A 57,671-nucleotide genomic window follows, 5' to 3' on the forward strand; every position below is an offset into this window, starting at 1 on the left:
TCCTTCGCGATGTTCGCCTCCGATCTGGATGCCGCATCCAAGGCGCAGCTGACCCGTGGCGCTCGTCTGACCGAGCTGCTCAAGCAGCCGCAGATGTCCCCGTACTCGATGGAGCAGGAAGTCGTCTCGATTTGGGCCGGCACGCATGGCAAGCTCGACGATCTCGAGCTCGCGGACGTGCTGCCGTTCGAGAAGGGCATGCTGGACTACGTGGCGCATAACACGGATATTCTCACGACGATTCGTGACACCGGCGATTTCACCGCCGACACGGAGAAGGCCCTTGAACAGGCCATCGAAGATTTCCGTGCCACGTATGTGACCAAGGCCGGCAAGCCGCTTATCGAGAAGAAGCCCGTCGCCAAGACCGACACCCCGGTCGAGCAGGAAAAGATCGTCGCAGGGGAGAAGTGACCCATGGGCTCGCAACTCGCATTGAAATCAAGAATCGCCTCAACCCAGTCGTTGGAGAAGATTTTCAACGCCCAGGAGATGATCGCGTCCTCGCACATCGCGAGGGCGCGTGAGGTGGCGCTCAACGCCAAGCCTTACAGCGATGCGATTTTCGATGCCGTGCAAGCGTTGGCGGAGCACACTCATATCGACCATCCGATCGTGAAGTCCGACGAGAAGAACCCACGCGTCGCCGTGCTGGCTCTGACGTCGGACCGCGGTATGGCCGGTGCGTACACCTCGTCGATCATCAAGGAAACGGAATCCCTGCTCGCCCGCCTTATGGACAAGGGCAAGGAACCGAAGCTGTATGTGTACGGCCGTCGCGGCGTCACCTACTACAAGTACCGCAACCGTAAGGTGGCGGCCTCGTGGGAGGGCGACAGCGATAAGCCGGGCGTGGAAGTCGCCGAGTCGATTTCCAAGACCCTGCTGGATGCGTACATGTTGCCTGCGGACAAGGGCGGCGTCTCCGAACTGTATATCGTGTTCACCGAATTCGTGAACATGGTCGTGCAGAAGGTTCGCGTCCTGCGCATGCTACCGGTCGAAGTCGTGCCGGAAGCAAGGCAGGACTCCGGTCCGATTCCCGAGTCCACCGCGGCTCAGGCGACCCCGCTGTACACCTTCGAACCGAGTCTGGAAAAGGTGCTCAACGAGATCATGCCGAAGTACATCCAGTCACGCATCCATGAGTGCCTGCTGACTTCGGCCGCATCGGAGACGGCATCCCGCCAGAACGCCATGCACACGGCAACGGACAACGCACGCAACCTTGTCGACGAGCTGACGCGCAAGCTCAACGCCTCGCGCCAGGCATCGATCACCCAAGAACTTACCGAAATCATCGGCAGCGCCGACGCGCTGAACAAAGAGGAAGAGTAGGAACGCATATGGCTGAGAACCAGACCAAAGCGGCTTCCGAAACCGACGTCGAAGCGACGAACGTCGGACGCGTGACGCGCGTCCAGGGCTCCGTCATCGACGTCGAGTTCCCGGTAGGCCACCTGCCCGACATCTACAACGCCTTGACCGTGAAGCTCAACAGTGTGGGCAACACCGAGGGCGAGACGCTTCACCAGATCACCATGGAGGTCGAACAGCACCTCGGTGATTCCACCGTGCGCGCGGTCGCGCTCAAGCCTACCGACGGCTTGGTGCGTGGCGCCGAAGTGACCGATACCGGCGGCCCGATCGAGGTTCCTGTCGGCGATGTCACCAAGGGGCACGTGTTCGATGTCTCGGGCAACATCCTCAATAAGAAGCCTGACGAGCATATCGAGGTCAAGGAACGCTGGCCCATCCACCGCAATCCGCCGGCATTCGACCAGCTGGAGTCCAAGACCCAGATGTTCGAAACCGGCATCAAGGTCATCGATTTGCTGACCCCGTACGTGCAGGGCGGCAAAATCGGCCTGTTCGGCGGCGCAGGTGTTGGCAAGACGGTCCTGATCCAGGAAATGATTCAGCGCGTGGCACAGAACCACGGCGGTGTGTCCGTGTTCGCCGGCGTCGGCGAGCGTACCCGTGAGGGCAACGATCTGATCGGCGAAATGGCGGAGGCAGGCGTGCTCAGCAAGACTGCGCTGGTCTTCGGCCAGATGGATGAGCCCCCGGGGACTCGTCTGCGTGTCCCGCTGACCGCCCTGACCATGGCTGAGTACTTCCGCGACGTGCAGAACCAGGACGTGTTGCTGTTCATCGACAACATCTTCCGATTCACGCAGGCCGGTTCCGAGGTTTCCACGCTGCTGGGCCGTATGCCTTCCGCAGTGGGTTACCAGCCGAACCTCGCCGACGAGATGGGCGCGCTCCAGGAGCGCATCACCTCGACCCGCGGCCACTCGATCACTTCGCTGCAGGCCATTTACGTGCCTGCGGATGATTACACTGACCCGGCCCCGGCGACGACCTTCGCCCATTTGGACGCAACGACCGAGCTTTCGCGTGATATCGCGGCCAAGGGCATCTACCCGGCTGTCGATCCGCTGGCTTCCACGTCGCGAATCCTCGACCCGCGCTATGTCGGCCAGGCACACTACGAGTGCGCCAACCGCGTCAAGGCGATTCTGCAGCGTAACAAGGAGCTGCAGGACATCATCGCCTTGATCGGTATCGATGAGCTCGGCGAAGAGGACAAGACCATCGTCAACCGTGCCCGCAAGATCGAGCAGTTCCTCGGCCAGAACTTCTACGTGGCCGAGAAGTTCACCGGTCGCCCGGGCTCCTACGTGCCGGCCGACGAGACCATCGAGGCCTTCACCCGCATCTGCGACGGCGTGTATGACGACGTCCCGGAGCAGGCGTTCTCCGGCATCGGTGGTATCGATGACCTCGAGAAGAAGTGGCACGACATGCAGAAGGAATACGGCAACTGATGGCGGGCGCGACCATGCAGGTGAACATCGTCGCGGCGGACCGCCCATTGTGGTCCGGCACGGCGAAGTCCGTCACCATCCCCGCCTCCGAGGGCGGGATGGGCATCCTGCCTAACCACGAGCCGGTGCTGACCGTCATCAAGGACGGCACGATCGCGGTGGTGGACCCTGATGGTGTACGGCATTCCTTCGATGTCACCGACGGATTCATTTCCTTCGATTCGAACAAACTCACCGTTGCGGTTGAGCGCGGACATGACGTGGTCCAGACTTCCGGTTCCGCAGTCGTAGGCGACGGACAGGAAGCCTGATTAGGCCTCGTTTCTTCGGCATCGGGCCGGCCTTGTCACATTGGTGACGGGCCGGCCTTTTGCTTGTTGTGAACTAGGTGTGTGGACTGGGGTTGTTGAGGATGTTGGGGTTGTTGGGGTTGCGTGGATTTGGAGTGCCGAGTGCCGCTGTCGGGGCGCGGAATCGTCACCTGGACTGACAGGGTTTGCGGCTGTGACGGCGGTGGTGCTGTTAGGCTATCGGATGTGAGAATCATTGTTGCGGATTGCAGTGCACAGTATTCGGGACGGCTCAACGCGTCACTCCCGTTGGCCAAGCGCGTGCTGCTGGTGAAAGCGGATAACAGCGTCCTGATATTTTCAGAACTCGGATCGTACAAACCGTTGAATTGGATGGCAGCCCCGTGCACGATTCGGCAGATTGACCCGCCGGACGCCGACGATGACCCTGATACGCCAGTTCCTGAGCGGGTGTTGCGCGTATGCGCCGAGAAAAGCGATGACATGCTGGAAATCACCTTGCAGCATGTCTACGCCGACGATACCTACGATTTGGGTGAGGATCCGGGACTGGTCAAGGATGGCGTCGAGGACCATCTACAGCGGTATCTCGCCGAGCAGATTGAGCGGATCGGCGAAGGCGCCAAACTGGTCAGACGAGAGTATCCGACAGCGATCGGCCCGGTCGATATCATGGCGGTCGACGGCGATGGTACACATGTGGCGATTGAAATCAAACGGCACGGTGAGATTGATGGAGTCGAGCAGCTGACTCGGTATTGCAAGCTGCTCAACCGTGATCCGCTAATCGCGCCCGTCCGCGGTATTTTCGCCGCGCAGACCATCACCCCGCAGGCCAGGACACTCGCCCATGAGCGTGGATTCGAGTGCATGATTCTGGATTATGACGATATGAAGGGCCAGGAAGACGGGACGTTGCGCCTCTTCTAAGCCCCCAATACACAAACTGGTTACGCTAAGCGGGCGCTTAGCGTAACCAGTTTGTGTATAGGAACAGGTGGCGGTTGTGCAAAATGGCGTACCGCCACCTGCCCCGGCGGATTGCCGACAATCGCCGGGAATCCGCCGACAATCAGTAGGCGTAGAGGATATCGACCACGAAGTACAGCGTGGAATTGGCCGGGATGGTCACCTTTCCGGTGGTGCTGTCCGTCTGGTCGGTCGATCCGTAGCCCTGGTCCGGTGGAATGACCAGCAGCACCTGCGACCCGATGGTCTGCCCGGTCAAGCCGGTCTTCCAGCCGGTGATGACCTGGGAGAGCGAGAACTGCGAAGATGTCCCGCGGCTCCACGAGGAGTCGAACTGGTGGAGTTTGCCGTTGCTGTCCGCGTACCAGCCGGAATACTGGGCGTCCACGGTTTGGGTGGCTTTCACCGCGGCGCCGTCGCCCTTAATCAGGGTCTGGACGACCAGCTTGCCGTCGGGCTTGTACCCGTTGAGATTGAGTGACGGCTTGCCGCTGTTGGCGAGCGTGACCTTCGGCAGATTCGATGGAATGTCCGTGACGGCTTTGCCTTCCGCGCGGGTCAGAGCCTTTGTGCGGGAGATGATGGTCAGCACCATCAGATACGACGTGCCGGACGAGTTCTGGTCATTGACGCCGAACGCGATAGTTGTGTTGACTTTCTGCCCTTTGAGAATATCGTAATAGGCGGTGTTCGTGGAGGATTCGTTCACAACGATCGAGCAGTCGGGCGTGTTCTTCTCCCACGTGCTCATGATTTGCGAGCCGTCCTTGGCGTTGAGGGCGATGCCCTGGGCGCACAGGCGGTCGCCTTCCTTGATTGTCTCGCCATTGCCCTGCTGGAGCACGGCGTAGGTGTTGTCCTGGACGGTCATGGGGGTATGGAATTTCACGGTCGGCTTCTTGCCGGGGTCACCGGTCGCCGTGACTCCGGCGATTTTGTTGAGCTTCGTGCTTGAGTCGCTGGAACTTGTGGACGCCGATGAAGACGCTGAAGACGAGGAGTTGCCTGAACCGCATGCCGCGATGCCAAGGCACATGCCGGCGGCGCACAGCGCGGTAACAAGGCTTGCGGCGGCGTGATGAAGTCTGGGGGAAATACGCATGATTACCACACTAGCGGCCGACCATGATATCGCCGGCGTCTTCGCCGCCTGCCACCGCCCGCGGGGGACTGTGCGACGGTAGGGTGGAGGTATCGCGCGGAACCCGGTGAAGTGAGGTGGTGCCTGTAGAATAGTGGCGTTATGACGAAGACACATGAATCACACGAAGAGCATGCCGTATTCGAACGGCCGTCTCATCATGCCAGAATCATGCGTGGCATCGTCGCACCGGTGTTCGGTCTGCTCGCCGTCGCATGTGTGGTGTTCGGCGCGCTGAACGCAACGATTTGGCGCCCATCAAGCGAGATTGCGGCATCGGCAAAAGTTTCCGGCAGATACGCGATGACGGATCCGGGCGTCCTGTCCATGGTTGCGGAACGCTCCACATTGGTTGTCCATACCAATTCGTCGAAAACGCGTGTGTGCATCGCATTGTCCACACGAAAAGATGCCGCCGGGTGGCTGGCAGGGAGCAAATACACGCGTATCACCGGCATGTCGGACTGGCAGACCCTGACCACGTCCGCGCAGAAAGCCTCGGGGAGTTCCGCCGCGCAGGACTCGGCGGTCGAATTCGAATCATCGGATATGTGGCGGTCGGTCAAATGCGGCACAGGCAACGTTTCCCTGACATCGCGCGCGACATCTTCAGACGTCATCGCGCTGATCGACACTGGCTCGAATTCTGCCCGCACCTCGGTGACTGTCCATTGGGTGCGTGTGAAGCTTCCCGATTTCGCGACGCCGTTCTACTTCATCGCGGCCCTGCTCGCGTTGATGACCGTCCTGTCCGCATCCGTATTCGCGATGCCGGACACCAAGCGCCGCAAGGTTCCCGGTGAACCCAAGCCGAAAGACCCCGATGAAATCAGCTTCTCTGAGGCGCTCGCGGGGAGCCTGAACATCATCAAACGCACGTTTACGCCCCGAAAGAGCAACAAGCCCAGAAAGCGCCATGCCCCGGGTGCGTCGGCCCAATCCGCTGCCGAATCCTCGCGCCAAGAGGAGAATCAGGCAGGAGACACCTCGCCGGCTGAGGGGAACGGACTGGCTACTTCCGAACCGGTAGTGGTCGATCCGATGTCGCGCAATCTTGTGGCGGACATGCAACAGCGGATCGGACCGGTGCAGACGGCTTCCGATGGACATGTCGATGATACCGGCGCTTCCGTGAGCGCTGGAGCCGACTCGCATACTGGGCATGCTTTGTCGATGGATGCTTCACTTGGCGTTGGGCAGTCAGCCATTGGCGATTTCACGATTGGTGAGCATGCTGAAGAAGAGTTGCACGCGTCGGGTGGGGAAGAACCCCATCACCGGCACGGTCGTCACAGCGGGGCTGAAGAGACATCCCAAGCCGGGATTGCCGAGGATTCCGCGCCCGTCGCCTTCCAGCCGCATCAGCATTCACGCCACGCCAGGCATGGCGGACAGCAGCAGCCTGTGCAGGAGCAACCACAACAAGCCGCGCATTCGTATGCTTCATTGCATAATGACACCGTCTGGTATCCGGATGGGGACATCGATTTCGGCAGCGCCGGGCAATTTGACCACAACGCATCGCCCTCACAACCGGGGGCGGAGGAATCGCAAGCATCAGCTGCCTCGCAACAGGACGAGGCAGAGAATCATGCCACCGACGCCACTGCTCCGGAAGCGGACGAATCCCACCCGGCAGTACTCCGGCATGCACGCACCCATGCCCCGGTACCGGTGAACGCCGAAGCCACATCGGTCATCGATCCGAAGGAATTGCAGACATATTTCGCACGGTGGGCGTCGCAGCAGGAGGAAACGGATGGGGGTTCCGCTGACGGCGACGATAATGACGAAGAATCCAAGGAGTAGCATGACCTCACGTATCACCAAAGCAGTGACGGCAGTGCTCGCCGCGGCATGCCTGATGACGTTCGCCGGCTGCGAGGGGCAGGTTCCCCACCCGGCGGCCAGCGCCGAGCATACGGACAAGCCGGATGTGACCGAAGCCCAGGAGAAGCAAATCCGCGCGAACATCCTGAAAGTCGTGAACGCGGCGAATGAGGCGAAAAGCGTGGACGGGCTCGACGCTCGCATGTCCGGGCCCGAACTCGCCATCCGTACCAGCGAAATCACCATCGCCCAATCCACGGGGTCGCTGGACGCGAAAACCAATATCCCTTCCAAAATGACACAAGCCGTCATCCCTACGGATTCCGGATGGCCCCGTTCGATTTTCACCATTACCACCACCACGTCAGACCAGCAGTCCCAGCGTCTGCTCGTGATGGTCCAGGACAGTGCGCGCAGCAATTACAAGCTGTGGGGCGTCGCCCGACTTTTCCAGGGGGCGAAGTTGCCGAAGTTCGCCATTCCCTCGATTGGGGCCCAGATGGGCACGGCGAAAGACACCGGTCTGGTGGCAACGCCTGAAAAGGCGGTCGCCGAGTATGCTGATGTGCTCCAGAACGGTTCGGCGAGCAAATACGCTTCGAAGTTCGCCGACGATTACTTCCGTCAGGAGCTCGCCAAGCTGTCCCAGACAGTTCAGGAGGGCATGGAACGCAACGCTGGCACGCAGCAGCAGACCTTCCAGGCGGCTGCCGGCCAGATCAAGGTCATGCGCTCGAGCGACGGCGGCGATCTCGTGGTCGCGCAGATTAATTCGGAATGGACCCGTCAGGCGGGCGAGGGACGCGAATCCCAGCCGGCGTCGGACTCCGAAAAGGCGCTGTTTGGGAACGGCACCGCCACCAGCACGATGAAAGTCACGTATGTGAATGTTGTCGCCATGTATGTGCCGCCGGCCGGGTCTCATCAGAAGATTACCGCGGTGGGCGCGGAGCGTCAGCCGGTCAAGGTGGAGGCGCTGTAACGCCATATTGCCTGCCGATCGGGCTGTTTGGTGGTTGCCGACTGCGGGTTGCGTGGCAGGCGCTCCACGATGCGTGGAAGTCGTGCGTATCCTTGCGGTCAGCGATAGCATGCTTCGGCAGGTACGGGCTTTAGCTTCGCGAAGAAGGCGATGCGTACGACGTGGCGTCACGGTATCTTGAATGGTATCGAAGGATTGCCAGTCGACGCTGCCGGTCGGCGTCGCTAGGCAAAGAATCATGGAGGCGACATGGCAGACCAGAAGTTCAACCCGGGTATTTCGCTCGCCGGGGCGGTTGATCTTGAATCGATGCAGCATCAGGTGACCGCGGAACCGGGGCAGGCAGGCGGGGCTCCATCCGCCGGGGGGTATGTGATCGACGTCACCGAGAACACCTTCGAGGCGATGGTGCAGACGTCGGCGACATTCCCGATTCTCATGCTGCTGTGGACTCCTAGCGACGATCGGCTCTTCCCGATGGCCAAGGCGCTCGGCGACGCCGTCAACAAGCTCAATGGCCAGATTCAGCTCGCGCGTATCGATGTGTCGAAGGCACAGAGCATTGCGCAGGCGTTGCAAGTGCGCGGTGTGCCTGCGCTGTTCGGGCTGATCGGAGGGCGGCCGATGCCTCTGCTGCAGGGTCTGCCCAGCGCTGAGGAACAGCAGCAGCTCGTCGACCAGGTCATACCGAAGATCATCGATGTCGCGCATCAGGCGGGTGTCGCCGGCTCGGCGCCGTATTCCGGTGATCCGGATGCCGATGGCGGTCAGGCGGCTGATGGACAGACCGAGAGTGTGCCGCCGCAGCATGCCGAGGCGCACCGGCTGGCACAGGAAGGTGATTATGCCGGTGCCGCAGCGGCGTACGAGCGGGTGTTGGAATCTGACCCGCAGGATACGGTCGCTGCGCGTGAGCGGTCGAAGGCCCTGCTGCTGGCCCGTTCCGGAGCGGCTGATGTGCGCGCGGTCCGGGCCGCCGCGGCGGAGCATCCTGATGATGTTGACGCCCAGTTGGCGGTCGCTGATATCGACATGATCGGCGGGCAAATTGAGGACGCGTTCGGGCGGCTGCTGGATTATCTGGCTGCCGGTCACCGCGACCAGATTGAGCCGGTACGCAAGCGTCTGCTCGAGTATTTCGCTATCCCCGAGCCGGGCGATGAGCGGCTGAAGCGCGCGCGTCGTCGGCTGGCAACGCTGATGTACTGAGTGTCCGCGTGCTGCGGCGCGGGGTGCTGCGGTGCGGAGGCTGACACGTCGGTGCGCTAACGAGGCGGCGAATTGATGTGTCGTAATGCCTTCGCATGAGGCGCGGATTCATGAGGCGCGTGCGTCTGCGTATGCTGTTTGTACATATCGTTTGCGCATGTCGTCTGCACATGTCGGTATAGTGGAGGGCCGCACGGGTTTGTAGCTCAGTGGATAGAGCGTCTGTCTCCGGAACAGAAGGTCGTGGGTTCGAATCCCATCAAGCCCACAGAACAAGCCGTCGCACCAGTGTTGCGCGGCGGCTTTACTTATTTCTGGGTTCTGGGTTATCGGCCAAAATGTGTGTCCGGTGGCGGGCAAGTCGGGGGTGCCGTGGCATTTGGGGCATCGTAGAGTGTTCATTCCGCCAATCTGGCACATTCGAGCCGCCCGTATGCCTTGCGCTGCACGGGTCCGCGCTGATTTCAGACACATATTTTGGCCAATAACCCTCATTCATGCTCGATATATCGAGCATCGCCTAATCAAGGCAGATAGGAACTCAAGCCGGCGTATAGGAGCCAACGTTCTTGCTTGAGATGCGTTCCGTCTGGTTGTGTATGCGGTGACATGCGCAACAAGACGGAAAGCGCGGGAAATCGGCGGTGTCTCTTGGTATCTGCCGGCTTACGCATGCCGGGTCATGCGCGGTGCCACGATACCGGTCTGTGGAAGCTTCCGGCTGCATACTTCCGGCGTGCGGCGCATGTCTGGGCATACATGCGATCGGCAACGTCCTGGTCACGCGGTGGGCTCAGCTGCGTTCCCGGCAGCCGGCGAAGACATGGGGGCAAGTTCACCATGCCCTACCACGCCCACGCATGGCAGGTCTGTCGATTGGACTTGCGGGAGAATTCGGCGGATGCCGGGACCTGTGTCTGAACTCCCACGCGAGGTGCGGGAATCCAGTGCGATTCGGTTTCTTACGAGATGATCTCCCATAGGAATGGTTGGAATTCCACGATTTTTGATAACCGGCGTTGGAGCCGATATCGGGAGAATTCGCCGGATTCGAAAATCTCTGCGATCCCGCGGAATTGCAGAGATATTGAGATTTGGCGGGGTGCGGCGGGGCGTGCCGGAGCGTGCGATGGGGGGTGAGCACCGGGTTGTGTCTGGCGGGCGGCTGTATTCCGGCGGGTGTCGTGTCCGGCGTGTGGATATGCTAGGCTGGCGATTGAAGGGTTTTGGCGGCAATGGGGATTGCCGTCCGATTCGCGAATCCGAGCGCCTGCCGGCATATGAGGCTTGAGGGGAGCCAAGTGCGGTTGATGCAGTTCGCGGCGGGCCATGACCGTTCATCTGGTATACGGCGGGGAGCGTGCCGGCACCGGAGAATGCAAGCCCATTGGGGGAATAGTGAAAGCGGCGGCGTTCCGGCGTTGTGCTTTCTGTTGTTTTGGGGGAATGATGAACCGATTTCGATTCGTCACGATAACAGCGGTGACGTTGGTCATCGCATTGATGACACTTGCCATCTCGCCTGGCATCGCCATGGCGGGCATAGGCTCGCAGGGCGCGGGAATATCCGGATCAGGAGGTCCGCTGCCTGACAATGACGCGTTGTTCCTATTCGATAACAAACAGTATGGTTCCACGCCGGCGCAGGGGTGGGGTGAAGCGTCAATCGATCATGCGTACCAGTCCTTGGTACGCAGTGGGGTGCTGTCCACGCGGGCAGGCAACAAGCCGAAATTCTACGGGTCATGCCGTGATGCGGTGTCGCATGCCATCGCGGATCGCAGCGATGGCGAAGCGACGCAAGCGCGTGTAGTGGGAGTCGCGCTGTCATTGAAGAACAAGAGCCTGTATGGCACCAATCCACGCGATTTCCGCGCGCGTTTCGATACGAATTGGGGCAGGCTCGCAGCCGACGGTTTGGGCAACGACCTCATCGGCTGGGACGGTGGCTGGATCAACCGGCTGCGATACCAGTTCAACGAGCAGATTGAAACGACCGGTCGCGCGTATCCGGCTGGAGTCCAGGTGGTGTGTGTTGCGGCCAACGAATTGCAGCCGACAACACAGTACCCGCTCTCGGTCACTACGCAGCAGCAGGCTCCGGAGGGCATGAGCGTCGGTGACACTGCGCCGGTTCACGACGCCATCGTCACCAATGCAGGCGGTTCGCCAGTCAACGAACAGCTGGATGCACAGATTTTCCTGAATTATGACGGGCATCCCGCTGGCATCCATGCCGCCCGCGCCATCGGCAAAACCATGCGAGTGCCGAATGCGGGAACCGAGAAGTCACCGCAGTTCGTGCCGACTGATTTCGGATGGGACGGCTGGCAGGAAGGCAATTACTGGTTCGACGTCGTCGTGCCGAAGCAAGGATGGATGGCCGCGGAGGTGAATACTGAAGACCGGCAGGCATCCGAAAGCTTCCGCGTCGGGTCACGAGCCCCGGGTGCTCCAACCAAGAGCATCGACGACGGGGTAAGCGCCGACGGCATGACCAACCGTACGAATATCGTGACGGGAACCGGACGGGGAGGCTATCGCCTTGGTATCGTCGATACAATCACGCCCGGTGACACGTCATATCAGGTAGGTGACTATCAGGTTTCCGATATGACGGACGGAACCGATCGCACCGCCGAATTCACCTTCGACTGGAACAGGGACGCCCACACCGTCAGCGCGCAATGGTCCGCAGAGGCGGGCATGCTGCCGCAGGACCATGCCTTCCGTTTCTCATTCGATGTCACGGTCAGCACACCGGGGCACGGATTGGTCAAAGACACCGCCACCGTGCATTGGAATGATGAGCCGGGGCAGAATACTGAGGATCGGCAGTTCCCCACGTGGAAGCCGCAACCGGATACGGTATGGGCGTTGCGCGGTGATGACGGCGAATGGGATGCGGTCATCGACCCCGACCATGGCAATGCGGTCGGAGCCGCCGGACGCTCGCTGCTGGACGGTGACGCCGTGGCAGCCGCCACCAATGCCGTAATCCCGGCTCATCTGGTTGAATCCCCGCAACGTCTGGAGCTGACAACCGGCTGGTCGCAGGCAGATTACCTGTTCGACGCGGACGGTGAATCAGCGGTCCGCGTGTATCAGGCGGATACGGTACACGAGCGGGCGTCTGGCGTGTTCGATATCGCGCGCACGGGCAAGGACGTGACAGGCGAATTCACCATCAGTATCAAAGACGGCACTGCGAGTGCGGTTGCCTCGCAGTCCTACCTCAAATCAGTCCAAGGGCTGGGCTCTCATCGCCAACTCACCTTATTAGTGCCGGGACGAATCAATCTGGCGCACGGCAAGGGCGCGGTCCAGGTGCGTAAGGATTACCAAGCGAAAGACGGGCAGCCCGTGCAATTGTGCTCGCAGACGCAGGGAGCAGCGTTCAGTGCCGATGGATCGCACACGGTTAACGCACATCGTGTCGAGGCGAATAAACCGCCGTTGTGTGCGTACGTGCCTCCCGCGAACAAGCAAGTGCTCGCCCACGCGGTGCACGGCGGAGATCGCGCATCCATCGATCAGACCAAGACGATGCCGGGGCAGCGCGTCACCTATGCGCTCAGTGCAGACATTACTCCGGAAACGGGGTTCGGATATCGGCTCGAGCATGTCGAAGTCGTGGACGAATATGACCAGTACCTCGAACCGGACGAATACAGCGTCATTGTTCGTGACAAGGCGACCGGCACTGTGTTCGGACGGCAGCATTACACCGTGGATTGGAATCGGGGCAATCACAGGTTCCGCATCGTGTTCAACCGTGCCACCATCGATAGAACCTGGAACAACACTCAGACGGCACCCAGATTGCTGGTCGAGTTCGATGGTGTCGTGTCTGAGCATGCCCCGGCAAATCGGCTTATCGGCAACCAGTGGACGCTTGGGCTCAACAACAGTGTGACCCCGTCGAATCGAGTCGTGATCGAGCCGCCGCGCATCACTCCGGAGAAAACCGTGACCCAGGCTGACGCGAGCATCGTCATTGACGGGCGGACCGCCTTGCTGGGGGACACCATCTACTACCGGGTCATGCTTGACGCGTCCGATCTGCAATCCGGCGCCTATGCTGTCCAGCGTCTGGGCGTCATCGACGATTACGACGAACGCTATCTCACCCTTGACACCGACCGCATCAGCATCACCGACGAACAAGGCAATGATTGCACGAAGGCCTTCAACATCCAAGACGTGGGAGGCTCGCTCTACGCGTTCTTCGCGACCGTGGACACGGTGGACCGTACGACGGGACGGGTCATCGCCGCCCGACAGCCAGATGATCTGAAGGCCTACGCAGCCGCTTCGCTCGACCCGCATGCCGACCCGTTAATCGACCAGCAGGTGCTCGGGCAACGGTACGAGCTCGTGCTGCCGATGACCGTCACCGCGGTTGGCGACGGCGTCACAGTGCGCAACACCGCCACCCAAGTCACCGGAAGCATTCGCACGGATACGCGGACGGTCGTCACGCCATTGCAACCGGTGAATCCGTCGAAAGACGTGGTCATCGCCATGCGTGGGGAGAGCGTCAATGGCGCCGATGTGCCGTTGCACACCACATTCCTGTACCGGCTGGATTCTTCGGACCTACCCGCCAATCGGGCATACGGCATCACTTCGTGGAGCATCGATGACGATTATGATGAGCTGCACGACGTGTATCTCGGCCAGTGGGCGGTCGTCGCGCGGCATGACATGGTCATTGACGGCGAGACGATTCCGGCAGGCGATATCATCGAACGGCATCTGGATGGCGAGCTGTCTGGCGGTTCACCGATCGATGCGGTATCTGGCGGGGACGCTACCGACGGCAAGAGCGAACCGCTATTTGACGTCCGTGAGCAATCCGGTACCATGCGCATCGCATTGACGGGGCGGGGCGCACGCGTGCTAGGCGGCCGGGACCATGCAGCGGGATGGACGATGTTCATCCAGATGCAGCGCGTCCTGCCGGGAGAGCGCATCACCAACGGATTCACGGAAACCGTTAATGGGGTCGAACGGACATCCAACGAGGTGTGGACGCGCACCATCCATGAACGTGGGGCGATCGAGCTGGTGAAATTCGATGAGGCCTCAGGCGAGCAGAATGGTGACCGCGACACCGCCGAGCAGGCGCTTGCGATCACCGGGGAGGAAACGACGCTGGTGTTCCGCATCCGCAATGTGGGAGACATTCCGGTGACCGGATTACAGCTGAACGATACCGTCACGACCGGCAAAGCGTCAGTCGGAACATGGCGATATCCGACGGAATGGGACGAATTGGTACTCGAACCCGGGCAATCCGTCGATGTGACCGGCGTGCTCACGGGCGTGGATGGCGACCATGCGGACCATGCCACAGTCACTGCGTCAACGGTGGTGACCTGCCCGTTGGTGGACGACAACCCCTTTGACGATCAACCGGCGGTCAAGCAGGAGGGCATATGCCGGGGCAATACGGTACGCGCCGAGGATTTCTGGTACGGCAGACGAACCGTGCTGGCCAATACCGGCGCGGGATTTGTTCCTGTGGCGGTCTTGGGTTCGCTCGCGGCGGCGTCCGCAGCGGGAATGTTTGCCTTGACGGTGATTCGCCGCAGACGCCGGTGATGTCGGTGGCGCCGGTGGCACCCGAAACGCCGGGCATTGGTGATTTGCAGTCCGTGCCGGTCCGTCATACGGCGGATCGGCGGGGCGGGCGGAATCGGGATATCAGGGGGTGAAACGGTGACGTTCCCGGCGATCGCGCCGAGAGTACACTGAGCGCCAACGGTCCGGTTCTGCCATGGAACACCCGTGGTCAGGCTGTGTGACAACGCGACCAGACCGTGCCGCCCGGCAATCGCCCGGCGTGCTTCACGACATGTCACAGGGAAGGCAATCCACATGAGCGAACTGATCAAGGTCACATCCGAACATGCTCCGGCCGCGCTTGGTGCATACAGCCAAGCCGTCAAGGCGAACGGCTTCGTCTTCGCCTCCGGGCAGCTTGGGCTCGATCCAGCCACTGGGAAACTTGCGGGTGAAACGGCGGGCGAACAGGCCGCACAGGCGTTGAAGAACATTGCCAATGTGCTTGAAGCCGCGGGAACCGATACCGCGCATGTGGTGCGTGCCACCATCTATATGAAGCATGTCGAGGATTTCCATGAGATCGATGCCGCCTACGCCGCGGTGTTCAACGGCGACATCAAGCCGGCGCGTGTGGCGTTCGGCGGCAATGATCTGCCTGCCGGGGCGCTGGTGGAAATCGACGCCATCGCCGCGCTGTAACACGTCGTGGTCATCACACGCCGTTGAGGTGTTCGGGCGTTCTCCCGCCCGGACGCTACGGTGGTGGCGTTGAGCACCGGACATGATAGGGGACGGCGGACGAGTATGGATATCGTCCGCCGCATTCGCCAGAACACCGTAAACAGGAGCATCAGGCAGAACTGTGACAACCAAACGTGAACCCGCATTGCGACACACCGTAGACGAATCTGTCCATACGATGGATGCGCCGGAGCATGCCGGTCGGAGCGGTTCTCCCGCCCAAGACACCCAGCTTGAACGCAATATGCAATCACGCCATCTGACGATGATTTCGCTCGGCGGGGTCATCGGCACCGGCCTGTTCCTCAGCTCCGGGTACACAATCCACCAGGCGGGGCCGCTTGGTGCCATCCTCGCGTACCTCATCGGTTCGGTGTTGGTCTACTGTGTGATGCTTTCACTGGGTGAACTCTCGGTCGCTATGCCATACGCCGGCAGCTTCCACTTGTACGCACGCCGGTTCATCGGGCCGGGCACCGCGTTCACCATCGCTATCCTGTACTGGCTCAACTGGGCGGTGGCGCTCGCCTCGGAATTCACGGCGGCCGGACTGCTCATGCAGCGGTGGTTCCCGCACTCGCCCGCATGGGTGTGGAGCGCCCTGTTCATCCTTGTGGTGTTCACACTGAATATCCTGTCCGTGAGACTCTACGGCGAATCGGAATTCTGGTTTGCCAGCATCAAGGTGTTCGCCATCGTTGCGTTCATCGTCATCGGATTGCTGGCGATGTTCGGCATCATCCCAATCAAGGGGTACAGCCATGCCCCATTGTTCTCGAACTATTACCGTTCCGGCTGGTTCCCCAACGGGGTCCTGCCGGTGTTCTCCACGCTGCTGACCGTCGTGTTCGCTTTCTCCGGCACTGAAGTCGTCGGCGTCGCCGCGGGGGAGACCAAAGACCCTGATACGGCGATTCCGAAAGCCGTGCACACCACGGTGTTGCGCCTGGCGATTTTCTTTATCGGTTCAATCGCCGTGATGGCGGCGCTCATCCCGTGGAAACAGTCGGGCGTGGGTACCAGCCCGTTCGTGTTGGTGTTCCAGAGCATCGGCATGCCATTCGCTGGCGACGTCATGAACTTCGTCGTGTTGACCGCGGTGCTGTCCGCCGCGAACTCCGGACTGTACGTCTGCTCGCGCATGGTGTGGTCGCTCGCCAAGGAACGGATGATTCCGCAGGTCCTCGCGAAAACGAATTTCCATGGGGTCCCGGTTTTCGCCGTCTTGGTCAGTCTCGCAGGTGGTCTGCTTGCCCTGCTGTCTAGCGTGGTCGCCGCTTCGACGGTCTATCTTGCCCTCGTGGCGATTTCCGGTTTGGCGACTTTAGTCGTCTGGATGTCGGTGGCGGTGTGCCATATCCTCTTTCGCCGCGAACTCAAGCGTTCCGGCAAAACCGTGGATTCGCTCGCCTACCATGCCCCCGGCTACCCGGCAGTGCCGATTATCGCGATAGTCATGTGCCTGTTTGCGTTGGTCCTGGTGGTCGCCGACCCGTCGCAACGCTCCACGCTGCTGTACATGATTCCCTTCATCGCCCTGTGCTATGGCGTGTACTATCTGCGGGCGCGCCTGACGCGCGGTAGCGACCGGCACGACGAGGAAAACATTCCGGACGTCGTCTGAGAGCCCGGCCTGTCGATTGTCCGCGATGGCCACGCTCACATGTGCGATGACGATGGTTGCGGCGGTTGCAGCGGCACTTGGCCAACGCCCTCGCTAGACTTTGAAGAATGAATCCAGAAGCGCTCAGTGAACTCATTTCCCATATTGCCCATGATCTGGTCGCCGCCGGTGAAGCTGGCAGCCTGACCGAAGATCTCATCCCGCCGGTCGAGAAATTCGCGGTCATGCGCCCCAAGGACCGCAGCCACGGCGACTGGGCGTCGAACGCTGCCATGCAACTGGCCAAGAAGGTGGGTGTGAAGCCGCGCGATCTGGCCCAGCTGTTCGCCGCGCGCCTGCAATCGGCAGACGGCATTGCCACCGTCGAGGTCGCCGGCCCCGGCTTCATCAACATCACGCTCGATTCCGCATCCGCCGCGGCGATTGTGGACGCCGTCCTCGCACAGGGCGCGCAGTTTGGACGCAACGACCACCTGTCCGGCCAGACGCTCAACCTTGAATTCGTCTCCGCGAACCCCACCGGCCCGATCCATATCGGCGGCACCCGTTGGGCGGCAGTCGGCGACTCTATGGCCCGCGTGCTCGAAGCTAACGGAGCCAAAGTCATTCGTGAATACTATTTCAACGACCACGGTGAGCAGATCAACCGCTTCGCCAAGTCCTTGGTCGCCGCGGCCCACGGCGAACAAACCCCCGCCGACGGGTACAAGGGCGCCTATATCGACGAAATCGCCCAGCGTGTGATCGAAGAGGCGAAAGCCGATGGCGTGGATATCCTCGCCCTGCCGCGTGTCGACGGCGGCAAGAACGAAGACGGCGAGCCGCTCGGCGAAGGCGATTCTGAACAGCGCGAGGAGTTCCGCAAGCGCGCAGTCCCGATGATGTTCGCTGAAATCCAGGAATCCATGAAGAACTTCCGCGTGCATTTCGACGTGTGGTTCCACGAAAACAGCTTGTATCAGGACGGCGAGGTCGAGCGCGCGATCGCCAAGCTGCGCGAACAGGGCGACATCTTCGAAAAAGATGGCGCAACCTGGTTCGCCTCCACCAAGCACGGCGATGACAAGGATCGCGTCATCATCAAATCCGACGGCAACTACGCGTATTTCGCAGCCGACATCGCCTACTACTACAACAAGCGTCACCGCAAGACCGACCCGGCTGACGTGGCCATCTATATGCTGGGCGCCGACCATCACGGCTATATCGGCCGTATGATGGCCATGTGCGCGGCTTTCGGCGACAAGCCTGGCGTCAACATGCAGATCCTCATCGGCCAGCTGGTCAACGTGATGAAGGACGGCAAGGCCGTGCGCATGTCCAAGCGCGCCGGCAACGTCGTCACCATCGATGATCTGGTCGATGCAATCGGCGTGGACGCCTCCCGTTATTCGCTCGCCCGTACCGATTACAACACGAGCGTGGACATCGACCTCAACCTCCTGGCCTCCCACAGCAACGACAACCCGGTGTACTACGTGCAGTACGCGCATGCCCGCAGCTGCAATGTGGACCGTAACGCGGCCGAGGCACAGATCGACCCGACCACCGCCGACCTCGCTCTGCTGGACACCGAAACCGACGGCGAAGTGCTCGCCGCGCTCGCCCAGTGGCCTGCCACGCTCGCCCAAGCCGGCGATTTGCGTGCCCCGCACCGCATCGCCCACTATCTCGAGGAACTCGCCGCCGCATACCACAAGTGGTATAACGTCGAACGCGTCGTACCGATGCCGCTGACCGACCTCGAAGAGCGCAAACCCGAAGCTGAACGCGAAGCGCTGCGCGTCGCCAAGAGCCCCGAACCGGCACGCGCCGCCGCGCGTCTGAAGCTCAACGACGCCGTCCGTACCGTCATCGCCGCAGGCCTTGATCTGCTGGGTGTCAACGCACCGGAGAAGATGTGATATGACTGAATCCAACATGCCAACCACGCCAACTGCAGGACTGGGTCAGGTATGGCCGGCAGGCTGCTCAATCGACAGTGACGGCGCCCTGACTTTCCACGGCCGCAGCGCGCAATCCCTGCTCGACGAGTTCGGCTCGCCGCTGTACGTGATGGACACCGATGACATCGATGCCCGCGCGCATCACTTCGTTCATGCGGCCGCCACCGCGTTCTCCAACGCCACAACCCACGTGAGCTTCGCCGCCAAGGCGTTCATGTCCAAGGAAGTGCTGCGACTGGTGACGAACGCCGGCATGCTGGTCGACACTTGCACGATGGGCGAGATGCGCATCGCGCTCGCTGCGGGTGTTCCCGGGCGTCGTCTCGTGCTTCACGGCAACAACAAGTCGGACGAGGAAATCGAACTCGCCATCCGCGAGGGCTTCGCGAAGATTGTGGTCGACGCCCCGGACGAACCCGCGCGCATCGCGCGCATCGCCCATCGCTTGGGCAAAACCGCACGCGTCATGCTGCGCGTCACCACTGGCATCCACGCCGGCGGCCACGAATACATCTCCACCGCGCACGAGGACCAGAAATTCGGTATGTCCCTGCTGCCTGCCGGCACCGATCCGTCCGCGCTTAAGGTACTCGACGACCTGATCGCACAGGAGAACGAACACACGCCAAGCCGCGCGGACGCCACAGCGCACGCCGGCCAGGACACCCATACGGTGGGACACAGCGGGCAACGAGATCTGCAATACGATATGCGCTCGCCCTACGACCTCGACGCATCCGGCATCAGCAAGCGGGACGCCGCGCTTGCCGAAGCCATGGACCTGGTCGCCCGCGGTCCTGCGCTCGCTGTACTGAAGGATCTGTACCGGTATCCCGGCGATCTGGAACTCGTCGGCATCCATTCGCATATCGGTTCGCAGATCCACGACGCGAACGCGTTCATCGAGGCGGCCAAGCGCATGATGCTGCTGCGCAAGACCTTCTATGCGACCGACGCCTACACGCTGCCGGAAGTCGATTTGGGCGGCGGGTATTCGGTGGCGTACACCGAAGGCGAGGATTCGATGGACATCGACCTGGAGCTGGGGCGTCTCGCTTCGGCGGTCACCGCCATCAACCGTGCGCTCGGCATGCCCATGCCGGTCATCTCCTTCGAGCCGGGACGCTGGATTGTCGCCCCGACCTGCGTGACCCTGTACCGCGTCGGCGCCATCAAGCACGTCGGTTTGCCCGAAGGCACCACAGCGAAGGACGGCTCGCCGATTAACGAACGCACCTACGTGTCGGTGGACGGCGGCATGAGTGACAACATCCGCCCGGCGTTGTACGACGCGGATTACACGGCTCGCGTGGCCAACCGGCGGGGGAGCGCCGACACCATGCTGTCGCGCGTGGTCGGCATCCACTGCGAATCCGGCGACATCCTCGTGCACGAATGCCAGTTGCCGGCGGACCTCAAGCGTGGCGACATTCTCGCCGTCCCCGTGACTGGCGCGTATGGCAGAACGATGGCCAGCAACTACAACCAGGCGCTGTTCTCCGCGGTGGTGGCGGTCAGCTCGTCCGGGGCGCATGTGATGCTTCGCCGCCAGACCATCGACGATCTGCTCGGCTACGATCTGGGCTGACATCGGATCGTCATCGGGAGCGTATGAGGGCCGCATCGACCGTGGAGGTCGGCGCGGCCCTCGTTGTAATCGCGGTTCGTGAATGGTGTCCGGCTGCGGTGTGATCCACAGGTCGCATGGCACGCATATTCGGCGAAACGTCAGCTTGTCCCGGTACCATGGGCAAGGATGATGACGACGCATCGCGGCCCCGCCGGCATCTGGTGCAGTGGCTGCGAGCTCACGGGAAGGATCCACTGTGGTACAAGACAATCAAGCCCCCATTCGCATTGCGTTGCTTGGCGCGGGAACCGTCGGCTCGCAGACCGCGCGTCTGCTGGTTGAGCAGCATGACGAGCTGGTCCACCGCATCGGCCGCGACTATAGGATCGTCGGCATCGCCACGCTTGACCCGGTCAACGACCCGTGGATCGACCAGTCCCTGCTCACCCGTGATACTGCGGAGCTGTGCACCCGCGCCGATATCGTCATCGAACTGATTGGCGGCATCGAGCCGGCACGCACATTCGTGCTCAAAGCCATCGAATCCGGCGCTTCGGTCGTAACCGCCAATAAGGCGCTGCTCGCCAAGCACGGCCAGGAAATCTACAAGGCCGCACGGGAGCACGGCGTCGACATCTTCTTCGAAGCCGCGGTCGGCGGGGCAATCCCGATTGTGCGCCCTCTGCGCGAATCCTTCGCAGGTGACAAGATCAACAGCATGCTGGGCATCGTCAACGGCACCACGAACTACATCCTCGACGAGATGACCACCAAGGGCCTCGACTTCGACGTGGCGTTGCATCAGGCACAGGAGAAGGGTTACGCCGAGGCGGACCCGACCGGTGACATCGAAGGCTATGACGCCGCGAACAAGGCCGCCATCATGGCGACGCTTGCATTCCACACCCAGGTCGGCATCGACGACGTGTCCGTCGAGGGCATCACCAAGATCACCGCGGCCGATATCGCCGCCGCGACCGCCGAGCACAAGGTCATCAAGCTGCTCGCCGTCGTCGAGCACAATGAAGCCGGTGTGTCCGCACGCGTCTACCCAGCCCTCATCAATGAAAACCATCCGCTCGCCTCTGTGCATGGCAGCTTCAACGCCGTGTTCATCAAGGCGAAGGAAGCCGACGACATCATGCTGTACGGCCGTGGCGCAGGCGGCGCGCCTACCGCTTCCGCCGTTGTCGGCGACGTGGTGATGGCCGCGCGCAACATCGTGTCCGGCACCACCGCGACTGGTATCCAGACGTACAACATCCTGCCGCTTGCCCCGGCGGATGCGTCCAAGGCCGCATTCGCCGTGCGTTTCCTCATCCACGACAAGCCGGGCGTGCTCGCTTCGATCGCCGAGGAATTCGCGAACCACGGCATCTCCATCAACGGCGTGAACCAGGACCTCCAGCCCACCCAGCATGATCCGGGCTATTCGGGCGAGCTGCAGCAGCTGCGCATCGTCACCCATCTGTGCGACGAGGTCACGCTGCGCAAGACGGTGGACGCCGTATGCAAGCTCGAATGCGTCTCCGGCGAGCCGTCCATCCTGCGCGTGCTCGACTGAACCGAAGCCGCGCAATCCGCGGCGCCGATGCCGGCTGATCGTGACTTCACGGCGGCCGGCATCCGGGACTTACCGCAACCAACGCACAACCGACAATCGGCGGAACAGTCGGCACGCATGCCCACTGCCCGCGGAAGGATGACCATGATCCCCGTAGCCAAGCAAGTCCATGTCCAGGTACCGGCGACCAGCGCGAATCTGGGTTCCGGATTCGACGCCATCGGCCTGGCGCTCAACTATTACGACGAGCTGACCTTCACATTGAAGGACGATACCAACGACCATAGCGTCACCGTGCTCATCGACGGCGAGGGGGAAGACACGCTGCCGCGCGACGAAACGAATCTCGTGGTCTCCACCTTCCGTAAAGCGTGCAACACGCTTGGATTGGAAAGGCTCGGTTTCACGCTTGAAGCGCATAATCGCATTCCGCAGGCGCGAGGCATGGGGTCATCCGCCGAGGCGATTGTAGCCGGCATCTCCGCCGCCGCGGCATTCGCCCAAGAAGGCGACCTCAATCGTGACGCGGTCTTTGAGCTGGCCGCCACCATTGAAGGTCATCCCGACAACGTTGCCCCGGCCGTGTACGGCGGTTTGACGGTGTCTTGGGATTACCAGACACCGGAAGGCGTCGGCTCCACCCGCGTGCCGGGCGGTGAGCCGCTCTCCGGCGGATTCCATACCGTGAACTATCCGGTCAGCGAGAACATCCACGCTTCTGTGTTCGTGCCGGACTACGAACTGTCCACTGAAAAGGCACGTCAGGCGCTGCCTGCATCCGTGCCCTACCGTGACGCGGTGTTCAACGTGTCCCGCGTCGGCCTGCTGCCGGGGGCCATGAATCCTGGTGTGCTTCACGGCAGCCTTGACGCGAACGCCGTTTTGTTCAGCGCCACCCAGGATCGCCTTCATCAGCCGTACCGCAAGGATCTTATGGCCCCCTCGTGGGAGCTGATTGAGTCGTTGCGCGACCACGGCTATGCCGCGGCGGTGTCCGGAGCAGGTCCGTGCGTGCTGGTGTTACATGATGGCGACGCCCGTGCCGACATCGAACGGATTGCCGGCGACCAGCTGGCTTCCGGGCATTGGCGCGTACTGCATCTGACGGTCAACACCACTGGAGTGACTGTTCGGCGCAGCTAATCTGGCATCGCGCCCAACGCCGTGTCCGGCCTGTCGTGGCATACACCAGTCACGACGGCAGAACGGCGGATGTGTTTGGGGAATACGTGCACACTTGGAGGCGGCTTCGGCGCCATTCGAATCGGAGGTATGAACAATGACGATATCGATCATTCTGGCTTCCCAATCCAAGCCCCGACGTGACGTGCTGTACGCCGCCGGGATCTGCCCGACCATCAAGGTCTCGCATGTTGACGAGCCTGCCGCGTTGGAACAGGCTGCCAGCAAGCTCAGCGTGCCCGTCGAGCGGCTTGATGTCGGCCATCGTGTCGCTATCCTCGCCCGTGCAAAGGCGAATGCGGTCTACGAAGCGTACCGAGCGGTCGCTGACACGTCAAAGGCGGCAAGAGGCGAGCGCGTAATCGCTTACCCGCTTGAAGCCGAAGAGGTGCGCGCGCAACGTCGTACAGATGAAGAACTCTCCGCTGACGCAACCGAAGCCCCTGCCGCATCAGGATCATCTGACGCGGGTACGGGACAACCTGCTTCGGTGGCCTCAAGCGCCATCACCCGCGATTTTTCCGGTATCACCCCGCCTACTCGTGTCGAGCCGATTGACACGCCGGTCAATGGCAGTGAGGGGCTGAACGGTTCCGGCCCCGGCCCGTTGATTGTCGGTTGTGATTCGATGTTCCTGTTCGATGGTGAATGCTATGGCAAGCCGCATGACGAAGCCACTGCACGGGAACGCCTCCGCCGCATGCGCGGGCGCAGCGGGGAGCTGTGGACCGGTCATTGCGTCATCGATTTCGCCACTGGCCGGACGGTACAGGATGCGAGCCGTGCGGTCGTGTATTTCGGCGATTACACCGATGAGGACATTGAACGCTACATCGCCACCGGCGAGCCACTTGAGGTAGCCGGGTCGTTCACGTTGGAGGGTTTTGGCGGCGCGTTCATCGACCGGATCGATGGCGACCCGCATGGTGTCATCGGCATCAGCTTGCCGTTGCTGCGTCGTCTCGTCAGCAAACTTGATATCAGCTGGACGGATCTGTGGAATGTCAAGCCGCACGCCCCGAATCCGGAAGAACTTGATCAGCATCCCGACAGCACCCCGCCTCCGGTGGAGAACGTGCACCAGCCCGGTGACGGTTGGGTTTCCTGCGCATGCGGACGCCGGCATTGGGGTACGCACGGTGCCGCGGGAATCCTGCTCGCTCGGCGGGATGCCACGGGCGAGGTCACGCACGTGGCCATGCAACATCGCGCCAAGTGGAGCGCGGAAGGCGGCACTTGGGGCATTCCGGGCGGCGCAATCGCCGACAATGAAACACCGATCGAAGGGGCGTTGCGCGAGAGCTTCGAAGAAGCGAACATCACTCCGCAAGATATCGAGGTGGTCGGCTCTTACCGCGAGGACCATGGCCCGTGGGCGTACACCACGGTGTTCGCCTTCGAAAAGCCCGGTCATGAGGTGCATCTGCGGGCGAACGACGATGAAAGCATGGAAATCGCCTGGATTCCGATTGACGAAGTGACCGACCGTAAACTCCTGACCGCGATGCGCACCGACTGGCAACGCTTCTCAGACCGTCTGCGCATCCTGTCCGCCGCCAACCAGGGCCGCTGACACCACTCCCACAGGAACTTGGGCTTAGGGTCGCAACAGGGTTCAGGACAGCAGCGCGGCCACGATTGCGATGAAGATCGGGCTGGTCAGCGTACTGAGCAGGATGCCGTCGCGCGCGAAGGTGAGTCCCACGTTGTACCGCGCCGCATAGTTGTACACGTTCTGGCCAGTTGGCAGGGCCGCGAGCACCACGCACGCGTACAGGGTCGCGCCGCGGAAGCCCATCACGTAGTACGACAGCAGGAACGCGATAATCGGCATGACGATATTCTTCAGCACTGCGACGGTGACGGTCGCCGGCACATCGCTCTTGTTCTGCATCGGCTTGGTGCCATGCAACGACATGCCGAAAGCCATGAGGATCATCGGCACCGCGGATTCGCCGATCATATTGATTGGGTCGTAGATGAAGTCAGGGATGATGAAATGCCCGGTTTTCGCGGTGATCGCCGAGACGATGATGCCACCGAGCGACCCGATGAGCAGCGGCTGGTGCAACGGCTGCGACAGAATGCGTTTCATGGACACCTCGCCCTTGGTGGTCACATCCAGCACGGTCAGTGCCACCGGGGTGAAAATCGCCTGCTGCATGACCAGAATCGGAGCGACCAGTGCGGGATTTCCGAGAATGTATGTGGCGATCGGCAGGCCGATATTGTTCGAGTTGAGGTAGAGCGAGTTGAGCGCGCCGATGGTCGCGTCCGCGGCCTTCATGTGGAAGAACAGCCGGTTGAGGATCAGGAACACCAGTCCGACCAGCATGGCTGAGAAGAACGCCACGAAAATCGAGGAGTGGAAAATCGCGAAAATCTTCTCTTTGGACAGGATTGCGAACATCAGGCAGGGGCTGGAAATGAAGAAGCTGAACCTGTTGAGCACCATCTGCGCGCTCGACCCGCCGATCTGCATGCGGGCGGCCACATACCCGACTGCGATCACGATGCCGATCACGCAGAATCCTTCCATGGCGCTCAGTAAACCTGGCATTCCCACCTCTCCTCGTCTTGATGTTTGTCCCGTCCGATGCTCCAAGCCTTGCGGCCAGCATGTCCGCTATCCGGACACGGTTGCGATACCGGTTCCGCGTTTCGCATGGTAAGCGTCATCGGCGACGATGGCCTTCTGGCGTGCGTCTCGACTCCAGTATCCGTCTTTGCGGTGTGGCGCGCGTCCATGGTCTCGTATCACGGGCATCGCCGGCAGGACACCCCGTAAACGCACTGAAAAACGGGAATCTGAGACATTCCGTGCGGGTATCCATGACCTTTGCGATGATGAGATATGACGAAATAGGCGGGTATTGGCGGTGGCGTGGGTTGCGAGGCGCGCATGCCGGTCTTCCCGATTGGCCTTCCCTGATTGACGGAGGATGATATGACAATGACGGATAACGGTGGAAACGACAGCGAAACCGAGCGAATGCGTACCGAAATCGAGCGGATGTTCACTGATATCATGAACCGGTATTCCGTCAGCGACGACGAAGGCCCGTTGGCTGACGAGGTCGAGGCGTTCCTGTCCCGCCAACCGCATCTGACGGTGCGGCGGCATGGCGATACCATGGTCGCGTCCACGAATCTGGGCCGGGAGCGTCGGGTGGTCCTCGCCGGGCATCTGGACACGGTCCCGGTAATCAACAATTTCCCGCCGCGCTGGCTGGAACCGGGCGATCCGCTGATCCGCGAGGACATCGCCGCCGCATACCCTGGCGAACGAGTGATGTGGGGGCGGGGTGCCACCGATATGAAAGCCTCGGATGCGGTGATGCTGTATCTCGCGGCGAATCTGAAGAATCCGAAATACGATCTCACCTTTGTGTTCTACGACCATGAAGAAGTCGCGGCGGAGAAGAACGGTTTGCGCAAGGTCGCAGAAAGCCATCCTGATTGGATTCAGGGCGATTTTGCGGTGATCGGCGAGCCGACGGATTGCGGCATCGAAGGCGGCTGCAACGGAACCATCCGTTTCGATGTGATCACGCACGGCGTGGCGGCGCATTCGGCCCGCGCCTGGATGGGCTCGAACGCCATCCATAAGGCGGCACCGATCCTCAATACGCTTAACGCGTACGAGCCGCACGACGTGACCGTGGACGGGCTGACATATCGCGAAGGCGTCAACGCAACGCTGATTTCCGGCGGCAAAGGCACGAACGTCATCCCCGATGAATGCCGTGTCCATGTCAATTACCGTTTCGCGCCCGACAAGACGATTGCACAGGCGAAGGCGCTAATGATGGGCGCGGACGCGGGCGCCGAGCTGGGCAACGGCGAGCATGTGGCGACCGGCGGCATGTTTGCGGGCTTCGGTATCGAGATGAAGGACGAGTCGCCGAGCGCGCGCCCCGGTATGGACGATCCGCTCGCCGCCTCGCTCGCCGCGTTGGTCAAGGAGCGTACTGGCCGCGATCCACAGGCGAAGCTTGGGTGGACTGATGTCGCACGCTTCGCTCAGCTCGGTGTCCCGGCGGTCAATTTCGGGGCCGGCAGTCCGTTGCTCGCCCATAAGCATGATGAGCAGGTTGCAGCCAGCGAATTGACGCGTATGGCATCCATCTTGCTGGATTGGCTGGCGTAGTCCTCGATTCCAGCACGAGTTCCGTGCATTCCCCGAGTAGGCACCGAGTAGGCACCGCGAAATACCTGCACAATCTCGGTGTGTGCTCAGCGCAATCCTGGCGTATTCACGCGTGGTCAGGGCATAATCGCCGCAAGCACGAACAATACTGCCGATTTTTCGACTTGTGCGCGAGCTTCGCATTTTTTGTGCCATACTTGAGTGTGACGGTTCTGCAACAGCCGTCATGCGTTTGATGGCGTCGATTCCCTCGCAATCCGGCTATGGTGGCCAATGCGAGCGCCGGTGTCCGCCGTCGCGCAGCTAGACTTTTGTATGTATTGCCCCGTATGGGCGCGAATGGTGCGCGGCCGCGGTGAGAGCGCGGTGTGACCACTGTGCGGGGCCGGGAAAAGGCGATATGGCTGCAGCATATCGCGAGGAGCATTGTGCCCAGAACAGAAGAACAGGGCTTTGCGGACGATTCGAATGAATCCCGCGAAGCGCAGCAGCAGACCAACACGACCCCAGCATCGGCACAGCATCAGGCGGCTTCGTCTGAGACGTTCTCGGCCCCGGTTCGCCGGCGTCGCGGAGGCCGTCGTGTCGTGCGTGGCGCAGGGGCCGCAGGCGCGGACCTTGCGCTGAAGGTTGAGGAGCACCCCAAGCCGTTGTTCGAAGAGCCGGCGATTGATCCGACTCCTGTGCGCGACACTGCGTCTGCGGACAACGCAACGGAAGATACTGAAACGGACGGGGAACAGCATGCGCCGCACCGTGGCCGCCGCCGGATTTCCCGCGCGGCAGGGTCGCAGGGCACCTCAACGAGGTCCCGCCGTCGTACCCGTATCGCTGCCGATGATGAGCCGTCCGCGCAGCCTGTCGCAGATACTGCCGCTCTGGGCGGCCATGGCGTAGCCGACACGGAAACTCCGGATGAGCGTGTCCAAGATGCGCTTGATTCCCTCTCCCACGAGCATGGGGATGCAGCGCCGTCCGCCACCCGGACGCATCGCCGTTCCAAGCCGATGACATCCCTGCTCTTCCAGGAGCCGGTGCTGCCGTCGCGTCAGTCTTCCGAGGCATCCGCCTCCGACGCCGATGACATGGAATCCGAAGATGATTCCGACCATCGTGATGCGCGTGATGGGCGTGACGAACGTAACGAGGAACGCGAACCTCGCCGCACTCGCCGTAGCCGCTCGCGTCGTGGTCGCGGCCGCGGTGAAGATGATGTGGAACGTGATGGCGAACGCTCCAATCAGAGTGCGAATTCGCGTGACAGCCGTGACAGCAGCGACGAGTCCGCCGCCGACGATCGGGAAGAAGACGAACCTCGTCGCGGCCGACGTTCCCGCCGATTGAATGCACAGGAGCGTCGTGCCGCCGCCGAGGTCGAACAGATTGAAGAAGACCTCGAATACGACGACATCGCCTATACCCCGATCGCCGAAGTGATGTCCGGTAATCGGAACGCCGACGGCTCACGCAAGGACGACCATGCCGATGACGATGAGGACGCTCAGGACACCCGCACCCGTCGCCGTCGCCGCCGGTCGTCCCGCGAGGAGTCCGAGGACGACAACGAGCAGATCCTCGAGGTGCGCCACCGCCACCGTGACGAGGACGAGGATACAACAGTCACCCGTCGCCGTCGTCGCCGTCGTTCAGGTAAGGGCGTGGAGGAAAGCGAAGAGCCAGTCCGCCGTTCCCGCAAGCAGCAATACATCGACGAAATCACCGATGTCGAAGGCTCCACCCGTCTCGAGGCCAAAAAGCAGCGTCGCCGCGACAACCGTCGTGAGCGCAGCCGCCAGAACCAGATCATGGAGCAGGACTTCCTCGCCCGCCGCGAGCATGTCGACCGGCTCATGGTTGTGCGCGAACGCGGCCACCATACGCAGATCTCGGTGATCGAGGACAACGTGCTGGTTGAGCATTACGTCTCCGACATCCAGGAGGTCGCCACCGTCGGCAACATCTATCTCGGCCGCGTGCAGAACGTGCTGCCGAGCATGGAGGCGGCGTTCGTGAATATCGGCCAGCCGCGTAACGGCGTCTTGTACGCCGGCGAGGTCAACTGGGACACCACGCGTCTTGAAGGCCAGCCGCGCCGCATCGAGCTCGCCTTCAAGTCAGGCGACCCGGTGCTCGTGCAAGTCACCAAGGACCCGATCGGTCACAAGGGTGCGCGTCTGACCTCGCAGGTCACGCTCGCAGGCCGTTTCCTTGTCCTCGTACCGTCCGGCGGCATGACGGGCGTCAGCCGCAAGCTGCCTGACCGTGAGCGTGCTCGCCTGAAGTCCATCGTTTCGAAGATCGCTCCGAAGGATATGGGTGTGATCATCCGTACCGCAGCTGAAGGCGCTTCCGAGGAGGCCATTGAGAAGGATCTCGAGGCGTTGCGCCGGCAGTGGGACAAGATTTGCGAGAAGCGCGACCTGTATCTGCACGGCAAGCGTCCGAAGCTGCTGCAGGGTGAGCCGGATGTCGCCATCCGGGTGGTGCGTGACATCTTCAACGACGATTTCTCCCAGATGATCGTCGAGGGCGACCGCGTGTACGAGCGGATCGAGGAATATCTCGACACGATGGCCCCGGACCTGCGCGACAAGCTGGTCAAGTGGGATCCCGAGGAGCATGGCGGCAAGGACGTGTTCGACAAGTGGCAGATTGATTCCCAGCTGCGCAAGGGCATGGAACGTCAGGTATACCTGCCGTCCGGCGGTTCAATCGTCATCGACCGCACCGAGGCAATGACCACGATCGACGTGAACACGGGCCGGTTCATCGGTAAGGGCAAGAGCCTGGAGGAAACCGTCACCAGGTGCAATCTCGAGGCGTCCGAGGAAATCGCCCGCCAGCTGCGTCTGCGTGACATCGGCGGCATGATCATGATCGACTATGTCGACATGGTGATGCCTGCGAACCGTGACTTGGTACTGCGCCGCTTGGTCGAGTGCCTGGCGCGTGACCGTACCAAGCATCAGGTCGCCGAGGTCACTTCGCTCGGTTTGGTGCAAATGACGCGCAAGCGCATCGGCCAGGGCTTGGTCGAGGCTTTCTCGGAGGAGTGTCCGACGTGCAAGGGCCGCGGCTTCATCATCCATGACGAGCCGACGGTCAGTGCCGAGTATGACGATCCGTACGCGATGAAGGGCGGCGATCCGTTCGTCAAGACGAACAAGCACGGCCATGACACTCCCGAGGTACAAGCGCCGAAGGGCTCGAGCCCGGCGGTCAAGGCGAAACTTGCACAGATCGCCGCGGCGGCGGTCGCAGCGAACAACGCCGAGAACGCCGAGAACGCCGAGAACGCAGAACGCGCCGAGCACAATGCCGCCTCACAGGCTGATGACTCGGCAGACGCGGCAGTCGATGCCGGCAATACGGACGGTGCCATCGAACGGTGACTGACGGCCTTCGGGCACCGATACGAGACCGGTGTCCGAAGGCTGACACGCGTTGTTTCATCGACTTGACGGATGTATGCGGGTCGGTGTAGTTTTGATAGTTGGTGTCTGGCCGGAGGCTCGAACGCGCTGGACAGTAAGCTTTCCACAACATAAGGAACGGAATATGTACGCGATTGTGAAGGCCGGTGGCCATCAGGAAAAGGTCGAGGTCGGTGACGTCATCCTGGTCAACCGTCTCGATGCAAAGCAGGGCGATACCGTGGAGTTCCCGGTCGCGCTCGTAGTCGACGGCTCCAAGGTCACCCTTGCCGCCAAGGACCTTGCCAAGGTCTCCGTGAAGGGCGAAGTCGTTAACGACGAAGCCAAGGGCCCGAAGATCAACATCATGAAGTACAAGAACAAGACTGGCGTGACCCGTCGCAAGGGCCATCGTCAGAAGCTCAGCCTCGTCAAGATCACCGAGATCGCCTGAGCGTTCTTGAGGACCGAAAGGAATTAGATCATGGCACATAAGAAGGGCGCTTCCAGCTCACGTAACGGGCGCGATTCGCAGCCTCAATACCTCGGTGTGAAGAAGTTCGGCGGCGAGTCCGTGCTCGCTGGCAACATCCTCGTCCGTCAGCGCGGCACAAAGTTCCATCCCGGCGAGAACGTCGGCATGGGCAAGGACCACACCCTGTTCGCCCTCAAGGACGGTAGCGTGAAGTTCGGTGTTCGTCGTGACCGTAAGGTCGTCGACGTCGTCACCGCCTGACGCATCAATACCTGAAGCCGCGCCCGTTGTCGGACGCGGCTTTTTTATTGCCCAGTGCTGCTCGCGGTGCTGTTTTCGGGGTGACTTCCGGCGCGGCTTGTGACGCGCCTGTTCCAGTGCGTCGCGTCGTGACGGTGGTCCCGTATCGCTGCGGGCTCAGTCTTAGGGCGCATCGCGCATGATATCGCGGTATGGCGGTATCGTTGATTATCCATGAATTCCCGTCCGTCTTGTGCGTTCACCGGCGGTCGGACGACGTAAGGTGACACTATGGCAGATTTTGTTGATCGGGTGACCGTCCATGTCAAGGGCGGCGACGGGGGCAACGGCTCCGCAGGCATCAGGCGCGAGAAATACAAGCCGCTTGCCGGCCCCAACGGCGGCAATGGCGGCGACGGCGGTTCCGTCATCTTCGTGGCGGATGAGAACGCGAACAGCCTGCTGGATTACCGGTTCATTCCCCACCGCACAGCCGACAGCGGCACCATGGGCTTGGGAGATACGAAAGATGGTTCGAAAGGCAAGGACCTGATCCTGCCGGTACCGGTCGGTACGATGATTTTCACCGCGAAAGGTGCCAAGGGCCAGACGAAGCGCCCCGGCGAACTGCTTGCGGATCTGCGACATGTGGGTGACCGGTTCGTCGCCGCTGCGGGCGGTGCGGGCGGGCTCGGCAATGCCGCGCTGGCGAACCGTACGCGTCGCGCTCCGGGCTTCGCCTTGCTTGGTGAGCCGGGTGAGGAACGCGATGTCGTCCTCGAGCTCAAGTCAATTGCGGACGTCGCGCTCGTTGGCTTCCCCTCGGCGGGCAAATCCAGCTTGGTCGCGGCAATGAGCGCCGCCAAGCCGAAAATCGCCGATTATCCGTTCACCACGCTGGTGCCGAATCTCGGCGTGGTCATGGCTGGCGATTACCGGTACACCATCGCGGATGTGCCGGGTCTGATCCCGGGCGCCTCCGAAGGCAAGGGGCTTGGCTTGGAGTTCCTGCGCCATATCGAGCGTACAGAAATCATCGTGCATGTGATCGATTGCGCGACCCTCGAACCTGACCGCGACCCGGTGTCCGACTACCACGCGCTCGAACATGAGCTCGCCCAGTACGCGGACAAGCTGGAGCTGCCGGTGGGTGCGATTCCGATTCCCGATCGTCCGCGCATCATCGTGCTCAACAAGGTCGATGTGCCTGAAGCCAAGGAACTTGCGGATTTTGTGCGTCCCGAATTCGAGAAGATGGGGTTGCGCGTGTTCGAGGTGTCCACCGCCTCGCACGCCGGCCTCAAAGAACTCGGGTATGCCCTCGGCGAGCTGGTCACCCAGATGCGCAAGGAGGTTGCGCGCCGCGAGCAGGAGCAGGAGGACGAGCGCGTCGTCATCAAGCCGCTCGAACGCAAGGGTCGCAGACGCCCTGCTGCGGCCGCTGAGGCTGATTTCAAAGTCGAACGCGAAACGAACCGCAACGGCGACGTGTGGTACACCGTCACCGGCACCAAACCGGAACGTTGGGTCGTCCAAACGAACTTTGACAATGACGAAGCCGTCGGCTATCTCGCCGATCGGCTGGCCAAGCTTGGTGTCGAGGACGAGCTGCGGCGCCAAGGCGCGCATGCGGGCGACGAGGTGCGTATCGGGCGGGGCGACCGCGCGGTCGCCTTTGACTGGGATCCGACCATCGCGGCGGGTGCCGAGATGCTGGACGGCTCGCAACTGGGTTCGCGCGGCAAGGATCTGCGTCTCGAGGCGAATGATCCGCGTGCCCAGCGCCGTACGAATGCGGAACGCCGGCGCGAATACCACGAGATGATGGATGCCCGCGCGGCCGTGCGCGAGGCGATGATGGCGGAACGCAAAGCCGGCCATTGGGCCGATTCGAGCGTGGACGACGACCGCCATGACCGCGAAAGCCTGTTCGGACGTGGCGAGGACGGCGACGACCAGGAGCAGGACAGCGAGGAAGCCGGGGAGTAATGGCACAGCCCACGCATGAGAGAGTCAGACGGTCCATCGCGCAAGCGCAGACTATTGTGGTCAAGGTCGGTTCCAGTTCGCTGACCAAGCCTTCGGGGCATCTTGACCCGGCGAAACTGGACGCGCTGGTCGCGGCACTCGCATGCGCGCGGTTGCAAGGGGCGCGCATCGTCCTCGTGTCATCGGGCGCTATCGCTGCCGGATTCGGGCCGCTCGGCTTCGAACGTCGGCCGGCCGATATCGCGACGCAGCAGGCGTGCGCATCCGTCGGCCAGGGACTGCTCATGGCCCGGTATGAGGTGTCGTTCAGCCGTTTCGGCATCCGGGTTGGCCAAATCCTCATCACCGCGGAGGACACGATCAGGGCGACGCAATACCACAACGCGCAGCGCACCTTGGATCGTCTGCTTGATTTGGGCGTCGTGCCGGTCGTCAACGAGAACGATGCCCTGGCGAATAACGAAATCCGGTTCGGTGACAACGACCGCCTGTCCGCGCTGGTGGCGAATATCGTGCGCGCGGACGCCCTCGTGCTGCTCACTGACGTGGACGCTTTGTATACCGCGCCCCCGAGCCAACCCGGTTCGAAGAAAATCGACTTCGTACCCGATGTTGAGCGCGCGCTCAATGAGGTCGAAGTCGCGGGCAGCTCCTCCGGCGTCGGTACCGGAGGCATGGTCACCAAGTTGGAAGCCGCCCATATGGCCGCGGTCTCTGGCATTCCCGCGGTGCTCACCTGCGCTGCGAATGCAGGTCCGGCCTTGATGGGCGACCCGGTGGGTACGGCGTTCGCGCCCATCAAGCGGCGTGGTTCGTCGAGGCGGTTGTGGATCAAATTCGCGTCGCATCCGCGTGGCGTGCTTGTCGTGGACACGGGAGCCGCACAAGCCGTGCGTGCCGGCCGTGCGAGCCTGCTGAGCGCCGGCGTTCTCGAGGTGCGCGGCGATTTTTCCGCAGGCGACCCGATCTGGATCGACGACGAGTCCGGCAAGCATATTGCCAAGGGGCTCTCCGGCTACGATTCCGAGGAAATCCCGCGCATGCTGGGGCGCAACACCGCGCAGCTGCGGCGTTTCTTCGGCGACGAGTACGCGCATCCGCTTGTGCATCGCGATAATCTCGTTCTTGTGTAATCTACGGAATTTGTGGGATTTGCGCGATTTGTGGGATTCGCACGAATCGTCATCATATGCTTCGCGCGATTGGAGTGGCGGCGTGACTGCCATTTCGTGACTGCCATTTCGTGACTGTCGTTTCGTGATTTCATGCTGTGTCTGGCATATGGCGGCGTCCCGTTGGCGGCGGCCATACCGCGACCGTGCCGTTTGCGCCGTACGAGTGCGTGTCGCGGCAGCGGGACGGTTTTCGCCCGTAGCGATTACAGTAGAAGCCATGACTATGGCTGACTGGCAGAACCTGAGCGACCGTGTCAACAATGTCGCCCCCAGCGCGACCCTCGCTGTCGATTCGAAGGCGAAGGCGATGAAGGCGCAGGGCATCGACATCGTGGCCTACGGTGCGGGCGAGCCGAATTTCCCCACCCCTGATTACATCGTCGACGCCGCGGCGGCTGCATGCCGTGACCCGAAGAACCACCGCTACACTCCGACGGCCGGTCTGCCCGAGCTGCGTGAGGCGATCGCGCGCAAGACGCTGCGCGATTCCGGCTACGAGGTCTCGCCTGACCAAGTCGTGGTCACCAACGGCGGCAAACAGTCTGTGTACGAGGTATTCCAGCTGCTGCTCAATCCCGGTGACGAAGTCATCATCCCCGCCCCGTATTGGACCAGCTATCCTGAGGTCGTCAAGCTCGCCGGCGGCAAGCCGGTTCCGGTGTTCTCCGGCGCCGAGCAGGGCTTCGAACCGGATATCGACAAAATCGAAGCGGCGCGTACTGATCGCACCAAGGCAATCATCATCACCTCACCGTCCAACCCGACCGGCGCCGTGTGGAGCCGCGAAACCATCAAGGCAATCGGCGAGTGGGCCGTGGAACACCACGTGTGGGTCGTTTCCGATGAAATCTACGAACACCTCAACTATGACGGCGTGAAGACCGCTTATGTCGGCGCCGAGGTGCCCGAAGTGCGCAACCAGCTACTCGTGCTTAACGGCGTGGCGAAGACGTATGCGATGACCGGCTGGCGCGTCGGCTGGACCGTTGCCCCACTCGAGGTCGCCAAGGCGCAGACCAAGCTGCAAAGCCATATGACGTCGAATGTCGCCAATGTCTCCCAGCGTGCCGCGCTCGCCGCCGTCGCCGGCGACCTGTCCGCCGTGGCCGCGATGCGTGAGGCCTTCGACAAGCGCCGTCGCGCCATCGTCGCCGCCCTCAACGAGATTCCGGGCGTGCATTGCCCGATGCCGACCGGCGCGTTCTATGCGTTCGCGAATATCGAGGAACTGCTCGGCAAGCCGCTGGGCGCCAACGGTTCGGTTGCCCATACGTCGCAGGAATTCGGCGCGCTGCTGCTTGACGAAGGCCATGTCGCCGCGGTTCCGGGCGAGGCCTTCGGCGCTCCCGGCTACCTGCGCTTCTCCTATGCGCTTTCCGACGAGGATCTGGCCAAGGGCATGCGCTACTTCAAGGAGTGGATTGGCTGATTCCCGGTAGGGGGTGCGGTGCCCGGTCACGGCGTGGGTCGTGGCCGGGCATCTGTCGTTTACACCGATGCTGCAGTTGCGTCGGTGCCCGCGCCATTTCGACACTCCGATTTTCGGCGGTATGACGCGTGTGGCGGAACTCGATTGGACTAAATCGCGAGTACCCGCTAAGATGACCTCTTGGCGGTTTTGCTCAGTCCCGTCGTTTCGATAGAATGAGCGGAGTTCACCTAGGGATGTGGCGCAATTGGTAGCGCAACGGTCTCCAAAACCGTAGGTTGTGGGTTCGAGTCCCGCCGTCCCTGCCAGTCTTTTGGATATTCAGTAGCCGAGCGAAGGATGGAAATGGCCAAGGCACGTACAGACAAGCCGCGTAAGCCCAATATTTTCATGCGGATCGGCTTGTATATCAAGCAGACGTTCAATGAGCTGCGCAAGGTTGTGACCCCTACCGGCAAAGAGCTGTTCTCTTGGTCGTTCGCGGTTTTCGTGTTTGTGCTGGTGCTGATGGCCCTGGTCACTGCCATGGACTTTGGCTTGGGCAAGCTCGTGTTGCTCGTTTTCGGCTGATCCGTACACACGAAGGTTAAGTAAGCATGGATGATGAAGTGAATCTCGAGAATCTGGATTCGTTGCCAGACGTGGTATCCGATGAGGATGCAGCGAACGGTGATATTCCTGCGGCCCAGCAGCAGGTGGCGTCGGAAGCTGACGCCCAGCCCGCCGCGGACGACGCCCAGAGCGCCGAGCCGGAGCAGACCGAGCAAGCCGCTGGCGATGCCGAGGCGACGGATGCTGCCGAAGCATCCGAAGGCGAGTCCGATCAGACGCAAGCCAAGGAAGACGAACCGGCTGAGGATGCCGGCACCAAGGCTGTCCAAGAGTTCTCCAAGAGCCTTCGCACACTCGACGGCAAGTGGTACGTGCTGCATACGTACTCCGGCTATGAAAAGCGCGTGAAGACCAACATCGAATCCCGTGTACAGAGCTTCGGTCTCGAGGACCAGATCTTCCAGGTGGAAGTGCCGATGGAAGAGGTCGAGAAGCACACCGAAAAGGGCAAGAAGGTCATCACCCGCGTCCGCGTGCCTGGCTATGTGCTGATTCGTATGTGGCCGGATGAGGACGCCCGGCGTATCGTGCGTGAAACCGAGGGCGTGACTGGCTTCGTCGGTCCGACCAAGGATCCGGCACCGCTGTCGCGCGAGGAGGTCGTGCAGATGATGGCGCCGATGATTGCTTCCGAAGCGCTGAAGGCGGCAGGAGACAAGCCCGCTGCCGCGAAGAAGCGCAAGCTCGAAGTCTCCTATGCGGTTGGCGATCAGGTCACCGTCACCGACGGTCCGTTCGTGACCATGCCGGCTGTGGTTTCCGACGTCGAGCCGACCACGCAGAAGCTCACCGTGCTCGTGTCCATCTTCGGTCGTGACACGCCTGTGGAGCTGGGCTTCGGACAGGTCGAGAAGATCGACTGAATCCGAACAATCCGTACGTATTCAATGGCGGCGGCACCTCATCGGGTGCCGCCGCCATTGTCATTGTGCTCGGCATATCCAATCTGGTTACGCTGGGTGGGGGCTGAGCGTAGCTGGTTTGAGGGGAGGGGAATTCCGGGTGGAGATTGTCACGGCGCAGTCGGTGTCTTCGTGCCGCACCGCATCATGGACATGGCGACACTGATGTTGTCGAGACGAACGAGCATAATGGTGATGTTTGTGTCTGGAGGGGAGACCCGCTAGCACAGCACAGCAATGAACGTTGCGGGAGGAGACCGCGCCTCGCGCGTGGCGACCGTAACCACCGCTTCACAGAAAGAAGAACCAGACAATGGCTCCTAAGAAGAAAGTCACAGCGCTGATCAAGCTTCAGATCCAGGCTGGCAAGGCGAACCCCGCCCCGCCGCTGGGTCCGGCTCTGGGTTCGCATGGCGTCAACATCATGGACTTCTGCAAGGCCTACAACGCGGCCACGCAGGACAAGATGGGCCAGGTCGTCCCTGTTGAGATCACCGTTTACGAAGATCGTTCCTTCACCTTCGTGCTCAAGACCCCGCCGGCCGCAGCTCTGCTGAAGAAGGCCGCCGGTATCCAGAAGGGCACCGAGAACCCGCTGACCCACAAGGTCGGTACCGTCACCAAGGCTCAGGTCCGCGAAATCGCCGAGATCAAGATGCCTGATCTGTCCGCCCGCGACGTCGAGGCTGGCATGAAGATCATCGAAGGTACCGCCCGCTCCATGGGCATCACGGTCACCGACTGAGAGGAGAAGGACAGATGGCTAAGAAGCACTCCAAGAAGTACCGCGAGGCGGCCGAGAAGGTTGATCGTAACAACCTGTACACCGCTCCTGAGGCGATCGCTCTGCTCAAGAGCATGCCGAAGCGTGGTTTCGATGAAACCATCGAAGCCGTGTACCGTCTGAACGTGGATCCGCGCAAGGCCGACCAGCTCGTGCGCGGCGTCGTCAACCTGCCGAACGGCACTGGTAAGACCGCCAAGGTCCTCGTGTTCGCCCGTGGCCCGAAGGCCACCGAGGCCATCGAGGCCGGCGCCGACATCGTTGGCGATGATGATCTCGTGCAGAAGGTCCAGGACGGCTTCCTCGATTTCGACGCTGTCGTGGCTACCCCGGACATGATGGGCAAGGTCGGCCGTCTCGGCCGTATTCTCGGCCCGCGTGGCCTGATGCCGAACCCGAAGACCGGCACCGTGACCATGGACGTCACCAAGGCTGTCAAGGATATCAAGGGCGGCAAGATTGAGTTCCGTGTGGACAAGCACGGCAACCTGTCCTTCCTGATCGGCAAGATGTCCTTCGAAGAGAAGGCTCTTGACGAGAACTTCAAGGCAGTGGCCGACGAGATCAAGCGTCTCAAGCCGTCCACCGTGAAGGGCCGCTACATCACCAAGGCGACCATCACTTCCACGATGGGCCCCGGCATCCCGCTGGATACCGCGACACTCGCCTGATTTCTGGTTCCGTCCGTTATTTCGAGCCTAGGGCGGAACGAGAACGCACAAGCCCCAGACATGCCGATTGCCGGTGTGCATGGGGCTTTCCCATTCTTATGGGGCGGGTCTTTTCGGTGGGTCTTTCGTGCCCAGTTGTCAGAGCCCAGCATATTCGTGTCCAGTACTTCGCAGTTCGGCACGTCCGGGTTACTAAGGTCGGAATTGTCAGTGTCAGTTCCGAAGTTGTCAGGATGCCAATAACAAAGGATTCCCAGAAGGTGTCCGGGAAGTCAGCGGTACACCCTACAGCGTGCCGTCATCGCGCCACAAACCGGCATCGCGTAGCCGTCCGAGCGTAATCGCCGTCGAGAGCACATATGCCTCGCGTGTATCGGTTGCATCCCAACCGCAAATTTCCGTGGCCCGTTTGAGCCGGTACCGCACGGTATTCGGGTGGACACTCAGCGCCCGGGCCGTCGCATCCAGCGAAGCGCCGGAATCAAGGAAAATGCTGACCGTTTGGAGTGTCGGATCATTGGGATTGTCGCCTTTGAGCGCCTCGTAGATTGATGTGATTAGTTCGTCGCGCGCATCCTCATCGCCCATGAGGGCACGTTCCGGAAGCAAATCCTCGCATCGCATGGGTTGCGGCACTTCGCGCGTGCAGGCGTTGAGTGCGAACAGAGCGTTGATGACGGCTCGGATGGCGCGGGATGCACCGTCGGCGTTCTGCCGGGTTGGCCCGAGACAAATCGGTTCATGCCCATCGAAACACGTTTCGGCGATATGCGCGACTTGGTCCGGGCTGGTTCCGTCATCGACGCGCACTAACGCCACCAGGTTCCCGTCATGCTCGCCGATCAGACAATCCTCCGGGGTGCCGTCGGCATGTGTCGGCAATTGGCTCCGGATTGATGCCGCGCACGAGGCGACATCGTGCGCCGGGGGAGTACCGGCGATACTGCAGCAGACATAATGCGCAGGCCATCCGAGCGTATGCATCAGCGAGACGACCCGCTCGTCGTCCGTGCTTTCCGCGAGACAAGCGAACACAATGGATTCGAGCAGGGTCCGGGCGTCGGCAGGGTGCGGCGACCCTGGTGCCGTTGCCGCGGTAGCATTCGATTGGTCAGCAGTTCCGGGTGCTCCGGCTGTTCCGGCGGTTTCATCTGTCGTTCCCACAACACCGGTTCCGGCAACGTCGGCCGGCCGGTCGCGTTCCAGCACATCGTCTCCCAATAGCACGGCGAGACGGGCCATCAACAGGTCAAGCAGATCCTTGCGATCGGAGTCTGACCCGGAGTGTGCAGAAACGGAAACCATAGTGCCAGCCTAGTCCCGCCCGGATTCAGTGTCACGGTGATGTCCACCCGCACTGTCCTCGGGCCTGGCGACACGCGTTTCATGGCAACCCCTGGACTCGCGCCAGTAGGTCAGCGCGACGAAGCAGAATACGAAGGTCAGCGGAAGCATATGGCGTTCGAAGTTGTTTGCCGGCGACGTGATCATCACGCCCATGAGCAGCAGCAACGGCATATGCCACGCCAAAGTGCGCCAACGGCGGCGGATCACTTCCGCGGCGCCGAACAGCAGGGTCAAAATGACATAGAAGTTGCCGTGCGTGACCCATCCGAGCACGGAGATCTTGCCCCAGTCGCGTGCGAACCTCGCGATATCCTCACGCCATTGCGGCTGCCAGTCCTTGATCCATTCGGTGTTGTTCACCACGTAATCGCTGGTCACGTAATAGTCCATGGAGACATACGGCAGATCGGCGATGTCGAAATAGCCGAAGCATTCGGCGAAGAACGCATCCGCCGCGATGACCGGGTTCGCCTTGACGATCTGCCACCACGCGCTGTTGAAATCGGCCATATCCTCTTTCGTGACGGAACGCCAACGATAGCTGACTTTCTTGGATTGAATCCCGGAGGATTTCACCGGGTCGGCGTCCTGCTGGAAGTAGGATTCGCCCATCTGGTCAAGGTTGAAGATCGGGGCGAGCTTGTCCGCCGCGTCCTTGGGGATGCCTTCGGGATTGCGCCGGGCAACGCGCGCGATTTGCTGCAGCTGGATGCCGCGGCTTTCGATCGGGTCGCCGTTGATCACCTTGCCGGTAGATACCAGAAGGACCAGGCCTCCATGCAGGATGACCGCCGGCAGCAGCAGGGCAGCGATGTAGGTCTTCCAGCGCCCGCGGTCGGCGATGAGCATAATGAGTGTCTGCGCGAGGAGAATGTACCACGCGTATTTCGCGCTGATCAGCATGACGCAGGCGCTCGCGATGAATGCGGCGAGGGTGCGTGCGGGCAGCCGATGGGGTGTCTCGCCGCGCTTGACGCGGGTCATATGCAGCTGGTAGGCGATGCCGAACCACCAGACGAATGCGAAGGCGAACAGCGGTGATTTCGTCAGGCTGATAGTGGAGAACACCGCAATCGGGCACAGCAGGAAGAACAGGATGATGATGGCGCGCTGCCATATGCCAGCCCGCGCGACCGCATGCGGATAATCCCCGGATGTACTCCCTGGCTCGCTGATCGGGACAACGGCGGCGTCGGTGTCCTTCCCGGACTCATGTACAAGCCACGGCAGGTTGAGGAATCGGTGCATCGTGGCCGAACAGCAGAAGACCGCGAACAGGAACTGCAACAAGGACAGCACGACATATCCTGCATCGTTTGAACCGGTGAAATACCGGGATGCGGCGGCGACGGCACCGTAGAACACGGTGAGCACGAGATTGTGCTGATCCGTCAGATAGGTCGGGTCTTGCGGCCACAGGTAGTGCGCGGTCGGGTAGATATCCATCGGGACGAAGGCGAAGAACCCGGTATACGGCTGTTGCAAGCCCGTCCATTGGTTCCATGCCCAGCTGAATTCCCGCACTTGCGAGCGGATGTCGGCGCCGAACGCGGACAGCAGGGTGACCGGCACCCACAGCCATCCGATGAACATGATGAGCGCGAGGCCGATCCAACTGCGTGTGCACCGCATGATGATGCGCGGGGTATACGTGCGGACGGCGGTCCAGCAACGTCCGACGGCATGCGCAAATCGTGTGGCTGTAAATCGCCGCCACATGCGTGCCAAGGCGCGCCAAGGCTTGCTGATGTTCCGCCGCCATCCGGTGTGGCAGAAGGTTCCGATTGCCGCCGCCACCCGACGACAGGCGGAGCGAACGGATGACGGGATGGCCGCAAGCCCGCCGCCGACGCGCACCAACGCGATGAGCAGCATTAGGTAGATGGCTAGGGCGAGCAGGAAATAGATGGTGTTGACGAATCCCCAGTCGGCGATGCTGCCGCCGTACCAATAGAACGGTCCGATCGCCGTGCAGAAACTCAGCCACAGGACGGCGAGGATCGCCAGCGTCCACCGGGCGATGGCGCCGGCCAGCGCGCGGTGTGAGGGATGGTTGCCGGCCGTCGCCTTGGAACGCTTCGCCGCTTGATCGGGTTGCACGGATGGCGTGGTCGTGGCTCTCGAGGTTCGCGTGGCTTCGGTCATGTTTGAGCATTGTAGTCTGACGCAAGGAGCCGGGGCTGGGTACAGGAGGGGGCCGCGATGGCTGCGGGCGTAGCCGTGGAGGTGGTTGTGTGAGGATTGGCTCGCACGGTGGCGGGTTTGGTGGGCTCGTATCCTGGCCGCCTGCCGGTTCCGCAGCCGCGGTCAATCCGCAGCTTGGGGCCACCCGGCGAGTACATCCGCGAAAAACGCGTTGTTCGGCGGTAGGCTGGTGCCATGATGACGAAACAGGGGACGGTGCCGCGCATGCCGCGGACCGAACAGGAGGCTGACCGGCTGATCGCGCTGGCCGAGGTGGATTCGACGAATACGCTCGCCGGTGAGATGCTCGCCGATGGGCGGATCGGGGGCGACCCGGCGGATGACGGGAAGATCACGGTGATTGCCGCGGACTACCAGACCGGCGGTCACGGCCGTCTTGGGCGCGCGTGGGTGAACCGGCCGGGGGAGTCGTTCACGGTGTCGTTCGTCACGGTGATGCCCGCCGATGTCGTGGCCGACGATACCGTCAACGGGTGGCTGCCGACACTCGCCGGTCTCGCTTCACGCGACGCGATCCGGTCGGCGGTGTTCGCCAGTGGCGCCCGTCCGCGTCAGCAGGATTGCGCGCTGTCCATCAAATGGCCGAACGACATCTTCTGCCATGGCTTGAAACTCGGGGGTATCCTGGTGCAGCTCGTGCCCTTGGATGAGCATCGCACAGGTGTGATCAGCGGCATCGGCATCAATCTCGCCCTGCGCGCGGAAAGCCTGCCGACCCCGCAATCCACATCCTTGCAGCTGCATGTCGACCCGTTGCCGGACGTGCAAGTACTGCGCGACCTCATCGCGGCGGGAATCACAGCCGGCCTGCGTGACCGCATTGCCCGGTTTGTGCGTGATCGCAAGGCCTACACCGCCCAGCTGCTTGAGGAAACCCGGCAAGTGAGCTGGACACTCGGCAGGAGGGTGGAAGCCAGACTGGTCGGGGGTGAGACGATTGTCGGGCGTGCCGTCCGCATCAATCCGGACGCCTCACTGGCCATTGTGGACGACGAGGGAGTCGAGCATACGGTGACGACCGGTGATGTCGGCGTTCTTGACTGATGGGCACTGATGACTCACTGACCGCTAGCTGAAGGCCCGCCGTCCGCAACGATGACAGACAGCATACACATACGCGAAAGGCCGCCGCCCCATGCAATCGGGGCGGCGGCCTTTCGTTATCGGCCGGTGCGACTGGTGCACACGTCCGTTATTTGCCGTTATTCGGCGTCACTTGGTGTCACGCGCGATATACGAGGACAGCCCGCTGACCGCGGCGGAGGCGACAACAGCCTTGAGCAAGTCGCCGCCGGCGAACCCGAGCGAGGTGAGCGCCACGGCACCCAGCGGAACATGCATGAGCATCGCCTGGATGCTCACACCGAAGGCGTACACAATCACCACGCAGCCGACCAGCGAGGCGCCGAAATACCTTGCGGCGGTCAGCCAGTAGCCGCGTGCCCCCGTGCCGCGCGCCTTGCCCTTGAGCAGGGATGTGACGATTACGCCCGGCAGGAAACCGAACAGGAAGCCGGCGCTCGGGCCGACCAGCGCCTGCGTGGACATGCCGCCCGAGAACACCGGCAGTCCCGCAGCGCCAGCGAGCAGGTACAGCACGACCGCGCCGCCGGCTTCGCGCCAATCAAGACTCAACGCGGCAAGCATCAGGACGAAGGTCTGCAAGGTGATGCCGACCGGAGTGCCGGGAATCGGGATGCGCCCGGCGGCGGCTGCAGCCCACAGCAGCAGCGCGAACAGCAGCGACATGCCTGCCGAACGCAGCAGGCGGCGGGCGGTGGTAGGGGCCGCGGAAGTCAGTGCGGCGGATGGTGTCTGATGTGACATGGGAATCCCTTCCTTTCATGCAACTTTCATGCAATGCCCGGTCAGGGGCGTGCTGGCCATCATTCTATGGACCCAATTGCGCCCGCCAATGTCGCCGATGTGTCCGGCCCGTTGCGACGAAAGCGCTCAATGGCGGAATACCGCCGAAAATCGCAAGCCAACTTACGGTGACGTTTGTGGAGGGTTACAAAAAGATCGCCGATTCTTTGTCGTCCATGCCCCGTCGGGCGCAAGTCTCGCGGCATAGGTTGGAACGTATGGTCAATAATGTCAGCAAACTTCTGGTGGCGAACCGCGGTGAAATCGCGCTGCGCGTCGTGCGAACCGCCCGCGAGATGGGCATCCGTACGGTCTCCGTGTACGCCGAACAGGATCGCGACGAACAGTATGTGGATATGGCGGACGAGGCCTATCTGCTGCCCGGTGACACCTACCGCGACACATATCTCAACGAGGACCTGCTGATCGGCATTCTGCACAGGAGCGGTGCCGACGCGGTGCACCCCGGTTACGGGTTCCTTTCCGAGGTGCCGTCATTCGCGACCAAGGTCCGCGAGGCGGGTGCCGTCTGGGTGGGCCCCGACCCCAAGGCCCTGGTCGATCTGGGCGACAAGATCACCGCCCGCCGGGTCGCCGCCCGCGCGAAGGTCCCGCCCGTCCCCGGTATTTCCGAGCCGGTCAAGGATATGCGCGAGCTGCTTGATTTCGCGCAGACACACGGCTATCCGATCATGATGAAGCGCACGGACGGCGGTGGCGGCCGTGGCATCACCATCGTGCACAACGACGACGAGCTGCGCAGCTTCTACTTAAGCCATGATGCGCTCCAGGGCGGGGATCTGGACGAGTATTTCGTCGAACGGTTCATCGACAAGGCGCGGCATGTGGAAACCCAGTGCGGGCGTGACAGCCACGGCGATTTCGTCGTGTATTCGACGCGCGACTGCTCGGTGCAGCGGCGCAACCAGAAACTCATCGAAGAGGCCCCGGCCCCCTTCATGCCGCCGAAAGCGCTCGAAGCGCTGGAACGCTACTCGCGTGGCCTGTTCGAGGCGGTAGATTATGTGGGGCTCGGCACTTGCGAGTTCATGCTCACCGAACAGGGCAAGGTGTATTTCCTGGAAGTCAACCCGCGTCTGCAGGTCGAGCATACGGTCAGCGAGCAGGTGTGCGGGCTTGATCTGGTGCGTGAACAATTGACGATTGCCGCCGGCGGGCACCTGACCCGCCCGGAGAGCATCCGCGGCCACAGCTTCGAGTTGCGCATCACCTGCGAGGACCCCGCGACGAACCTGACGCCGAGCTCCGGCACACTTACCGGGCTGCAATGGCCCGCCGGACCGGGGATCCGCGTGGATTCCGGGGTTAAGGCGGGAGATACGATTTCGCCGAAGTTCGATTCTTTGATGGGCAAGCTCGTCGTCACCGCGCAGGACCGCGCGACTGCGGTCGCCCGTGTGCGTCGCGCCCTCGGCGAGCTTCGTATCGAAGGCGTGCCGTCGCCGGTGAGCCTGTTCGAGCAGATTTTCAATGATCCTGAATTCACCGCCGAACAGCATCCGTTCAGCGTATCCACCAAATGGCTGGAACGTAAGTATCTCAACCGCGAACCCGCGGCCGCAGGTGCCGGACAACCCGCATCCGTGGCCGGAGGGGCCGGGGAGAAGGCTGCTGCCAGCGATTCCTTCGTCATCGAAGTCAATGACAAGCGCGTCAAACTCACTGTCCCCCAGACGATTGTCGACGGGCTGACGGGTGCCGCCCGCGCACGGTCCGCACGGCGCGCCACCCAGCCGTTGCGCGGTCAGGGATTGCATGATATCGGCAAGCCGAAGGTGGATGACGGCGCGAAAAGCGGCATCATCTCCTCACCGATGCAGGCGATCGTCACCCGCGTCAATGTGGCGGAAGGCCAGAGCGTCTCCAAGGGCGACCTCTTGGTCGTGCTCGAATCCATGAAGATGGAGAACTACGTGTACGCGCCGGTCAACGGTACGGTCAAGAAGATCTGCGTCGGCCCGGCGGATGGTGTCGAAGGCGGGCAGACGCTTGTCGAGCTTGACATCCACGCCGCCGAAGGCGCACAGGCATCCGGGACATCGACGGACAAGGATGCGGAAGGAGACCGGCAATGAGCAGCACACTGACCGCAGCGCAGACAACCACGGCGTCGGCGGACTCCACGACACTTGCGGACTCCACGGCGCATGACGCGACTCAGCCGATCCGCCCCGCTGTGGGACGGGCCGCCGAACTCGCCCGCGCCGCCGAGGAGCACGCCCGTGAACGCCAGCATGCGAAAGGCAAAGGCACGGCCCGCGAACGCCTCGACCTGTTGTTCGACGCCGACAGCTTCCAGGAGATCGGACGTTTCGTCGGCGGCGACATCAACAACGGGGTGGCCGGCTCGGCCGTCATCACAGGGTTCGGCAAAGTGTACGGGCGCACGGTCGCCGTGTACGCGCAGGACTTCTCGGTGCGCGGCGGCACGCTCGGCGTGGCCGAAGGTGAGAAGATCTGCCACCTCATGGATATGGCCATCAGCCTCAAAGTGCCGATTGTCGCGTTGATCGACTCCGGCGGCGCGCGTATCCAGGAAGGTGTCGCGGCGCTCAGCCAATACGGGCGGATTTTCAAGAAGACCTGTGAGGCGAGCGGTTTTGTCCCGCAGATCTCCATCATCCTCGGCCCGTGCGCGGGCGGCGCCGTGTACTGCCCGGCGTTGACTGACCTGATCATCATGACGCGCGAGAACTCCGACATGTTCGTCACCGGGCCGAACGTCGTCAAGGCGTCCACCGGCGAGACGATTAGCATGGCGGATCTGGGCGGCGGCTACGTGCACAACGTGGTCTCCGGCGTCGCGCATTATCTCGGTGAAGACGAGGCCGACGCGATCGACTACGCGCGCACGGTGCTCGCCTACCTGCCGTCGACCTGCCAGTGTGAGCCGCCGGTATTCGCCTATGCGTCCACGCACGCCGACCAGGCGGCCGCCGCGCGCGTCGCCTCCATCGTGCCGGATAATGATCGTCAGCCCTACGACATGCTCGACGTCATCCACGGCATCGTCGACTATGGCGAATTCGTCCAAGTGCAGGAACTGTACGCGAAATCCGCGGTCGTCGGCTTCGCCTGCATCGAAGGTCACCCGGTCGGCGTGGTCGCCAACCAGCCGAATGTGCTCGCCGGCATCCTCGACGTGGAATCCTCCGAGAAAGTCGCGCGTTTCGTGCGCTTGTGTGACGCGTTCAACCTGCCGGTCATCACCCTCGTGGACACCCCCGGATACAAGCCGGGCAGCGACCAGGAGCATGCGGGCATCATCCGCCGCGGCGCGAAAGTGATTTACGCGTATGCGAACGCGCAGGTGCCGATGGTGACGGTGATTCTGCGCAAGGCCTTCGGCGGCGCCTACATCGTCATGGGTTCCAAGGCGATTGGCGCGGACGTTAACCTCGCTTGGCCGTCCAGCCAGATCGCGGTGCTCGGCGCCCAGGGCGCGGTCAACATCATTCATCGCAAGGATCTGCAGAAAGCCAAGGAGCGCGGGCAGGACGTGGAAGCGCTGCGTGCGAAGTATGTGGCCGACTATGAGGCTACGACCGTCAACGCGAATCTTGCGATGGAAACCGGGCAGATTGACGCGATGATCGACCCCGAGCAGACAAGGGACGCAATCGCCGGAGCTCTGCGCACGCTCGCCGGCAAACGCCGCCACCGGCCGGTCGACAAGCATCACGGCAACCAGCCGATGTAAGCGCTTCCAACCGTCAATCTCATCAATCAGCACCAATCATCAGCACCACACGAATCGAATGGAAACCAGCAAAGGAACAATAATGACCAGTACGAAACCCTTCCTGTCCAGACTTGCCGACGAACCCCATGCCGTGGTGTTCGGCGGGCAATCCACCCCGTGGACCGCGGCGCTCGCCGATGCGATGGACGACCCGACCCTAGCCGCGGATCTGCATGCCCGGGTGCTCGCCGCCGACCGCCTGCTGACCCCGGTGGCCGCCGACCTGCTCGCGGTGACCGGACACCCGACCGACATCTTCGGATTCAAGCCGTCCGGCGCCTCGCTCGGAGCCGCAGCGGATGCGTCCGTGAGCGTCGAAGGCATCGCGCTCACCCAGCTCGCAGCGATTATCGACGCCGTGCATCTGGGGTACAACCCCGCTTCGAAGCCGGTGGCGCTGCTCGGGCATTCGCAGGGCATCATTGGCGTGCATATGGCCCGCGAACTGCAGCGTGCCGGCTCGCTCGAAGCCGCGCAGGAGCCGATCGACGAAATCCTCGCCGTGGCCCGACTGATCGGCGTCGCCGGCACCCGTCAGGCGCGGCTGCTCGGCCTGCACGCCAAACTCGAAGGCGCAACCCCGATGCTGTCGGTCAAGGGTGCCAACCGCGAGCAGACCGAAACCCTGATTGCGCGCATCCCCGCCACCCGCGGGCCGATCTCCATCGCCGTCGAAAACGCCCCCGACCATCAGGTTCTGTCTGGATACCCGGAGGATCTGGCGCTCTTCGTGCTCGCCGCGGGCAAGGAACACCGCAAGCAGGCGCGTCTGCGCGAGCAGAAGGTGCGCGGCGGCTCGGTGTTCGACCCGACGCTCGAATACCTTGACGTGACGCTGCCGTTCCATTCCCCGCTGATGGCCGATGCCGTCGACCAGACGGTCGTCTGGGCGCAGGCGTGCGGTTTCGATGGGCTGCGCGCTCGCGAACTCGCCGAGGAAGTGCTTATCAACCATGTGGATTGGACAGGCCGCGTGCACAAGCTGCTTGAGTCCACGGATCCGTCCGCATTGTGGATTGTCGATATGGGCCCGGGCACCACTGCCGGCAAGCTGGTCGCCGCACTCGCCCAAGGCAGCGGCGCCGGTGTGGTCGAGGCGGCAAGCACCGCCGACCGTGCCGCGCTGTCCACGCTGACGGGCGACCCCGAACGCCTGCAGAATTGGAAGGCGTACCGTCCGCGCGTCATCCACACGCCCGCCGGTGACCGGATTGCCACGAAATTCAGCGAACTGACCGGCAAACCGCCGATCCTGCTGGCTGGCATGACCCCGACCACCGTGGACCCGCAGATTGTCGCGGCCGCGGCGAACGCCGGATACTGGGCCGAACTCGCCGGCGGCGGCCAGGTGACCGCCGAGGTGCTTGACCGGCATCTGGCCGAGCTCGAGGACGAACTCGAAGAAGGCCGCACGGTCGAATTCAATGCGATGTTCATGGACCGCTACCTGTGGAACCTCCAGTTCGGCACGCAGCGTCTGGTGCCGAAGAAACGCGCGTCCGGCGCCCCGATCGACGGCGTGGTCGTCTCCGCAGGCATCCCGGAGTTCGACGAAGCCAAGCAGCTCATCGCGTCCCTGCGCGCCGACGGCCTGCCGTATGTGGCGTTCAAGCCGGGCACGGTCGACCAGATCCGCCAGGTGGTACGTATCGCCAAGGCGGTCGCCCCGGTCACCATCATCGCCGAGGTCGAAGGCGGTTCCGCCGGCGGCCACCATTCCTGGGAATCGTTGGACGACCTGCTGCTCAACACCTATGCCGACGTGCGTGGCTGCGAGAACCTCGTGCTGGTCGCCGGCGGCGGCATTGGCACGCCGCAACGCGCCGCGGACTACATCTCCGGCCAATGGTCCCGCGCTTACGGGGAGCCCGATATGCCGGTGGACGGCGTGCTCGTCGGCACCGCCGTCATGACCGCCAAGGAGGCGCATACCAGCCCGCAAGTCAAGCGCATGCTCGTCGAAACCCCCGGCATCACGCTCGAACAGGGCGGTGACGACCCGTTCGCCCCACGCGGCGAACGCTGGGTGCCGTCCGGCAAGGTGGTCGGCGGGGTGAGCTCCGGCTTGAGCCATCTGCACGCCGATATCTACGAATTGGAAAATTCGTCCGCGCGCTGCGGCCGTCTGCTGGTCGAGATGATGAAGCACCCCGAGCAGATCGAGCCTCGCCGCGCCGAAATCATCGACGCGCTCGACAAGACCGCGAAACCGTATTTCGGTGACGTTGCCTCGATGACCTACCGCCAGTGGGCTCAGCGTCTCGCCGACCTGTCCTTCCCATGGGCCGACCCGACCTATGCGGACCGCTACCTGCACCTGTTGCAGCGCATCGAGGCCCGCGTGCGCGACCAAGAATCCGGTGAATTCACGCCGTTGTTCGCGGTGCGCGCCGACGTGGAATCCGACCCGCAGCAGGCGCTGAACCGGCTGGGGAAGCGCTACCCGCAGATCGACACGCTTGAGGTTGAGCCGACCGACGCCGCATGGTTCATCACGTTGGTCAACGAATACCCCAAGCCAATGCCGTTCGTCCCGGTGATCGACAACGACCTGCTGCGTTGGTGGGGACGCGACCAGCTGTGGCAGTCCGAAGATCCGCGCTACCGTGCGGACGCCGTGCGCATCATCCCCGGCCCGATTTCGGTGGCCGGCATTACGACCGTCGACGAACCTGTGGCTGATATTCTCGGCCGCTTCGAACACGCCGCGCTGGAACGTACCCAAGCCCAGGCCGCACAGGCGGATGAACCGGCTGCGGACGCGCTCGGCACGCTCGCCGGAGCCACCGACGTGCAGGCCTATGTGCGCAGCTGCCCGAATATCTCCTGGATCGGCCATGTGACCAGCAATCCCGCGTACGGCACGGCTGCGGACGATACGAACTACCGCATCGAACAGGTCGGCACGGATGGCGACAAGACCCTGCTCGACCTTGACATTCACCTCGACACCTTCTGGGACAAGGATCCCGACGGCGGGCTCGGCAAGCATGCGGTGCGCGACATCGTGATTCCGCTCATCGTGGGCGGCGCGGATTGCGGCCGTTTGCCGGTCGTTGACCGCGATCGCCTGCCCGAGCATGTGTACGCGATGCTCGCCGCGGTCGCCGGCATTGGTAACACCGCAATCACCGGTGACAGGCTCGTCGCGATGCCTGAAATCACGCCATCGGATGACACTGAGCGCTACCCCTTCGGCCTGGCACATGCGCAGTACACGCTGTCCGCGAATCTCGGCGTTGACCATGAGGCTGCGACCGCCGGAATCCTGCCGGAAGGCCTCAACGCCTCGCGTATCGCCCCCGACGCGCTGGTCGGACCGGCGTGGCCGGCGATTTACGCGGCACTCGGCTCGGTGAGTGTCGACGGCTATCCGGTTATCGAAGGCCTACTCAACGCAGTCCATCTCGACCATCTCATCGAACTGCAAGTGCCTGAACGCGAGCTGCTGCGCCATACCGGCGAGCAGGTGAGCCTGACCAGCTGGGCGGATCCGTACGCCGAATCCGCCTCCGGCCGCGTGGTTACCATCCATGTGACGCATACCGCCGCCGATGGCACGGTGCTTGCGCATGAGACCGAGCGCTTCGCGATCCGCGGCCGCGCCTACAGCGACGAGCTGCCTGTCGAAGCCCCCGATTACGGCGAATATCTCACTTATCGGGACAATCCGTCTCACAATCCGAACGAGGATGACGCCAAAGAACAGGTCGGCGAACTCACCGAGCCGACCCCGCGTCGTTTGCTGCGCCGCGTCACTGTCCGCGCCCCGCACGAGATGACCGCTTTCGCCCGTACTTCCGGCGATTTCAACCCGATTCACACTTCCGTGCGCGGCGCCGCAATCAGTGGCCTCGACGCCCCACTCGTGCATGGCATGTGGCTGTCCGCCACCGCCCAGCATGTGGTGCAGGCGGCAGATGACAAGGGCATGCACTACGAAATCGCCGGCTGGACCTACAACATGTACGGCATGGTCCAACTGGACGATCAGGTGGAAATCACCGTCGAACGCGTCGGCCATATACGCCATGGCGGCCTGCTGCTCGAAGTCACCTGCCGCATCGACGGCCAGCTCGTCTCGCGCGGCACCGCCGCAACCCGCCCGCCGGTGTCCGCCTTCGTCTACCCAGGCCAGGGCATCCAGAAGCAGGGTATGGTCCTGGACGAACGCGCGAAATCCCCGGCCGCCCGCAAGGTGTGGGAGCGTGCCGACGCCTTGACCCGCAGCAAGCTCGGATTCTCAATCCTCGCCGTCGTGCGTGACAACCCTAAGGAGCTCACCGCCAACGGCGTCACCTACCGGCACCCCGACGGGCTGCTCAATCTCACCCAGTTCACGCAGGTCGCGCTCGCCACGGTCGCGTTCGCCCAGACCGCACGCCTGCGCGAAGCCGGCTGCGACCTGTGGCCGTCCTACTTCGCCGGCCATTCGCTCGGCGAGTACAACGCGCTGAGCTCCTTCGCCGGTATCATCCCGCTGGAAACCGTGCTTGAGCTCGTGTTCCACCGCGGCTCCACCATGCACCATCTCATCGAACGAGACGAACAGGGGCGTTCCAACTACCGGATGGGCGCGCTGCGGCCGAACCAGTTCGGCGTCGGCGATGACGGCGTCGAAGAGTACGTCGAGAGCATCGCCAAGCAGTCCGGCGAGTTCCTGCAGATTGTCAACTACAACCTCGCCGGCCAGCAGTACGCGATTGCCGGTACGATTGCTGGACTCAAGGCTTTGAAGGCGGATGCAGCCCGCCGCGTGGCGGAATACGGTGGCAAACCGGCCTTCATGCTCGTGCCCGGCATCGACGTGCCGTTCCATTCGAGGCTGCTGCGCAAGGGCGTGCCCGAATTCCGCGACAAGCTGGACGCGCTGCTGCCGCAGTACATCGATTACCAGCGTCTGGTCGGCCGGTACATCCCGAACCTTGTGGCAGTGCCGTTCGAGATGACGCGTGATTTCGCGCGCAAGATTCTCGACGTCGTGCCGTCCGAACGCATCAAGGCTGCGCTCGACGACCCGAAGGTGTGGGATTCTTACGCAGCCGACGAGCAGAAGCTCGGCAGACTGCTGCTCACCGAGCTGCTGTCCTGGCAGTTCGCCAGCCCGGTGCGTTGGATTGAGACGCAGGACCTCATGTTCCGCGCTACTGCGCATGACGGGCTCGGCGTTGAGGAATACGTCGAGGTCGGTCTGGGCAACGCCCCGACGCTCGCGAACCTCGGCACGAAGACCCTGCGCCTGCCGCAGTACACCGGCCGCCATGTGACCGTGTACAACGTGGGGCGTGATGAGGGTCGCATCTACATGACCGACACTGATCCGCTCGTCGAAACCGACACCGAGGAAGACAGCGCCGCTCCGGTGACCGCCCCGGCTGCTGCTCCGGCAGCGCAAGCCGCCGCTCCTGCTGCTGTTGCGCCCGCCCCGGCTCCTGCGGCCCCTGCCGCCGCGACCGGCGAACGCCCGGCAGACATCCCATTCCACGCATCCGACGCAATCGCCGCGCTGCTCGCCTACGCGGGCAAGATCCGCCCCGACCAGATTGGCGACAACGACACGACCGACACGCTCACCAACGGCGTCTCCTCGCGCCGCAACCAGCTGCTTATGGATATCAGCTCCGAACTCGGCGTGGCCAGCGTCGATGGCGCCGCCGAAGCGCCGGTCTCCGCGCTGAACAAGCTGGTTGACAAGGTCGCCCCGAATTACAAGCCCTTCGGCCAGGTCTTTGGCGATATCGTGCGCGACCGCATCCGCCATCTGTTCGGTGCGGCCGGCATCAAGCAGGCCCAGGTAGAACAGCGGGTGACCAATACGTGGCAGCTCGGCGAAGGCTGGGCATCCCATGTGCTCGTCGCGCTCGTGCTTGGCACGCGTGACGGGTCGTCCTCGCGTGGCGGGGATCTGGCGACGCTCGGTACCGAAGCCGCCCAGAACCAAGCCGCCGCCAACGCGCTTATCGATGCCGCTGTCCAGCAGGTGGCCGCAAGCCGCAATATCACGGTCGCGCTGCCGTCCGCTTCCGGCGCCGCCTCGGGTGCGGTGGTCGATTCCGCCGCGCTTGACGCCTTCGCCCAGCAGGTCACCGGTTCCACTGGCGTGCTCGCATCCACCGCCCGTTACGTGCTCGACCGGCTCGGCCTGAACACCCCGGCAGCCCAGCCTGAAGATGACGACGATGAGGCGGTTGTCCAAACCGTCGCTGCGGAACTCGGCGCTGATTGGCCCAAGCAGGTCGAACCGCGCTTCGATGCCCGCAAGGCCATCGAATTCGACGACCGCTGGGCTTCTGCCCGTGAGGACCTCGCCCGCCTGTACTACAACGACGACCGGTCGGTCGCGGAGCTGGACTTCACCGGCGCCGGAGACGCGGTCTGCAAGCAGGCCAAGTGGTTCGCCGCCAAGGCCGAGCAGGAGGATCGCCGCGACCTCGCCGCGATCTTCGACACCATCGCCACCCAGGCGCTTGCTGACCCGAAGGCAGACCCTGCGGCATCCCGCTTCGCCGGTGATATCGCCGTCGTCACGGGCGTCGCCCCGCGCTCCATCGCCGCCCAGGTTGTGTGCGGCCTGCTGGCCGGGGGTGCGACTGTCGTCGCCACCTCGCACAGCTTCAAGCCGTCCGTCAAGCAGTGGGCGAAGCGAGCATATCGCACGCATGCTGCCGCGGGAGCCCGTCTGTGGCTTGTCCCCGCGAACCTGTCCAGCTACCGTGATGTCGACGCGTTGGTTGATTGGGTCGGCCACGAGCAGAAGAAGACCTCTGGAGCCACGACCACGGTGATCAAGCCCGCGTACGAGCCCACGTTGTTCTTCCCGTTCGCCGCTCCGCCGGTTCACGGCACCATGGCAGACTCCGGTGAACTGTTCGAATCGCAGGCACGACTCATGCTGTGGGGCGTGGAACGCGCAATCACCGGATTCGCGGCCATCGGCTCGGACACCGACGTGCAGCACCGGCTCCACGTGATTCTGCCCGGCTCCCCGAACCGCGGTATATTCGGCGGCGACGGCGCTTACGGCGAAGTCAAGAGCGCTTTCGATGCGATCGTCAACCGTGCACACGCCGAACGCGTATGGTCCGGCCGTGTCACCTTCGCCCATCCGAAGATTGGCTGGGTGCGGGGAACCGGCCTGATGGGCGGCAACGACCCGCTCGTCGAGGTAGTCGAACGCCACGGGCTGAAGACCTACTCGACCGCGCAGATCGCCGTCAAACTGCTCGACCTGTCCACGAAGGAAGCCCGCGAACAAGCCAAGAAGGCGCCGCTCGACGTGGATCTGACCGGTGGCCTGGGCAGTGAGCCCATCGATATCAGCGCCCTGCGCCGCGAGGCCATGGAAGACGCGAAACGCGCCGAATCGCAAGCCGCCGACGCCTCCAAGGACACGGCAGCCGCCCCCGCGGCCACCATCAAGGCCCTTCCGACGCCGCGCGTGCCCCGCCAGCCCGACATTGACTTGAAGGATTGGACCAACGTCACCGCGCGCCCTGAAGACGAAATCGTCATCGTCTCCGTCGGTGAACTCGGCCCGTGGGGCTCCGGACGCACCCGCGCCCAGGCGGAGCTCGGCATCCACGCCGACGGCAGCGTCGACCTGTCCGCAGGCGCCGTGCTCGAACTCGCGTGGAATATGGGCCTGCTCACGTGGCAGGACAGCCCGAAAGCCGGCTGGTATGACACTGACGGCAACCTGGTCCCCGAGGAAGATATCGCTGAGCGCTACCATGACGAAGTCGTGGCGCGAAGCGGCATCAGGCCTTTCGAGGACGGCATGGGCTCCAACTATCTGCGTGACGGCGAAACCGGCGGCAACGACGAGGAGGAGGCTGAGATCTTCCTCGACCACGACGTCGAATTCTCCGTGCCCACCGAGGACATGGCCCGTGAATACGTCAAGCTTGACGAAGCGCACACCAGCATCCGTGAGGATACCGAAGCCGGAGAATGGGTGGTCACCCGTCATGCCGGCTCGATGATCCGTGTGCCTCGCCGCGCGACCATGACCCGCACGGTCGGCGGCCAGTTCCCGAAGGGCTTCGACCCGCTCAAGTGGGGCATCCCCGCTTCGATGGTCGGCGCTGTCGACCCGATCGCCCTGTGGAACATCGTCACCACGGTGGACGCCTACCTGTCCGCGGGCTTCACGCCGACGGAGATCTTGCAGGCCGTGCACCCCTCCATGGTCGCGGACACACAAGGTACCGGCTTCGGCGGCATGCAATCGATGCGCAAGCTGTACCTTGACCGCTTCCTCAACCATGAGATCCCGACCGACATCCTCCAGGAGGCGCTGCCCAACGTGGTCGCCGCCCATGTGATGCAGTCGTACATCGGCGGATACGGCAATATCGTCCAGCCGGTCTCCGCCTGCGCGACCGCCGCGGTCTCCGTCGAAGAGGGCGCTGACAAGATTGCCCTCGGCAAGGCCGATTTCGTGGTCGCCGGCGCAATCGACGACATCGGCGTCGAATCCGTCATCGGTTTCGGCAACATGAACGCCACCGCCAACGCCCAGGAAATGTACGCCAAAGGCATCGACGCACGCTTCTTCTCCCGCGCGAACGACCGTCGTCGCGGCGGCTTCGTCGAATCGCAGGGCGGCGGCACGATTCTGCTGACGCGCGGCGATATCGCGTTGAAGCTTGGCCTGCCGGTCGCGGGCGTCGTCGGATTCATTCACTCCTATGCGGATGGCGCGCACACCTCAATCCCGGCTCCGGGTCTTGGTGCGCTCGCCGCCGGCATGGGTGGCCGCGATTCCAAGCTCGTGCATGATTTGGCGCGGCTCGGTGTCACTCCGGACGATATCGCCGTGGTCTCCAAGCACGACACGTCCACGAACGCGAACGACCCGAACGAGTCCGAGCTGCACAACACGCTCGCGCACGCCATCGGCCGCACCGAAGGCAACCCGCTGCTCGTCATCTCCCAGAAGAGCCTGACGGGCCACGCGAAGGGCGGCGCCTGCGTGTTCCAGATCAACGGCCTGACCCAGCTGTTCCGCACGGGCATCGTTCCGGCGAACGCTGCGCTCGACTGCGTCGATCCGAAGCTCAAGCGCGACGATTTCATGGTCTGGCCGACCAGCCCGATCAAGGTCGGTCCGGTTAAGGCGGGATTGGCGACATCCCTCGGCTTCGGTCATGTCGGCGGTTTCGTGGCGATTGTCAGCC

At 62.6% G+C, this 57,671-nt stretch carries 35 protein-coding genes, 2 tRNA genes and 2 pseudogenes (2 of these 39 cut by a window edge); 34 read left to right on the forward strand and 5 right to left on the reverse strand.

The window, feature by feature from the left end; all coding sequences use genetic code 11:
- The 5 genes from atpA to nucS all read left to right on the forward strand — a co-directional run.
- On the forward strand, window positions 1-414 hold the 3' end of the coding sequence (gene atpA, locus K315_RS0100675) for a F0F1 ATP synthase subunit alpha (protein WP_029575747.1). 1,215 nt of this gene lie to the left of the window's left edge; the window shows 414 of its 1,629 coding nt (coding positions 1,216-1,629); its start codon lies beyond the left edge, outside the window; it ends in the stop codon at window positions 412-414.
- A gap of 3 nt (window positions 415-417) precedes the next feature.
- Window positions 418-1,338, forward strand: a complete 921-nt coding sequence (locus tag K315_RS0100680) for a F0F1 ATP synthase subunit gamma (RefSeq protein WP_029575748.1) — start codon at window positions 418-420, stop codon at window positions 1,336-1,338.
- 8 nt (window positions 1,339-1,346) lie between these two features.
- The gene (gene atpD / locus K315_RS0100685) at window positions 1,347-2,831 is read left to right on the forward strand and encodes a F0F1 ATP synthase subunit beta (protein ID WP_029575749.1); all 1,485 of its coding nucleotides are present in this window, start codon (window positions 1,347-1,349) and stop codon (window positions 2,829-2,831) included.
- Complete coding sequence (locus K315_RS0100690) at window positions 2,831-3,142, forward strand: F0F1 ATP synthase subunit epsilon (protein WP_029575750.1); 312 nt, start codon at window positions 2,831-2,833, stop codon at window positions 3,140-3,142. Before atpD ends, K315_RS0100690 begins: the two co-directional genes overlap by 1 nt.
- A gap of 225 nt (window positions 3,143-3,367) precedes the next feature.
- Complete coding sequence (nucS, locus tag K315_RS0100695) at window positions 3,368-4,072, forward strand: endonuclease NucS (protein ID WP_029575751.1); 705 nt, start codon at window positions 3,368-3,370, stop codon at window positions 4,070-4,072.
- A 142-nt stretch (window positions 4,073-4,214) separates the two neighbouring features.
- Here the strand turns inward: nucS and K315_RS0100700 are convergent, their stop codons facing one another.
- Entirely contained in the window at window positions 4,215-5,213 is a 999-nt protein-coding gene (locus tag K315_RS0100700) for an FKBP-type peptidyl-prolyl cis-trans isomerase (protein ID WP_029575752.1), read from the reverse strand.
- Between the two features lie 141 nt (window positions 5,214-5,354).
- On the opposite strand from K315_RS0100700, the gene K315_RS09825 reads away from it, so the two are divergent.
- From K315_RS09825 to K315_RS0100760, 12 genes are all read left to right on the forward strand, one after another.
- Window positions 5,355-7,061, forward strand: a complete 1,707-nt coding sequence (locus K315_RS09825) for a hypothetical protein (RefSeq protein WP_029575753.1) — start codon at window positions 5,355-5,357, stop codon at window positions 7,059-7,061.
- 1 nt (window position 7,062) lies between these two features.
- The gene (locus tag K315_RS0100710) at window positions 7,063-8,064 is read left to right on the forward strand and encodes a DUF8094 domain-containing protein (protein ID WP_029575754.1); all 1,002 of its coding nucleotides are present in this window, start codon (window positions 7,063-7,065) and stop codon (window positions 8,062-8,064) included.
- A 249-nt stretch (window positions 8,065-8,313) separates the two neighbouring features.
- Window positions 8,314-9,273, forward strand: coding sequence for a tetratricopeptide repeat protein (locus tag K315_RS0100715; RefSeq protein ID WP_029575755.1), 960 nt, complete (start codon window positions 8,314-8,316; stop codon window positions 9,271-9,273).
- Between the two features lie 195 nt (window positions 9,274-9,468).
- A tRNA-Arg gene (locus K315_RS0100720) sits at window positions 9,469-9,541 on the forward strand.
- Window positions 9,542-10,719: 1,178 nt separating this feature from the next.
- Window positions 10,720-14,880, forward strand: coding sequence for an LPXTG cell wall anchor domain-containing protein (locus K315_RS0100725; protein ID WP_162142805.1), 4,161 nt, complete (start codon window positions 10,720-10,722; stop codon window positions 14,878-14,880).
- 276 nt (window positions 14,881-15,156) lie between these two features.
- On the forward strand, window positions 15,157-15,543 hold the full coding sequence (locus tag K315_RS0100730; protein ID WP_029575757.1) for a Rid family detoxifying hydrolase: 387 nt from the start codon (window positions 15,157-15,159) through the stop codon (window positions 15,541-15,543).
- 220 nt (window positions 15,544-15,763) lie between these two features.
- Window positions 15,764-17,209 (forward strand): amino acid permease, encoded by a 1,446-nt coding sequence (locus tag K315_RS0100735; protein WP_044085674.1) that lies wholly within the window; start codon window positions 15,764-15,766, stop codon window positions 17,207-17,209.
- 107 nt (window positions 17,210-17,316) lie between these two features.
- Window positions 17,317-19,113, forward strand: coding sequence for an arginine--tRNA ligase (gene argS, locus K315_RS0100740; protein WP_029575759.1), 1,797 nt, complete (start codon window positions 17,317-17,319; stop codon window positions 19,111-19,113).
- A gap of 16 nt (window positions 19,114-19,129) precedes the next feature.
- Window positions 19,130-20,743 (forward strand): diaminopimelate decarboxylase family protein, encoded by a 1,614-nt coding sequence (locus tag K315_RS0100745; protein WP_029575760.1) that lies wholly within the window; start codon window positions 19,130-19,132, stop codon window positions 20,741-20,743.
- A 238-nt stretch (window positions 20,744-20,981) separates the two neighbouring features.
- Window positions 20,982-22,289, forward strand: a complete 1,308-nt coding sequence (locus K315_RS0100750) for a homoserine dehydrogenase (protein WP_029575761.1) — start codon at window positions 20,982-20,984, stop codon at window positions 22,287-22,289.
- A 144-nt stretch (window positions 22,290-22,433) separates the two neighbouring features.
- Window positions 22,434-23,432, forward strand: coding sequence for a homoserine kinase (thrB, locus tag K315_RS0100755; RefSeq protein WP_029575762.1), 999 nt, complete (start codon window positions 22,434-22,436; stop codon window positions 23,430-23,432).
- A gap of 136 nt (window positions 23,433-23,568) precedes the next feature.
- Window positions 23,569-25,044: a Maf family protein gene (locus K315_RS0100760; RefSeq protein ID WP_029575763.1), complete on the forward strand. Its 1,476-nt coding sequence runs from the start codon at window positions 23,569-23,571 to the stop codon at window positions 25,042-25,044.
- Between the two features lie 42 nt (window positions 25,045-25,086).
- Here K315_RS0100760 and K315_RS0100765 read toward each other — a convergent pair whose 3' ends face one another.
- Window positions 25,087-26,031, reverse strand: a complete 945-nt coding sequence (locus K315_RS0100765) for an AEC family transporter (RefSeq protein ID WP_029575764.1) — start codon at window positions 26,029-26,031, stop codon at window positions 25,087-25,089.
- 432 nt (window positions 26,032-26,463) lie between these two features.
- Between K315_RS0100765 and dapE the strand changes: the two genes are divergently transcribed.
- From dapE to rplA, 12 genes are all read left to right on the forward strand, one after another.
- A complete protein-coding gene (gene dapE / locus K315_RS0100770) occupies window positions 26,464-27,621 on the forward strand; it encodes a succinyl-diaminopimelate desuccinylase (protein ID WP_420796733.1) in 1,158 nt (385 codons plus the stop codon).
- Window positions 27,622-28,049: 428 nt separating this feature from the next.
- Complete coding sequence (locus K315_RS0100775; RefSeq protein ID WP_029575766.1) at window positions 28,050-31,013, forward strand: Rne/Rng family ribonuclease; 2,964 nt, start codon at window positions 28,050-28,052, stop codon at window positions 31,011-31,013.
- A gap of 166 nt (window positions 31,014-31,179) precedes the next feature.
- Window positions 31,180-31,488: a 50S ribosomal protein L21 gene (gene rplU, locus K315_RS0100780; RefSeq protein WP_015451052.1), complete on the forward strand. Its 309-nt coding sequence runs from the start codon at window positions 31,180-31,182 to the stop codon at window positions 31,486-31,488.
- A 30-nt stretch (window positions 31,489-31,518) separates the two neighbouring features.
- Window positions 31,519-31,770 carry a 50S ribosomal protein L27 gene (gene rpmA / locus K315_RS0100785; RefSeq protein ID WP_015451051.1) on the forward strand — a complete coding sequence of 84 codons (252 nt, stop codon included), beginning with the start codon at window positions 31,519-31,521 and terminating at the stop codon, window positions 31,768-31,770.
- A 270-nt stretch (window positions 31,771-32,040) separates the two neighbouring features.
- Entirely contained in the window at window positions 32,041-33,738 is a 1,698-nt protein-coding gene (obgE, locus tag K315_RS0100790) for a GTPase ObgE (RefSeq protein WP_029575767.1), read from the forward strand.
- Window positions 33,738-34,871 (forward strand): glutamate 5-kinase, encoded by a 1,134-nt coding sequence (gene proB, locus K315_RS0100795; RefSeq protein WP_029575768.1) that lies wholly within the window; start codon window positions 33,738-33,740, stop codon window positions 34,869-34,871. Before obgE ends, proB begins: the two co-directional genes overlap by 1 nt.
- A gap of 265 nt (window positions 34,872-35,136) precedes the next feature.
- Complete coding sequence (locus tag K315_RS0100800; RefSeq protein ID WP_029575769.1) at window positions 35,137-36,342, forward strand: pyridoxal phosphate-dependent aminotransferase; 1,206 nt, start codon at window positions 35,137-35,139, stop codon at window positions 36,340-36,342.
- A gap of 232 nt (window positions 36,343-36,574) precedes the next feature.
- A tRNA-Trp gene (locus K315_RS0100805) sits at window positions 36,575-36,650 on the forward strand.
- A gap of 37 nt (window positions 36,651-36,687) precedes the next feature.
- A complete protein-coding gene (gene secE / locus K315_RS0100810) occupies window positions 36,688-36,912 on the forward strand; it encodes a preprotein translocase subunit SecE (protein WP_015451047.1) in 225 nt (74 codons plus the stop codon).
- A gap of 26 nt (window positions 36,913-36,938) precedes the next feature.
- Window positions 36,939-37,817: a transcription termination/antitermination protein NusG gene (nusG, locus tag K315_RS0100815; protein ID WP_029575770.1), complete on the forward strand. Its 879-nt coding sequence runs from the start codon at window positions 36,939-36,941 to the stop codon at window positions 37,815-37,817.
- 352 nt (window positions 37,818-38,169) lie between these two features.
- Window positions 38,170-38,601: a 50S ribosomal protein L11 gene (gene rplK, locus K315_RS0100820; RefSeq protein WP_015451045.1), complete on the forward strand. Its 432-nt coding sequence runs from the start codon at window positions 38,170-38,172 to the stop codon at window positions 38,599-38,601.
- A gap of 14 nt (window positions 38,602-38,615) precedes the next feature.
- Window positions 38,616-39,311 carry a 50S ribosomal protein L1 gene (gene rplA / locus K315_RS0100825; RefSeq protein ID WP_029575771.1) on the forward strand — a complete coding sequence of 232 codons (696 nt, stop codon included), beginning with the start codon at window positions 38,616-38,618 and terminating at the stop codon, window positions 39,309-39,311.
- Window positions 39,312-39,596: 285 nt separating this feature from the next.
- On the opposite strand, the gene K315_RS09060 is transcribed toward rplA, so the two are convergent.
- Window positions 39,597-40,616: a PucR family transcriptional regulator gene (locus tag K315_RS09060; RefSeq protein ID WP_029575772.1), complete on the reverse strand. Its 1,020-nt coding sequence runs from the start codon at window positions 40,614-40,616 to the stop codon at window positions 39,597-39,599.
- Between the two features lie 9 nt (window positions 40,617-40,625).
- Entirely contained in the window at window positions 40,626-42,803 is a 2,178-nt protein-coding gene (locus K315_RS0100835; protein ID WP_029575773.1) for a DUF6020 family protein, read from the reverse strand.
- Between the two features lie 234 nt (window positions 42,804-43,037).
- On the opposite strand from K315_RS0100835, the gene K315_RS0100840 reads away from it, so the two are divergent.
- On the forward strand, window positions 43,038-43,907 hold the full coding sequence (locus K315_RS0100840; RefSeq protein ID WP_238556385.1) for a biotin--[acetyl-CoA-carboxylase] ligase: 870 nt from the start codon (window positions 43,038-43,040) through the stop codon (window positions 43,905-43,907).
- A gap of 168 nt (window positions 43,908-44,075) precedes the next feature.
- On the opposite strand, the gene K315_RS0100845 is transcribed toward K315_RS0100840, so the two are convergent.
- Window positions 44,076-44,690 carry a biotin transporter BioY gene (locus tag K315_RS0100845; RefSeq protein WP_029575775.1) on the reverse strand — a complete coding sequence of 205 codons (615 nt, stop codon included), beginning with the start codon at window positions 44,688-44,690 and terminating at the stop codon, window positions 44,076-44,078.
- A 257-nt stretch (window positions 44,691-44,947) separates the two neighbouring features.
- Between K315_RS0100845 and K315_RS0100850 the strand changes: the two genes are divergently transcribed.
- The 4 genes and pseudogenes from K315_RS0100850 to K315_RS10900 form a co-directional block, all read left to right on the forward strand.
- Complete coding sequence (locus tag K315_RS0100850; RefSeq protein ID WP_029575776.1) at window positions 44,948-46,825, forward strand: acetyl/propionyl/methylcrotonyl-CoA carboxylase subunit alpha; 1,878 nt, start codon at window positions 44,948-44,950, stop codon at window positions 46,823-46,825.
- Entirely contained in the window at window positions 46,822-48,450 is a 1,629-nt protein-coding gene (locus K315_RS0100855; protein ID WP_029575777.1) for an acyl-CoA carboxylase subunit beta, read from the forward strand. Before K315_RS0100850 ends, K315_RS0100855 begins: the two co-directional genes overlap by 4 nt.
- Window positions 48,451-48,532: 82 nt before the next feature.
- Window positions 48,533-54,830 (forward strand): annotated as a pseudogene (locus K315_RS0100860) (fatty acid synthase subunit beta domain-containing protein); the annotation flags it as partial.
- Window positions 54,831-55,000: 170 nt separating this feature from the next.
- A pseudogene (locus K315_RS10900) lies at window positions 55,001-57,671 on the forward strand (beta-ketoacyl synthase N-terminal-like domain-containing protein) (its annotated part continues 260 nt past the right edge of the window); the annotation flags it as partial.

Origin of the sequence: Bifidobacterium thermacidophilum subsp. thermacidophilum DSM 15837 (assembly GCF_000426425.1) — a bacterium.
Classification (GTDB): domain Bacteria; phylum Actinomycetota; class Actinomycetes; order Actinomycetales; family Bifidobacteriaceae; genus Bifidobacterium; species Bifidobacterium thermacidophilum.

Excerpts from the sequence above, each read along its gene's own strand:
- K315_RS0100680 (WP_029575748.1), top strand. The coding sequence starts at position 418 with ATGGGCTCGCAACTCGCATTGAAATCAAGAATCGCCTCAACCCAGTCG.
- atpD (WP_029575749.1), top strand. The coding sequence starts at position 1,347 with ATGGCTGAGAACCAGACCAAAGCGGCTTCCGAAACCGACGTCGAAGCG.
- K315_RS0100690 (WP_029575750.1), top strand. The coding sequence starts at position 2,831 with ATGGCGGGCGCGACCATGCAGGTGAACATCGTCGCGGCGGACCGCCCA.
- K315_RS0100700 (WP_029575752.1), bottom strand. The coding sequence starts at position 5,213 with ATGCGTATTTCCCCCAGACTTCATCACGCCGCCGCAAGCCTTGTTACC.
- K315_RS09825 (WP_029575753.1), top strand. The coding sequence starts at position 5,355 with ATGACGAAGACACATGAATCACACGAAGAGCATGCCGTATTCGAACGG.
- K315_RS0100710 (WP_029575754.1), top strand. The coding sequence starts at position 7,063 with ATGACCTCACGTATCACCAAAGCAGTGACGGCAGTGCTCGCCGCGGCA.
- K315_RS0100715 (WP_029575755.1), top strand. The coding sequence starts at position 8,314 with ATGGCAGACCAGAAGTTCAACCCGGGTATTTCGCTCGCCGGGGCGGTT.
- K315_RS0100725 (WP_162142805.1), top strand. The coding sequence starts at position 10,720 with ATGATGAACCGATTTCGATTCGTCACGATAACAGCGGTGACGTTGGTC.
- K315_RS0100730 (WP_029575757.1), top strand. The coding sequence starts at position 15,157 with ATGAGCGAACTGATCAAGGTCACATCCGAACATGCTCCGGCCGCGCTT.
- K315_RS0100735 (WP_044085674.1), top strand. The coding sequence starts at position 15,764 with ATGGATGCGCCGGAGCATGCCGGTCGGAGCGGTTCTCCCGCCCAAGAC.
- argS (WP_029575759.1), top strand. The coding sequence starts at position 17,317 with ATGAATCCAGAAGCGCTCAGTGAACTCATTTCCCATATTGCCCATGAT.
- K315_RS0100745 (WP_029575760.1), top strand. The coding sequence starts at position 19,130 with ATGCCAACCACGCCAACTGCAGGACTGGGTCAGGTATGGCCGGCAGGC.
- thrB (WP_029575762.1), top strand. The coding sequence starts at position 22,434 with ATGATCCCCGTAGCCAAGCAAGTCCATGTCCAGGTACCGGCGACCAGC.
- K315_RS0100760 (WP_029575763.1), top strand. The coding sequence starts at position 23,569 with ATGACGATATCGATCATTCTGGCTTCCCAATCCAAGCCCCGACGTGAC.
- K315_RS0100765 (WP_029575764.1), bottom strand. The coding sequence starts at position 26,031 with ATGCCAGGTTTACTGAGCGCCATGGAAGGATTCTGCGTGATCGGCATC.
- dapE (WP_420796733.1), top strand. The coding sequence starts at position 26,464 with ATGCGTACCGAAATCGAGCGGATGTTCACTGATATCATGAACCGGTAT.
- rplU (WP_015451052.1), top strand. The coding sequence starts at position 31,180 with ATGTACGCGATTGTGAAGGCCGGTGGCCATCAGGAAAAGGTCGAGGTC.
- rpmA (WP_015451051.1), top strand. The coding sequence starts at position 31,519 with ATGGCACATAAGAAGGGCGCTTCCAGCTCACGTAACGGGCGCGATTCG.
- obgE (WP_029575767.1), top strand. The coding sequence starts at position 32,041 with ATGGCAGATTTTGTTGATCGGGTGACCGTCCATGTCAAGGGCGGCGAC.
- proB (WP_029575768.1), top strand. The coding sequence starts at position 33,738 with ATGGCACAGCCCACGCATGAGAGAGTCAGACGGTCCATCGCGCAAGCG.
- K315_RS0100800 (WP_029575769.1), top strand. The coding sequence starts at position 35,137 with ATGGCTGACTGGCAGAACCTGAGCGACCGTGTCAACAATGTCGCCCCC.
- secE (WP_015451047.1), top strand. The coding sequence starts at position 36,688 with ATGGCCAAGGCACGTACAGACAAGCCGCGTAAGCCCAATATTTTCATG.
- nusG (WP_029575770.1), top strand. The coding sequence starts at position 36,939 with ATGGATGATGAAGTGAATCTCGAGAATCTGGATTCGTTGCCAGACGTG.
- rplK (WP_015451045.1), top strand. The coding sequence starts at position 38,170 with ATGGCTCCTAAGAAGAAAGTCACAGCGCTGATCAAGCTTCAGATCCAG.
- rplA (WP_029575771.1), top strand. The coding sequence starts at position 38,616 with ATGGCTAAGAAGCACTCCAAGAAGTACCGCGAGGCGGCCGAGAAGGTT.
- K315_RS09060 (WP_029575772.1), bottom strand. The coding sequence starts at position 40,616 with ATGGTTTCCGTTTCTGCACACTCCGGGTCAGACTCCGATCGCAAGGAT.
- K315_RS0100835 (WP_029575773.1), bottom strand. The coding sequence starts at position 42,803 with ATGACCGAAGCCACGCGAACCTCGAGAGCCACGACCACGCCATCCGTG.
- K315_RS0100840 (WP_238556385.1), top strand. The coding sequence starts at position 43,038 with ATGATGACGAAACAGGGGACGGTGCCGCGCATGCCGCGGACCGAACAG.
- K315_RS0100845 (WP_029575775.1), bottom strand. The coding sequence starts at position 44,690 with ATGTCACATCAGACACCATCCGCCGCACTGACTTCCGCGGCCCCTACC.
- K315_RS0100850 (WP_029575776.1), top strand. The coding sequence starts at position 44,948 with ATGGTCAATAATGTCAGCAAACTTCTGGTGGCGAACCGCGGTGAAATC.
- K315_RS0100855 (WP_029575777.1), top strand. The coding sequence starts at position 46,822 with ATGAGCAGCACACTGACCGCAGCGCAGACAACCACGGCGTCGGCGGAC.